The sequence below is a fragment of the Actinomadura hibisca NBRC 15177 genome (assembly GCF_001552635.1).
In the GTDB taxonomy this organism is placed as follows: Bacteria; Actinomycetota; Actinomycetes; order Streptosporangiales; family Streptosporangiaceae; genus Spirillospora; species Spirillospora hibisca.
Map to the genome: position 1 here is coordinate 1 of NZ_BCRO01000093.1, position 53496 is coordinate 53496.

At 73.2% G+C, this 53496-nt stretch carries 49 protein-coding genes; 33 read left to right on the forward strand and 16 right to left on the reverse strand.

Features of this window, described 5'->3' with window-relative positions; all coding sequences use genetic code 11:
- The first annotated feature begins 432 nt into the window (after positions 1 to 432).
- Complete coding sequence (locus AH6_RS34480; RefSeq protein ID WP_067488725.1) at positions 433 to 2607, forward strand: RelA/SpoT family protein; 2175 nt, start codon at positions 433 to 435, stop codon at positions 2605 to 2607.
- A gap of 60 nt (positions 2608 to 2667) precedes the next feature.
- On the opposite strand, the gene aspS is transcribed toward AH6_RS34480, so the two are convergent.
- The 3 genes from aspS to AH6_RS34495 are packed head-to-tail and all read right to left on the reverse strand — an operon-like array spanning position 2668 to position 6407.
- On the reverse strand, positions 2668 to 4434 hold the full coding sequence (aspS, locus tag AH6_RS34485) for an aspartate--tRNA ligase (RefSeq protein WP_067488634.1): 1767 nt from the start codon (positions 4432 to 4434) through the stop codon (positions 2668 to 2670).
- Complete coding sequence (gene hisS, locus AH6_RS34490) at positions 4431 to 5699, reverse strand: histidine--tRNA ligase (RefSeq protein WP_067488636.1); 1269 nt, start codon at positions 5697 to 5699, stop codon at positions 4431 to 4433. The genes aspS and hisS overlap by 4 nt, the downstream gene beginning before the upstream one ends.
- A 12-nt stretch (positions 5700 to 5711) precedes the next feature.
- The gene (locus AH6_RS34495; RefSeq protein WP_067488638.1) at positions 5712 to 6407 is read right to left on the reverse strand and encodes an MBL fold metallo-hydrolase; all 696 of its coding nucleotides are present in this window, start codon (positions 6405 to 6407) and stop codon (positions 5712 to 5714) included.
- Between the two features lie 251 nt (positions 6408 to 6658).
- Between AH6_RS34495 and AH6_RS34500 the strand changes: the two genes are divergently transcribed.
- Positions 6659 to 7483: a peptidylprolyl isomerase gene (locus AH6_RS34500; protein WP_067488639.1), complete on the forward strand. Its 825-nt coding sequence runs from the start codon at positions 6659 to 6661 to the stop codon at positions 7481 to 7483.
- Between the two features lie 73 nt (positions 7484 to 7556).
- A complete protein-coding gene (locus AH6_RS34505) occupies positions 7557 to 8792 on the forward strand; it encodes a DUF349 domain-containing protein (protein ID WP_067488640.1) in 1236 nt (411 codons plus the stop codon).
- Between the two features lie 38 nt (positions 8793 to 8830).
- On the opposite strand, the gene AH6_RS34510 is transcribed toward AH6_RS34505, so the two are convergent.
- The 4 genes from AH6_RS34510 to AH6_RS44895 form a co-directional block, all read right to left on the reverse strand.
- Positions 8831 to 9394: a TIGR03086 family metal-binding protein gene (locus AH6_RS34510; RefSeq protein ID WP_067488641.1), complete on the reverse strand. Its 564-nt coding sequence runs from the start codon at positions 9392 to 9394 to the stop codon at positions 8831 to 8833.
- Between the two features lie 75 nt (positions 9395 to 9469).
- Positions 9470 to 10150: a DUF305 domain-containing protein gene (locus tag AH6_RS34515; RefSeq protein ID WP_067488642.1), complete on the reverse strand. Its 681-nt coding sequence runs from the start codon at positions 10148 to 10150 to the stop codon at positions 9470 to 9472.
- Positions 10147 to 10752, reverse strand: a complete 606-nt coding sequence (locus tag AH6_RS34520; protein WP_067488643.1) for a thioredoxin-like domain-containing protein — start codon at positions 10750 to 10752, stop codon at positions 10147 to 10149. Before AH6_RS34520 ends, AH6_RS34515 begins: the two co-directional genes overlap by 4 nt.
- A gap of 63 nt (positions 10753 to 10815) precedes the next feature.
- A complete protein-coding gene (locus AH6_RS44895; RefSeq protein ID WP_067488645.1) occupies positions 10816 to 11298 on the reverse strand; it encodes a hypothetical protein in 483 nt (160 codons plus the stop codon).
- 171 nt (positions 11299 to 11469) lie between these two features.
- Here AH6_RS44895 and AH6_RS44900 point away from each other — a divergent pair, with 171 nt between their 5' ends.
- The 8 genes from AH6_RS44900 to AH6_RS34565 all read left to right on the forward strand — a co-directional run bounded on the left by AH6_RS44900 (position 11470) and on the right by AH6_RS34565 (position 19982).
- Positions 11470 to 12264, forward strand: a complete 795-nt coding sequence (locus AH6_RS44900; RefSeq protein ID WP_067488647.1) for a phosphatase PAP2 family protein — start codon at positions 11470 to 11472, stop codon at positions 12262 to 12264.
- 182 nt (positions 12265 to 12446) lie between these two features.
- Entirely contained in the window at positions 12447 to 13715 is a 1269-nt protein-coding gene (locus tag AH6_RS34535; RefSeq protein WP_245679602.1) for a replication-associated recombination protein A, read from the forward strand.
- 323 nt (positions 13716 to 14038) lie between these two features.
- On the forward strand, positions 14039 to 14467 hold the full coding sequence (locus AH6_RS34540) for a DUF948 domain-containing protein (RefSeq protein WP_067488649.1): 429 nt from the start codon (positions 14039 to 14041) through the stop codon (positions 14465 to 14467).
- A complete protein-coding gene (locus tag AH6_RS34545; protein WP_067488651.1) occupies positions 14464 to 14781 on the forward strand; it encodes a hypothetical protein in 318 nt (105 codons plus the stop codon). Before AH6_RS34540 ends, AH6_RS34545 begins: the two co-directional genes overlap by 4 nt.
- A gap of 2 nt (positions 14782 to 14783) precedes the next feature.
- Entirely contained in the window at positions 14784 to 17453 is a 2670-nt protein-coding gene (gene alaS / locus AH6_RS34550) for an alanine--tRNA ligase (protein ID WP_067488654.1), read from the forward strand.
- Between the two features lie 31 nt (positions 17454 to 17484).
- Positions 17485 to 17946, forward strand: coding sequence for a Holliday junction resolvase RuvX (ruvX, locus tag AH6_RS34555; protein ID WP_067488656.1), 462 nt, complete (start codon positions 17485 to 17487; stop codon positions 17944 to 17946).
- Positions 17943 to 19124: an endolytic transglycosylase MltG gene (gene mltG, locus AH6_RS34560; protein ID WP_067488658.1), complete on the forward strand. Its 1182-nt coding sequence runs from the start codon at positions 17943 to 17945 to the stop codon at positions 19122 to 19124. Before ruvX ends, mltG begins: the two co-directional genes overlap by 4 nt.
- Before the next feature lie 30 nt (positions 19125 to 19154).
- Positions 19155 to 19982, forward strand: coding sequence for a shikimate dehydrogenase (locus tag AH6_RS34565; protein ID WP_067488659.1), 828 nt, complete (start codon positions 19155 to 19157; stop codon positions 19980 to 19982).
- 22 nt (positions 19983 to 20004) lie between these two features.
- Here AH6_RS34565 and AH6_RS34570 read toward each other — a convergent pair whose 3' ends face one another.
- Positions 20005 to 21348, reverse strand: coding sequence for a prenyltransferase/squalene oxidase repeat-containing protein (locus AH6_RS34570; protein WP_067488662.1), 1344 nt, complete (start codon positions 21346 to 21348; stop codon positions 20005 to 20007).
- 137 nt (positions 21349 to 21485) lie between these two features.
- Here AH6_RS34570 and AH6_RS34575 point away from each other — a divergent pair, with 137 nt between their 5' ends.
- Positions 21486 to 22178, forward strand: a complete 693-nt coding sequence (locus AH6_RS34575) for an HIT family protein (protein ID WP_067488666.1) — start codon at positions 21486 to 21488, stop codon at positions 22176 to 22178.
- Here the strand turns inward: AH6_RS34575 and AH6_RS34580 are convergent.
- The 4 genes from AH6_RS34580 to AH6_RS34595 all read right to left on the reverse strand — a co-directional run bounded on the left by AH6_RS34580 (position 22145) and on the right by AH6_RS34595 (position 24920).
- Positions 22145 to 23101 (reverse strand): carbohydrate kinase family protein, encoded by a 957-nt coding sequence (locus AH6_RS34580; RefSeq protein ID WP_067488667.1) that lies wholly within the window; start codon positions 23099 to 23101, stop codon positions 22145 to 22147. The genes AH6_RS34575 and AH6_RS34580 overlap by 34 nt on opposite strands.
- A complete protein-coding gene (locus tag AH6_RS34585) occupies positions 23101 to 23580 on the reverse strand; it encodes an NUDIX domain-containing protein (protein ID WP_067488668.1) in 480 nt (159 codons plus the stop codon). The genes AH6_RS34580 and AH6_RS34585 overlap by 1 nt, the downstream gene beginning before the upstream one ends.
- A 97-nt stretch (positions 23581 to 23677) precedes the next feature.
- Positions 23678 to 24556 carry a hypothetical protein gene (locus AH6_RS34590; protein ID WP_067488676.1) on the reverse strand — a complete coding sequence of 293 codons (879 nt, stop codon included), beginning with the start codon at positions 24554 to 24556 and terminating at the stop codon, positions 23678 to 23680.
- A gap of 16 nt (positions 24557 to 24572) precedes the next feature.
- Positions 24573 to 24920, reverse strand: a complete 348-nt coding sequence (locus tag AH6_RS34595) for a PadR family transcriptional regulator (RefSeq protein ID WP_245679598.1) — start codon at positions 24918 to 24920, stop codon at positions 24573 to 24575.
- A 166-nt stretch (positions 24921 to 25086) separates the two neighbouring features.
- Between AH6_RS34595 and AH6_RS34600 the strand changes: the two genes are divergently transcribed.
- From AH6_RS34600 to pheT, 9 genes are all read left to right on the forward strand, one after another.
- Complete coding sequence (locus AH6_RS34600) at positions 25087 to 26970, forward strand: CASTOR/POLLUX-related putative ion channel (RefSeq protein ID WP_067488682.1); 1884 nt, start codon at positions 25087 to 25089, stop codon at positions 26968 to 26970.
- Positions 26971 to 27249: 279 nt separating this feature from the next.
- Positions 27250 to 27948, forward strand: a complete 699-nt coding sequence (infC, locus tag AH6_RS34605) for a translation initiation factor IF-3 (RefSeq protein ID WP_083983769.1) — start codon at positions 27250 to 27252, stop codon at positions 27946 to 27948.
- A gap of 191 nt (positions 27949 to 28139) precedes the next feature.
- Positions 28140 to 28334 carry a 50S ribosomal protein L35 gene (gene rpmI / locus AH6_RS34610; protein WP_067488686.1) on the forward strand — a complete coding sequence of 65 codons (195 nt, stop codon included), beginning with the start codon at positions 28140 to 28142 and terminating at the stop codon, positions 28332 to 28334.
- A gap of 72 nt (positions 28335 to 28406) precedes the next feature.
- Complete coding sequence (gene rplT / locus AH6_RS34615; protein ID WP_067488690.1) at positions 28407 to 28784, forward strand: 50S ribosomal protein L20; 378 nt, start codon at positions 28407 to 28409, stop codon at positions 28782 to 28784.
- Between the two features lie 35 nt (positions 28785 to 28819).
- Entirely contained in the window at positions 28820 to 29635 is an 816-nt protein-coding gene (locus AH6_RS34620; protein WP_067488691.1) for a TrmH family RNA methyltransferase, read from the forward strand.
- A 306-nt stretch (positions 29636 to 29941) separates the two neighbouring features.
- Entirely contained in the window at positions 29942 to 30460 is a 519-nt protein-coding gene (locus tag AH6_RS34625) for an STAS domain-containing protein (protein WP_083983770.1), read from the forward strand.
- A gap of 178 nt (positions 30461 to 30638) precedes the next feature.
- Complete coding sequence (locus tag AH6_RS34630; RefSeq protein WP_067488733.1) at positions 30639 to 31730, forward strand: sensor histidine kinase; 1092 nt, start codon at positions 30639 to 30641, stop codon at positions 31728 to 31730.
- Positions 31731 to 31850: 120 nt separating this feature from the next.
- Positions 31851 to 32960 carry a phenylalanine--tRNA ligase subunit alpha gene (gene pheS / locus AH6_RS34635; RefSeq protein ID WP_067488696.1) on the forward strand — a complete coding sequence of 370 codons (1110 nt, stop codon included), beginning with the start codon at positions 31851 to 31853 and terminating at the stop codon, positions 32958 to 32960.
- On the forward strand, positions 32960 to 35437 hold the full coding sequence (pheT, locus tag AH6_RS34640; protein ID WP_067488701.1) for a phenylalanine--tRNA ligase subunit beta: 2478 nt from the start codon (positions 32960 to 32962) through the stop codon (positions 35435 to 35437). Before pheS ends, pheT begins: the two co-directional genes overlap by 1 nt.
- 62 nt (positions 35438 to 35499) lie before the next feature.
- On the opposite strand, the gene AH6_RS34645 is transcribed toward pheT, so the two are convergent.
- Positions 35500 to 37062 carry a transcriptional regulator gene (locus AH6_RS34645; protein ID WP_067488703.1) on the reverse strand — a complete coding sequence of 521 codons (1563 nt, stop codon included), beginning with the start codon at positions 37060 to 37062 and terminating at the stop codon, positions 35500 to 35502.
- Positions 37063 to 37407: 345 nt separating this feature from the next.
- Between AH6_RS34645 and AH6_RS34650 the strand changes: the two genes are divergently transcribed.
- Complete coding sequence (locus tag AH6_RS34650; protein ID WP_067488705.1) at positions 37408 to 39024, forward strand: ABC-F family ATP-binding cassette domain-containing protein; 1617 nt, start codon at positions 37408 to 37410, stop codon at positions 39022 to 39024.
- Positions 39025 to 39072: 48 nt separating this feature from the next.
- Here the strand turns inward: AH6_RS34650 and AH6_RS34655 are convergent, their stop codons facing one another.
- The 3 genes from AH6_RS34655 to AH6_RS34665 form a co-directional block, all read right to left on the reverse strand.
- Positions 39073 to 39951: an ABC transporter permease gene (locus tag AH6_RS34655; RefSeq protein WP_245679600.1), complete on the reverse strand. Its 879-nt coding sequence runs from the start codon at positions 39949 to 39951 to the stop codon at positions 39073 to 39075.
- Positions 39948 to 40913 (reverse strand): ABC transporter ATP-binding protein, encoded by a 966-nt coding sequence (locus tag AH6_RS34660; RefSeq protein ID WP_067488707.1) that lies wholly within the window; start codon positions 40911 to 40913, stop codon positions 39948 to 39950. The genes AH6_RS34655 and AH6_RS34660 overlap by 4 nt, the downstream gene beginning before the upstream one ends.
- 68 nt (positions 40914 to 40981) lie before the next feature.
- The gene (locus AH6_RS34665; RefSeq protein ID WP_067488709.1) at positions 40982 to 41587 is read right to left on the reverse strand and encodes a MarR family winged helix-turn-helix transcriptional regulator; all 606 of its coding nucleotides are present in this window, start codon (positions 41585 to 41587) and stop codon (positions 40982 to 40984) included.
- Between the two features lie 166 nt (positions 41588 to 41753).
- Here AH6_RS34665 and argC point away from each other — a divergent pair, with 166 nt between their 5' ends.
- The 11 genes from argC to tyrS all read left to right on the forward strand — a co-directional run bounded on the left by argC (position 41754) and on the right by tyrS (position 52870).
- Positions 41754 to 42782 carry an N-acetyl-gamma-glutamyl-phosphate reductase gene (gene argC / locus AH6_RS34670; RefSeq protein WP_067488711.1) on the forward strand — a complete coding sequence of 343 codons (1029 nt, stop codon included), beginning with the start codon at positions 41754 to 41756 and terminating at the stop codon, positions 42780 to 42782.
- Positions 42779 to 43936 carry a bifunctional glutamate N-acetyltransferase/amino-acid acetyltransferase ArgJ gene (gene argJ, locus AH6_RS34675; RefSeq protein WP_067488712.1) on the forward strand — a complete coding sequence of 386 codons (1158 nt, stop codon included), beginning with the start codon at positions 42779 to 42781 and terminating at the stop codon, positions 43934 to 43936. The genes argC and argJ overlap by 4 nt, the downstream gene beginning before the upstream one ends.
- Before the next feature lie 23 nt (positions 43937 to 43959).
- The gene (gene argB / locus AH6_RS34680; RefSeq protein ID WP_067488738.1) at positions 43960 to 44862 is read left to right on the forward strand and encodes an acetylglutamate kinase; all 903 of its coding nucleotides are present in this window, start codon (positions 43960 to 43962) and stop codon (positions 44860 to 44862) included.
- Positions 44859 to 46082, forward strand: coding sequence for an acetylornithine transaminase (locus tag AH6_RS34685; RefSeq protein ID WP_067488713.1), 1224 nt, complete (start codon positions 44859 to 44861; stop codon positions 46080 to 46082). Before argB ends, AH6_RS34685 begins: the two co-directional genes overlap by 4 nt.
- A gap of 3 nt (positions 46083 to 46085) precedes the next feature.
- Complete coding sequence (gene argF / locus AH6_RS34690; RefSeq protein ID WP_067488714.1) at positions 46086 to 47006, forward strand: ornithine carbamoyltransferase; 921 nt, start codon at positions 46086 to 46088, stop codon at positions 47004 to 47006.
- On the forward strand, positions 47003 to 47518 hold the full coding sequence (locus AH6_RS34695; RefSeq protein WP_067488716.1) for an arginine repressor: 516 nt from the start codon (positions 47003 to 47005) through the stop codon (positions 47516 to 47518). The genes argF and AH6_RS34695 overlap by 4 nt, the downstream gene beginning before the upstream one ends.
- A gap of 119 nt (positions 47519 to 47637) precedes the next feature.
- A complete protein-coding gene (locus AH6_RS34700) occupies positions 47638 to 48837 on the forward strand; it encodes an argininosuccinate synthase (RefSeq protein ID WP_067488718.1) in 1200 nt (399 codons plus the stop codon).
- Positions 48838 to 48967: 130 nt separating this feature from the next.
- Complete coding sequence (gene argH, locus AH6_RS34705; RefSeq protein WP_157431907.1) at positions 48968 to 50386, forward strand: argininosuccinate lyase; 1419 nt, start codon at positions 48968 to 48970, stop codon at positions 50384 to 50386.
- Positions 50387 to 50462: 76 nt separating this feature from the next.
- A complete protein-coding gene (locus tag AH6_RS34710) occupies positions 50463 to 51089 on the forward strand; it encodes a DNA-3-methyladenine glycosylase (protein WP_067488722.1) in 627 nt (208 codons plus the stop codon).
- Positions 51082 to 51480 carry a hypothetical protein gene (locus AH6_RS34715; RefSeq protein ID WP_067488723.1) on the forward strand — a complete coding sequence of 133 codons (399 nt, stop codon included), beginning with the start codon at positions 51082 to 51084 and terminating at the stop codon, positions 51478 to 51480. Before AH6_RS34710 ends, AH6_RS34715 begins: the two co-directional genes overlap by 8 nt.
- Positions 51481 to 51592: 112 nt before the next feature.
- The gene (gene tyrS / locus AH6_RS34720) at positions 51593 to 52870 is read left to right on the forward strand and encodes a tyrosine--tRNA ligase (protein ID WP_067488724.1); all 1278 of its coding nucleotides are present in this window, start codon (positions 51593 to 51595) and stop codon (positions 52868 to 52870) included.
- The last annotated feature ends 626 nt before the right edge of the window (positions 52871 to 53496 follow it).

Consider the following 53496-nt stretch of genomic DNA (forward strand, 5'->3'; position numbering starts at 1 on the left):
GCTCCGCCCGCCGCGCCGCCCGCCGGGCCGGTCCGGGACGCCGCGAGCGGCCCGGACGCCGCCGAGCGCCCGCCCGCCGAAGCCCCGGCCCTTGCCGACCGACCGGAGGCCGCCGAGCAGGCTTCCGGGCAGCCCGCCGAGCCTTCTGGGCAGCCCGCCGAGCGCGCCGGAGCCTCTGAGGCGACGGCACCCGGGGCACCCGGGGAGCGGCCCGCCGTTCCCGAGCAGGTGACCACCGGGGGCGAGGGCGGGAGCGGAGCCGCCGAGCAGAGCCCCGCCAGGACCGCCGACAAAACCGCCGACCAAGCCGGGGGCGAGCCGGACGCCGACCGGCCCGAGGCCCCCGCCCGGCCCACGCCGGCCACCATCCCACCGTCCGCCGCCCGGGTGCGCCGCAGGCTCGCCCGGCTGGGGGCCCAGCGCGGACCCACCATGAACCCGGTACTCGAACCACTGATCAAGACGGTCCGCAACACCCATCCCAAGGCGGACCTGCGGCTCATCGAGCGCGCCTACGACGTCGCCGCGCACTACCACCGCCACCAGAAGCGCAAGAGCGGCGACCCCTACATCACCCACCCGCTGGCCGTGGCGACCATCCTCGGCGAGCTGGGCATGAACACCGAGACGCTCTGCGCGGCGCTGCTGCACGACACCGTCGAGGACACCGACTACACGCTGGAGGAGCTGCGCGGCGACTTCGGCGACGAGATCGCCGCGCTGGTCGACGGCGTCACCAAGCTCGACAAGGTGAAGTACGGCGACGCGGCCGAGGCCGAGACCGTGCGCAAGATGGTCGTGGCGATGTCGCGCGACATCCGCGTCCTGGTGATCAAGCTCGCCGACCGGCTGCACAACATGCGCACGCTGCGCTACATGCCGCGGCACAAGCAGGAGAAGAAGGCCCGCGAGACGCTGGAGGTGTTCGCGCCGCTGGCCCACCGCCTCGGCATGAACACCCTGAAGTGGGAGCTGGAGGACCTGGCGTTCGCCACCCTCTACCCCAAGCGCTTCGACGAGATCGCCCGGCTGGTCACCGAGCGGGCCCCGCGCCGCGACATCTTCCTCCAGGAAGTGATCGAGAACGTGTCGGCCGACCTGCGCGAGTCGCGGATCAAGGCCACCGTCACCGGCCGCCCCAAGCACTACTACTCCATCTACCAGAAGATGATCGCGCGGGACGTGTCCTTCGACGACATCTACGACCTGGTCGGCATCCGGGTCCTGGTGGACAGCGTCCGCGACTGCTACGCCGCCCTCGGCACCATCCACGCGCGGTGGAACCCGGTCCCCGGCCGGTTCAAGGACTACATCGCGATGCCGAAGTTCAACATGTACCAGTCGCTGCACACCACCGTGATCGGCCCCGAGGGCAAGCCGGTGGAGCTGCAGATCCGCACCTGGGGCATGCACCGGCGGGCCGAGTACGGCGTGGCCGCGCACTGGAAGTACAAGGAGGAGACCCTCGCCGGGCGCAAGGCGGGGGACATGCAGTGGCTCCGGCAGCTGCTGGACTGGCAGAAGGAGACCGCCGACCCGGCCGAGTTCCTGGAGTCGTTGCGCTTCGACCTGTCGGTGTCGGAGGTGTTCGTCTTCACGCCCAAGGGCGACGTGATGGCGCTGCCGCAGGGCGCGACGCCGGTCGACTTCGCCTACGCGATCCACACCGAGGTCGGGCACCGCACGATCGGCGCGCGGGTCAACGGGCGGCTGGTGCCGCTGGAGTCCACCCTCGACAACGGCGACGCGGTGGAGATCTTCACCTCCAAGTCGCCGGACGCCGGGCCGAGCCGCGACTGGCTGAACTTCGTCAAGAGCGCCCGCGCCCGCAACAAGATCCGGCACTGGTTCTCCAAGGAGCGCCGCGACACCGCGATCGAGTCCGGCAAGGACTCCATCGCGCGCGCGATGCGCAAGCAGAACATGCCGCTGCAGCGCATGATGTCGGGGGAGGCGCTGCTGGCGCTGGCCCGCGACATGCGCTACCCCGACGTGTCGTCGTTGTACGCGGCGGTCGGCGAGAACCAGGTGTCGGCGCAGACGGTCGTGCAGCGCCTGGTGGACGCCCTCGGCGGCGTGGAGAGCGCCGAGGAGGACCTCGCCGAGATCGCGCTGCCGACGCGGCGCAAGCGCAACCGCCCCTCCACCGACCCCGGCGTGGTGGTGGCGGGCGACCCCGACGTGTGGGTGCGGCTGTCGCGATGTTGCACGCCGGTGCCCGGCGACGACATCGTCGGGTTCGTCACGCGCGGGCACGGGGTGTCGGTGCACCGCGCCGACTGCTCCAACGTGGCCCAGCTCAAGGAGGAGCCGGACCGGCTGATCGACGTCAAGTGGTCGCCGGGCGAGGACTCGGTGTTCCTGGTGGCGATCCAGGTCGAGGCGCTGGACCGGCCGCGGCTGCTGTCGGACGTCACGCGGGTGTTGTCGGACCAGCACGTCAACATCCTGTCGGCGTCGGTGACCACCACCCGCGACCGCGTCGCGGTGAGCCGCTTCACCTTCGAGATGGGCGACCCCAAGCACCTGGGGCACGTCCTGAAGGCCGTGCGGTCCATCGACGGCGTGTACGACGTCTACCGCGTCACCAGCGGCACCAACCGCTGATCCGCGCACACGAAGAAGGGCCGGTCCGCTCGGACCGGCCCTTCGCCGTGCTCAGAGGGGTCAGACGGAGGCGGGCTCCCCGGCGTCCTCGTCCGGGACGAAGTCGATCCCGGCCTCCTTGCGCTGCTGCTCGGTGATCGTCGTCGGCGCGGCCGTCAGCGGGTCGTAGCCGGAGGCGGCCTTCGGGAAGGCGATCACGTCGCGGATGGAGTCCTCGCCGGCCAGCAGCATGACCGTGCGGTCCCAGCCGAAGGCGATGCCGCCGTGCGGCGGCGGGCCGAACTTGAACGCCTCCAGCAGGAACCCGAACTGCGACTCGGCCTCCTGCTTGGACAGCCCCAGCACGTCGAACACCCGCTGCTGCATCTCGGCGCGGTGGATACGGATCGAGCCGCCGCCGATCTCGTTGCCGTTGCAGACGATGTCGTAGGCGTTGGCGAGGGCCGAGCCCGGGTCGGACACGAAGGTGTCGGCGTACTCGGGCTTGGGCGCGGTGAACGGGTGGTGCACCGCCGTCCAGCCGATCTGCTCGCCCTTGTCGTTCTCGACCGGCTCGAACACCGGCGCGTCCACGACCCAGCAGAACGCCCACGCGTTCTTGTCGATCAGCTCGCAGCGACGGCCGATCTCCAGCCGGGCCGCGCCCAGCAGCTCGCGGGTGGAGTGCGGCTTGCCCGCGCCGAAGAACACCGCGTCGCCCGGCTTGGCGCCGACCTTGCCTGCCAGCCCGGCCTTCTCCTCGTCGGACAGGTTCTTGGCGACCGGGCCGCCCAGCGCGCCGTCCTCCTGGACCAGCACGTAGGCGAGGCCGCGCGCGCCGCGCGCCTTGGCCCAGTCCTGCCAGCCGTCCAGCTCCTTGCGGGTCTGGGACGCGCCGCCCGGCATGACCACCGCACCCACGTAGGGGGCCTGGAACACCCGGAAGGAGGTGCCCGCGAAGTACTCGGTCATGTCGGTCAGCTCGTTGCCGAACCGCAGGTCGGGCTTGTCGGAGCCGTAGCGAGCCATGGCGTCGGCGTAGGTGATGTGGGGGATCTCGCCGATCTCGTGGTCGAGGATCTCCTTCCACAACGCGCGCACGATGGCCTCGCCGACCGCCAGGACGTCGTCCTGCTCGGCGAACGACATCTCGACGTCGATCTGGGTGAACTCCGGCTGCCGGTCGGCGCGGAAGTCCTCGTCGCGGTAGCAGCGGGCGATCTGGTAGTACCGCTCCAGCCCGCCGACCATCAGAAGCTGCTTGAACAGCTGCGGGGACTGCGGCAGCGCGTACCAGTGGCCCGGCTTGAGCCGCACCGGGACCAGGAAGTCGCGGGCGCCCTCGGGCGTGGAGCGGGTCAGCGTCGGGGTCTCGACGTTGACGAAGCCGTGCTCGTCCAGCACCCGGTTGACGATCTGCGCGCCCGTGGAGCGGATGCGCATCGCCTTGGCGACCGGCTCGCGGCGCATGTCGAGGTACCGGTACTTGAGCCGGATCTCCTCGTTGACGTTGACGTCGCCCTCGATGGGGAACGGCAGCGGCGCCGACTCCGACAACACCTCGATCTCGGTGGCGGCCACCTCGATCTCGCCGGTGGGCAGCTCGGGGTTCTCGTTGCCCTCGGGCCGCACCCGGACCTCGCCGGTGATCTTGACGCAGTACTCGGCGCGCAGGTCGTGGGCGGTGTCCTCCTCGCGGAAGACGACCTGGGCGGAGCCGGAGGCGTCGCGCAGGTCGATGAAGGTGACGCCCCCGTGGTCGCGGCGGCGCGCGACCCAGCCGGCCAGCGTCACCTGCTGACCGGCGTGCTCCCTGCGGAGCGTCCCCGCCTCGTGCGAGCGGATCATCGTGACAGCCTTTCCTTCAACGTGGCGGTGAGTTCGGTGAGCGGGACGGCGTCCTGGTCGCCGCTGCCCAGATCCTTGACCTGGGCCTCCCCGGCGGCGAGGTCCCGGTCGCCCAGGATGACGGCGTACCGCGCGCCGGACCGGTCGGCGTCCTTCATGGCGCCCTTCAGCTTCTTGCCGCCGAAGGCCATGTCGGCCGCGATCCCGGCCGCGCGCAGCTCGGCCACCAGCGAGAAGACCCGGCGCTCGGCGGCCTCGCCCAGCGCCACCCCGAACGCCTGGCAGCGGGGCTTGGCGGCGAACGCCGCGCCCTCGGCCTCCAGCGCCAGGACGGTGCGGTCCAGGCCGAGGCCGAAGCCGATGCCCGGCAGCGGCGGGCCGCCGATGTCCTCCGACAGCCCGTCGTAGCGGCCGCCGCCGCCGATGCCGGACTGGGCGCCCAGCAGCGGGTGGTCGAACTCGTAGGTGGTGCGGGTGTAGTAGTCCAGCCCGCGCACCAGCGTCGGGGTGTCCTCCCAGGCGACGCCGAGGTCGGCCAGCAGCTCGCGGACCCGGTCGTGGTGGGCCTTGCAGTCGCCGCACAGGTGGTCGGCCATCAGCGGGGCCCCGGCGACCTGCTCGCGGACCTTGGGGCGCTTGTCGTCCAGCACCCGCAGCGGGTTGATCTCGATGCGGGCGCGGGTGGCGTCGTCCAGGTCGAGGCCGCGCAGGAACTCCTGGAGCAGGGCCCGGTAGGCCGGACGGCACTCCTTGCAGCCCAGCGAGTTCAGCAGCAGCCGCACCTGCGTGAGGCCGAGGCTCTTGTACCAGTTCGCCGCGATGGCGATGGTCTCGGCGTCGACCTGCGGGTCCTCGCTGCCGATCGCCTCCAGGTCGAGCTGGTAGAACTGCCGGTACCGGCCGGCCTGCGGCTGCTCGGCGCGGAACGCCGGGCCGCTGGTCCACACCTTCACCGGCAGCCCGCCCTGCTTGTGCAGGTTGTGCTCCAGCACCGAGCGCAGCACGGTGGCGGTGAACTCCGGGCGCAACGTCAGCGAGCGGCCGCCGCGGTCCTCGAAGGTGTACATCTCCTTGGACACCACGTCGGTGGACTCGCCGACCCCGCGCTTGAACAGGTTGGTGTCCTCGAAGACCGCCAGCTCCAGGTAGCCGTACCCGGCGAGCCGGGCCTGCTCGGCGAACGCCTCGCGGATGGCGTAGAACAGGTCCGCCTGCGGCGGCGCGTACTCCTTGACCCCCTTGGGGGCCTGAAAGCTCGAACTCATGATCTTTTAGGCTCAGAATCCCTTGTCAGGCCCGTCCTGGGGAGCCAGCTCCGCCAGGAAGGGGTTGGTGCCGCGCTCGCGGCCGATGGTGGTCTGCGGGCCGTGGCCGGGCAGCACGGCGGTCTGGTCCGGCATCGTCAGGCACACCCGCGCCAGGCTGGCAAGGATCTGCTCGTACGAGCCGCCGGGCAGGTCGGTGCGGCCGATCGACCCGGCGAACAGCAGGTCCCCGGTGAACATCACGTCGGGCACCTCGCCGGCCGGCGGGGTCCGGAAGGTCACCGAGCCCGGCGTGTGGCCGGGCGCGTGGTCGACGGTGAAGTCCAGGCCCGCCAGCGTGATCGCCTGGCCGTCGGTCAGCTCCTGCACGTCGTCCGGCTCGGCCAGCGTGATCCCGCCGAACAGCTGCTGGCCCGCCTGGAGCGACAGCCCCTTGGCCGGATCGGTCAGCAGGTCGCGGTCGTCGGGATGGATGTAGGCCGGGACGTCCTTGGCGCCGCACACCGGCGCGACCGACCACACGTGGTCGATGTGGCCGTGGGTGAGCAGCACCGCGACCGGCTTCAGCCGGTGCTCGCGCAGGATCTCGTCGATCCCGGCCTCGGCGTCCTGGCCCGGATCGATGATCACGCACTCCTCGCCCGCGGCGGGCGCCACCACGTAGCAGTTGGCGGCGAACGAACCAGCGGGGAACCCGGCGACGAGCACGGTCGTCCTTCCTGAAGACCTTCTTGGAGAGTCTCGCGTCCTGCGGCCGGGCGTCCCCGGGCGCGCGCGATGCCTCCGAGGGTACCGGCGTGGCCGTGGCCACCGCGAACGAGATGGCCCGATCGCCGTGTCGGCGGCATCCGGGCCGTTCGGGGCGGGGCGGCGGCCGTGCCGGGCCAGCGGCGCGCGGGCTCCCACGGCCCGCTACTATGCGCTGCACGTTCACCAGATCACGGCGGAGAGGCGGGCACGTGGCGGCCAAGGACCGCAAGAAGCAGTTGGCTCGGCAGCGCTATGAGCGCCAGGAGCAGCGGCGGCAGGCGGAGGCCGCCCGCGCCCGCCGCTTGAAGATCGTCGGCTCGGTGGCCGCGGTCGCGGTGATCGCCGGTGCCGGGGCGGGCGTCGCCGCCGCGGTGGGCGGCAAGGACGACGGCGACAAGGCGTCCGAGGCGGGAGCCGACGCCTCGGCGACCCCGCAGGCCAAGGCCAAGCCGGGGGAGTGCGCCTACACCGCCGCGAGCGAGCCGGGCGCCCCCAAGGGCCTGGGCACCCCGCCCGTCAAGCCCGCCTACCAGGGCACGGTCAAGGCGACGATCAAGACCAGCCAGGGCGACATCGGCCTGACGCTGGACGGCGCCAAGGCCCCCTGCGCGGTCAACTCGTTCGCGTTCCTGGCCAAGAAGGACTTCTGGAACAAGACCCACTGCCACCGGCTGTCCACCAGCGAGGGCCTGAAGATGCTCCAGTGCGGCGACCCCACCGGCAAGGGCTCCGGCGGCCCCGGGTACCAGTTCGACAACGAGAACACCGAGGGCGCCAAGTACGGCAAGGGCACCCTGGCGATGGCCAACGCGGGCCAGTCCCCGACCGGGGGCGGCACCAACGGCAGCCAGTTCTTCCTGGTGTACGGCGACTCGCAGCTCTCGCCGGACTACACGGTCTTCGGCGAGATCACCTCGGGGCTCGACAAGCTGGAGGCCGTCGCCAAGGCGGGCATCGACAAGCCGGGCCAGGACGGCACCGGCGAGCCGAAGAAGAAGGTCACGATCCAGGACGTCGCGATCGCCGGGAAATAGGCGAACGGGATACTAAGGTGTGGAGGGTCCGGTGGGTGTGAGCACGGCCGGGTCCGCGATACAGGAGGCAAGCGTGTCCAGCGCGACCGATCCTTGGGGCCGGGTGGACGAAGACGGCACCGTCTACGTGAAGACGTCGGACGGTGAACGCGTCGTGGGGTCCTGGCAGGCGGGCGCCCCCGAGGAGGCCCTGGCGTACTTCAAGCGCAAGTACGACTCGCTGGCCACCGAGATCGGGCTGCTCGAACAGCGGGTCAAGACCACCGACCTGCAGCCGCAGCAGGCCCAGCAGAGCATCGCGCGGCTGCGCGAGCAGGTCACCGACGCGCACGCGGTCGGCGACCTGGAGTCGCTGGTCCGGCGGCTGGACGCGCTGACCGAGCTGGTCGGGCAGCGCCGCGAGCAGGTCAAGGCCCAGCGCGAGCACGCCCGGCACGAGGCGCGCGAGGTCAAGGAGCGCATCGTCGCCGAGGCCGAGCGCATCGCGGCCGAGGAGACGCACTGGAAGAACGGCGGCGAGCGGCTGCGCCAGCTGGTCGAGGAGTGGAAGGCCGCCGACCGCATCGACCGGCCCACCGAGACCGCGCTGTGGAAGCGCCTGTCGTCGGCCCGCAACGCCTTCACCAAGCGCCGCAAGGCCTACTTCGCGACGCTGGACGACCAGCGCGAGGAGGCCCGCAAGGACAAGGAGCGCCTGGTCGCCGAGGCCGAGGCGCTGGCGGGCTCCACCGACTGGGGCGACACCGCCGCCGCCTACCGCGACCTCATGCGCCGCTGGAAGCTGGCCGGCCGCGCCTCCCGGGACGTGGAGGAGGACCTGTGGACCCGCTTCAAGGGCGCCCAGGACACCTTCTTCGCCGCGCGCGGCGCCGCGTTCGCCGAGCGCGACGCCGAGTTCCAGGGCAACGCCGAGGTCAAGGAGCAGATCCTGGCCGAGGCCGAGAAGCTGCTGCCGGTCCGCGACGTGCGCGCCGCCCGCCAGGCGCTGCGCTCGGTCCAGGAGCGCTGGGAGGCGGCGGGCATGGTGCCGCGCGACCAGCGCGACCGGCTGGAGGGGCGGCTCCGCAAGATCGAGGAGACGATCCGGGGCGCCGAGGAGCAGGAGTGGCGGCGCACCAACCCCGAGGCCCGCGCCCGCGCCGAGGCCACCGTGGCGCAGCTGCGCAACTCGATCGAGCAGCTGGAGAAGCGGCTGGACAAGGCCCGTACCGCCGGGCGCGACAAGGACGTCCGCGACGCCGAGGAGGCCCTGACGGCCCGCCGCGCGTGGCTGGAGGAGGCCGAGCGCACGCTCGCCGAGTTCTCCTGACGTTCTTCTGGAACGCCTCCTGGGCCGGGCCTTGGAAGCTACGCGGTCCGGCCGAGGAAGGCCAGTAGCCGGGTCTGCTCGTCGGCGCCGCGCGGCGGCCGCAGGGCGGTCCCGAGCCGCCCGTCGCCGCGCAGCGCGGCGGCCACCACCTGCGCGGTCGCGAACGCGTGGTGCACCAGGTCGGGGTCCAGCCGGGCGGGCTGCCCGGTGGCCCGCGCCAGGTCCCAGGTGTGCACCAGCGGCTCCAGGATGTAGCCGCCCAGGTAGTCGCCCAGCGGCAGGTCGCCCAGCGCGCCGAACGGGATGGGGCGGCGCAGCGCGGCCGGGGTGAGGGCGGCGGCGCACTCCTTACGCGCCGCCCGCCAGGCCGTCAGCGGGTCCCCGGCGCAGAACCGGGCCGGGTCGGCGGTGACGTCGGGCTCCGGCTCGCCGGTGGCCAGCGCCAGCACCAGGTGCTGCCCGCCGATGACGTGCCCGGCCACCTCCAGCGCGGTCCACCCGGCGCACGGCGACGGCGCGTCCCAGCCGTCCGGCGGGACGTCCGCCACCCTGCGCTCGAACAGATCCAGTGCCCGCCGGTAGCCGCTGAGTTCCTGAGCCATGGCGCCCAGTGACCCGCGATCGGCCCGCGCTGTCAAGCGCTATGGGAAAGATCGACCGCGGGCCGCCGGACCGCCTCAGCCGGTGGTGGCGCCGCGTTCCCGCAACATCCGCTCCATCAGGTCGATCTCCGAGCGCTGCCCGTCCACCATGGTCCGCGCCAGCCGCCGCACCTGCTCGTCGCCCGCCAGCGTCAGCGCGGCCTGCGCCATCTGGACCCCGGCCCGGTGGTGCACGATCATCAGCTGCAGGAAGCGCACCTCGGCGGCCCGCCCGGACAGCCGCTCCAGCTCGGCGAGCTGCTCGCGGGTCGCCATGCCGGGCATCGTGAAGGCCCCGCCCCCGGCGGCCCCGCCGGGGTGGCCGGGGTGCCCGGCCATCCAGCGCATCGTGCCCGCCGGGTCGGTCTTGGGCGCGCCCCAGCGGTCCAGCCAGGCGGTCATCATGCCGATCTGCGACTGCTGGGTGGTGGCGATGTCGAACGCCAGCGTCCGCACGGCCTCGTCGCGGGTGCGGTCGCGGACGGTGAACGCCATCCGCACCGCCTGGGAGTGGTGGGTGCTCATGTCCCGCGCGAACCCGGCCTCGGGGCCGTCGGGGCCGGGCTCGCCCGACCGCAGCGCGGCCAGCCCCGCGAAGGCCGCGGCGGCCACCAGGACCAGCACCGCGAGGACGGCGGTGACCCGCCGCCCGCGCGGTGCCGGACGGCGGTCCGCCGCGTCCTCCGTGAGGTCGGCCGCAGGGGCGTCCTGCGTCACGCGGCGTCCTTCGCGCCGGTGCAGGCCGCGCCCGGCTCGGGCGTCTGCGGGCCCTTCACGTAGGCGCGCAGGAACGCGTCGACGCGCGGGTCGCCGGCGTCCTGCACCTTGACCTGCTTGCCCCACGCCGACAGCACGATCGGGGCGTCCAGGCCGGGGTAGGGGCTCATCAGCGAGTAGTCGGTCGCCTTGACCTTCGCGCCCAGCGCGGCCACCTGCGCGGCGTCCAGGCCGGGCCGGTAGGTGATCCACACCGCGCCGTGCTCCATGGAGTGCACGGCGTTCTCGTTGCGCAGCGGCCGGTCGTAGACGCGGGCGTCGCAGTTCTGCCACATCGGGTCGTGCGAGCCGCCCATCGGCGGGGCGGTGTCGTAGGTGACGGCGTCGGTGGTGTGCTCGCGGCTCAGGTCGTCCTTCTGGACCAGGCCCGCGATCGAGCCGCCGCCGTCGGCCGAGGACGGCCGCGACTGGAGGAAGGCGAAACCGATGGCGACGGCGGCCACCAGGCCGATGACGCCGAAGAAAATGATGCCGCCCCAGGGCACCTGGCGCTGGGTCAGGGCGTTGCGCTGCTGCGCGCGGTTACGAGCGCTCTTGGACATTCTTATCCCCTTGTGGGTGCTTTTAGGTGATGACGGAGGTGTTCGGACTGAACGGCCGGTCCATCACAACCTGAGCACCTGCAGGGCACTGAGGGACGGCGGCGCGGGCGTCGTCGACGCCGACGGCCCGACGAGCCAGCCCAGCCGGGGCGGCAACCGCAGCAGCGTGCGGCGGGAAGGGGCGACCAGGGCCAGCACCATCAGCGACAGCAGCACCGCCAGGCACAGGCAGGCGTGCGCCGGGTCGAGCGGGGCCCGGTCGGCGGGCGCGATCGCCTGGGCGAGGTCCGGGACCGCCAGGTGTGCCAGCGGGCTGTGGCCCGCCGCATGGGCGGCCTCGTGGCCCGAGGCGGAGCCGGTGAGCAGGGCGGGCGCGGTCGGGGCGGCGGGGACACCGGCGTCGTGCGCGGTGCAGAGCCGCAGCGCCGGGGCGTGTCCCAGGCCGTAGCTGAAGACCAGCCCGCCCACCAGGAACAGCGCGATGAGCAGGCCCGCGAGCCCATGGCGCTGCCGGTGGTGCCGCCTGAGTGCGCCGATCCCCGTCATGGCCCCGCTGTCACCTCCTCGTTCCCATCGCTTGACCCAGCGCCGTCCCGGTCACCCGAGAGCAACGCCGCGACCCGGCCGGGGGTTCCCGGTCCGGCTCGGTCTCGCGACGGAGCGCGGACCATCCTCGCGGACCAGGCTTTACCGAAGATTACCGTCGAGGATGGACGCATGTGGAGCACCTTCGCGAGCCTCTGGCGCGCCCGGACGGCCAGGGCGCTCGCGGCGGCGGCCCTCCAGGCGGCGCTGATGGCGGCCCTATTGGGAGCCTACGGATATGCGCGGCACCTGGTGGACGGCCGTTTCGACACCGCCTTCGAGCACGCCCGGTTCCTGTGGAACTTCGAACGCGAGCTGGGCCTGCCTGACGAAGCCGCCTTACAGCGCGCCGCCCTGGACTGGAGCCTCCGCTGGGTATGGCCCGCCAACCAGTACTACGTGCGGGTCCACTTCCCCGCCTCGATCCTGTTCATGATCTGGGTCTACCTGCGGCACCGCCGCGCCTGGCCGCGCATCCGGGCCGCGATCCCGCTGTCGGCGGCCCTCGCGCTGGTGATCCACGCCCTGTACCCGCTGGCCCCGCCCCGTCTACTGCCCTCACCCGACATGGGGGACATGATGATGTTGGACCTGATGACCGTCTACGGGCCCAGCGCCTACGCCACCGAGCCCGGCGAGGGCATGGCCAACCAGTTCGCCGCGATGCCGTCGTTGCACGTCGGCTGGGCGGTGCTGATCGCCTGGGGGATCATCCGCTACGGCCGCACCCGGTGGCGCTACCTGGCGGTGCTGCACCCCGTGGTGACGCTGCTGGTGGTCGTGCTGACCGCCAACCACTACTGGCTGGACGGCGCGGTCGGCGTCGCGGTGGTCGTGGTGGCGCTGGTGGCGACCTTCTGGCTGGAGCGTCCCCCGGCTCCGGCGCGGCCGGAAATGTCGGTCCCCCGAGATAGTGTCGGAGCGTGACCAGTGTGGGACCGGGCCAGCCGGAGGGCCTCTTCGACGACCCGGCGCAGGAGCGGCCCGACGAGCGCGACGCGCCCGCCGGACCGGGTGACGGAGCAGCGGAGGCAGCCTCCTCCGCAGCGGGCGGCCGCACGGGCGCAGGCGCGTCCCCGAACGGCGCCGAACAACCCCTGGCGGTGCGGATGCGGCCCCGCGGCCTGGACGAGGTCGTCGGGCAGGCCCACCTGCTGGGCCCCGGCACCCCCATCCGGCAACTGGTCGACCGCGACGTCCCCATGTCGCTGGTGCTCTGGGGCCCGCCCGGCACCGGCAAGACCACCCTCGCCACCGTGGTCAGCCAGGCCACCCAGCGCCGCTTCGTGGAAGTCTCGGCCGTCAGCGATGGCGTCAAGCGCGTCCGCGCCGAGATCGACCTCGCCCGCCGCGAGCTCGGCATGTCCGGCCGCCAGACCGTGCTGTTCGTCGACGAGGTGCACCGCTTCAACAAGGCCCAGCAGGACGCGCTGCTGCCCGCCGTGGAGAACCGCTGGGTCTCCTTCATCGGCGCCACCACCGAGAACCCCTTCTTCTCGGTGATCAGCCCGCTGCTGTCGCGCTCGTTGCTGCTCACCCTGGAGCCCCTCGGCGAGGACGACCTGCGCGAGGTGGTCCGCCGCGCGCTCGCCGACGAGCGCGGCCTGGGCGGCGCGGTCACCCTCGACCCGGCCGCCGAGGACCACCTGATCCGGCTCGCCGGCGGCGACGCCCGCCGTGCCCTCACCTACCTGGAGGCCGCCGCCCTGGTGGTGGCCGACGGCGAGGTCATAGACGCCGACGTGCTGGAGCGCGCCGTCGACCGCGCCGCGGTCCGCTACGACCGCGAGGGCGACCAGCACTACGACGTCATCAGCGCCTTCATCAAGAGCATCCGCGGCAGCGACGCCGACGCCGCGCTGCACTACCTGGCCCGCATGATCGAGGCGGGCGAGGACCCCCGCTTCATCGCCCGGCGGCTGATCGTGCACGCCAGCGAGGACGTCGGCATGGCCGACCCCACCGCGCTCCAGACCGCCGTCGCCGCCGCCCAGGCGGTGGAGTTCGTCGGCCTGCCCGAGGCCCGCATCAACCTCGCCCAGGCGGTCATCCACCTGTCGCTGGCGCCCAAGTCCAACGCGGTGATCATGGCGGTGGACGGCGCGCTGGGCGACGTGCGCAAGGGCCTGGCCGGGCCGGTGCCCGGCCACCTGCGTGACGCGCATTACAAGGGCGCGGCGCGCATCGGGCACGGCGAGGGGTACAAGTACGCCCATGACCACCCCGGCGGCGTGGTGCGCCAGCAGTACGCGCCCGACGCGGTCCACGGCCGCGAGTACTACCGGCCCACCCGGCACGGCGCCGAGGGGCGCTTCTCGGAGGTGCTGGCCCGCATCCGCTCGGTGCTGCGCGGCGACCCCGGCGACCGCCGGGGCTGACCGGCCGCACGCGTGCCGGGGCGCGTGTGCCCCAGCCGTTCCCGGCCTTGACCCGCACGGCGTCCCGCCCGATGGTCCCGCCATCGGCGGCCCCGTCCCGGTAGCCTGCCCCCGGAGATCCCGGGCCCGGCCCGGGGGCTCCCGCGCCTCGCACGGCCGTGACCGGCGCTCGCGGTAGGGTCTGTCACCACGGTGCGGGCCGCCGTGGGCAGCACAACCTCAGCGGCCGGCCCACCCGCGGTCCGACCGCACGCAGCCCGACCACAACCAGCCGACACGCACGCAGCCGACAGACGTAGCCGACACAGCGAACGGAAGCCCTGATGCTCACTGGTGGACAGCTCGCAGGTCTCATCGTGGCCGTGTTCTGGGCGGTACTGGTCTCCTTCCTCGCCTACACCCTTCTCAAACTCGCCCGTCTGCTCGGCGAGGCCGCCGAGATGGTGCGCGACGTCGGGGAGCAGGCCGGCCCCCTGCTGAAGGACATGACCCGCACGGTCCGGCGCGCCGACGAGCAGCTCGGCCGCACCGACGTGATCACCAAGCAGGTCGGCGCCGTCACCCAGAACGTGTCGGCGGTGACCACCGTGATGACCTCGGTGGTCGGCGGCCCGCTGGTCAAGGCCGCGGCCTTCTCCTACGGGGTCCGCAAGGCCCTCGGCAACCGCGACGGCGGCGGCTCGGACGGCGGTCCGGCCGGGGGCGACCGCCCCCAGCTGGCGGCCCGGTCCGGCGGTAAGGGGCGCAGGTGAGAAGATTGTTCTGGCTCTCGGTGGGCGCCGGCGCCGGCGTCTACGCCACCCACCGCGTCAAGCGGAAGGTGGAGCGCGTCGTGCAGGCGTGGTCCCCGGAGGGCGTCGCCGCGCGCGCGGTGACCGCCGGGCAGTCCACCGGGGCGCGGCTGCGCGGCTTCGCCGCCGACGTGCGCGTGGAGATGCACGCGCGCGAGGCCGAGCTGCGCGAGGCGGTCCGCATGGACCAGGCCCCGCCCGAGTCCGACGGCGCCCGGCGCCGGGTCCTGCGGGGCCGCTACACCATCATCGACGACGACAAGGATGGCCACTGATCATGGAGTCGGCAGAGGTCGCGCGCCGCTTCCTCAAGTACTTCGAGCAGCGCGGGCACACCGTGATGCCCTCGGCCAGCCTGATCGCCGAGGACCCGACCCTGCTGCTGGTCCCCGCCGGGATGGTGCCGTTCAAGCCCTACTTCCTCGGCCAGCGGACGCCGCCGGCGCCCCGGATGACCAGCGCGCAGAAGTGCGTGCGCACGCCGGACATCGAGGAGGTCGGCAAGACCACCCGGCACGCCACGTTCTTCCAGATGCTGGGCAACTTCTCCCTCGGGGACTACTTCAAGGAGCAGGCGATCCCGTTCGCGTGGGAGCTGCTCACCGCCCCCGTCGCCGACGGCGGGTTCGGGTTCCCCGAAGAGAAGTTGTGGGTCACCGTCTACCACGACGACGACGAGGCCCACGACATCTGGCACACCAAGGTCGGCGTGCCCGAGGGCCGCATCCAGCGCCGCGGCCTCGCCGACAACTACTGGCACATGGGCGTGCCCGGCCCCGGCGGCCCCTGCTCGGAGATCTACTACGACCGCGGGCCCGAGTACGGCGACGAGGGCGGCCCGGTGGCCGACGAGGACCGGTACCTGGAGGTCTGGAACCTCGTCTTCATGCAGAAGCAGCTGGGCGCGGTCCGCTCCAAGGTGGACTTCGACGTCACCGGCGACCTGCCCGCCAAGAACATCGACACCGGCATGGGCCTGGAGCGCATGGCCGCGATCCTCCAGGGCGTCGACAACATCTACGAGACCGACACCCTGTGGAAGGTCCTGGAGCGCGCCGCCGAGCTGACCGGCACCCGCTACGGCCGCGACCTGCGGAACGACGTGTCGCTGCGCGTGGTCGCCGACCACGTGCGCAGCGGCACGATGATGGTCGCCGACGGCATCCGCCCCGGCAACGAGGGTCGCGGCTACGTGCTGCGCCGCATCCTGCGCCGCTCCATCCGCAACCTGCGGCTGCTCGGCGGGCAGGAGGCCGGGCTCATGCACGAGCTGACCGCCGCCGCGATCTCGGCGATGGGCGAGCAGTACACCGACCTGGTGCGCACCGCCGCCAACATCCACACCGTGATCGACGCCGAGGAGGAGTCCTTCCTCCAGACGTTGCGCACCGGCACCGCGATCTTCGACACCGCGGCCGCCGAGGCCAAGCGGTCGGGCGGCGCGGCGCTGGCGGGCGACCAGGCGTTCAAGCTGCACGACACCTACGGCTTCCCCATCGACCTCACGCTGGAGATGGCCCAGGAGCAGGGCCTGGAGGTCGACGAGGCCGGGTTCCGCCGGCTGATGAAGGAGCAGCGCGACCGCGCCAAGAAGGACGCCCAGGACAAGAAGACCGGCAACCTCGACGTCTCGGTCCTGGACGAGCTGCTCAACGCCTCCGGCGGCAAGGTCGACTTCATCGGCTACAACAACGTGGTCGCCGAGGCGCGGCTGGCGGGCCTGCTGGTCAACGGCGCCAACGTCCAGGCCGCCGGCGAGGGCGCCGAGGTCGAGGTCGTGCTCGACCGCACCCCCTTCTACGCCGAGGGCGGCGGCCAGCTCGCCGACCAGGGCCTGATCAAGCTCGGCAACGGCGCGGTCGTGGTGGTGGAGGACGTGCAGTCGCCGCTGCCCGGCCTGGTGGTGCACCGGGGCCGCGTCCGGCAGGGCGAGGTCCAGGTCGGCGACACCGCCTACGCCGAGATCGACGTCGAGCGGCGGCGCGCCATCTCCCGCTCGCACTCGGCCACCCACATGGTGCACGCCGGGTTCCGGCGCGCGCTCGGCGAGTCGGCCGCCCAGGCCGGGTCGGAGAACTCGCCCGGCCGCTTCCGCTTCGACTTCACCGCCGCCGGCGCCGTGCCGATCAGCGTGCTGCGCGACGTCGAGGACGAGGTCAACGAGGTCCTGATCAACGACCTGGACGTGCGGGCCTTCCACACCTCCATCGACGAGGCTCGCGCCATGGGCGCGCTCGCGCTGTTCGGCGAGAAGTACGGCGACGAGGTCCGCGTCGTGGAGATCGGCGACTACTCCCGCGAGTTGTGCGGCGGCACCCATGTCGCGAGCTCGGGGCAGCTCGGCCTGGTCAAGGTGCTGGGCGAGTCGTCCATCGGCGCCGGGGTGCGCCGGGTGGAGGCGCTGGTCGGCATCGACGCCTTCCGGTTCCTGGCCAAGGAGAACGTGCTGGTCGCCCAGCTCGCCGAGCAGATGAAGACCCGCAAGGAGGAGCTGCCCGAGCGCGTCGCGGGCGTCGTCTCCCGGCTGCGCGAGGCCGAGCGGGAGCTGGAGCGGCTGCGCTCCCAGCAGGTCCTCGCCATCGCCGCGTCGCTGGCCGACGGCGCCAAGGACGTGGGCGGCGTGGCGTTCGTGGGGCACCGCGCCCCCGACGGCACCGGCGCCGACGACCTGCGCAAGCTCGCCGTCGACGTGCGCGGCCGCCTCCAGGCCCGCCCGGCCGTGGTGATGGTCGCGGGCGCGCCCAAGGACCGTCCCGTCGTGGTCATCGCCGTCACCGAGGGCGCGCGCGAGCGCGGCCTGAAGGCCGGCAAGCTGGTCGGCCTCGCCGCCAAGACCCTCGGCGGCGGCGGAGGCGGCAAGGACGACCTGGCCCAGGGCGGAGGTGCGGACGCCGGAGCGATCGGCGACGCGCTGGCCGCCGTCGAACGAGCCGTAGGGGCCGCGTGAGCGACCAGCCCGCCGTGAGCGGAGCGCAAACATGAGGCAGGGAATCCGGCTCGGGGTCGATGTGGGCAGCGTCCGCATCGGCGTGGCCCGCAGCGACCCCGGCGGGATCCTCGCCTCGCCCCTGGAGACCGTGAAGAGCGGCAAAGGGGACATCGACCGCCTCGCGGCGCTGGTCGCCGAGCATGAGGCCGTCGAGGTGATCGTGGGCCTGCCCACCTCGCTGTCGGGCCGTGAGGGCCCGGCGGCGGCGGCCGCGCGCAGGTTCGCGAACTGGCTGGCCGACCGGCTTCCCCCGGAGACGTCGGTCCGGCTGTACGACGAAAGGCTCACCACCGTCACGGCCGAGAGCGGCCTGCGCGCCGGGGGAGTCCACGGCCAGGCCCGTCGCCGGGTCGTCGATCAGGCCGCCGCGGCGGTCCTGCTTCAGGCGGCCCTGGACGGGGAACGGTTGACGGGACGGCCCCCAGGCGAGATCGTCCGGGGAAGCGCATGAACGATTTGGACCTTTTCTCAGATCCCTACGGTCGCGACGGCCAGCCGGTGGACGGTCCGCCGGGCCGCCGCGGGCAGCGCACCGCGCGCAAGAAGCAGCGCAAGCGCAAACGCAAGAACAGCGCCGTGGTGTTCTTCTCGCTGGCCATCCTGGTCGCGGTGCTGGGCACCGGGGGCGTGCTGGGCTACGCCTTCCTGGACAACCGGATGAACCCGCCCGACTACGAGGGCCAGGGCGCCGGGCACGTCACCGTCCAGGTCAAGGAGGGCGACCTCGGCGGCACCATCGCCGCCACCCTGCAGAAGCACGACGTGATCAAGAGCGTGCGGGCCTTCATGAAGGTCTACGCCAACGAGCCCGACGCCAGCAAGATCCAGCCGGGCTACTACCAGATGCGGCTGCGCATGTCGTCCAAGGCGGCGATGGCCCACCTGCTGGACTCCAAGTCCCGCTCGGGCAACCAGATCATCATCTCCGAGGGGCTGCGCGCCACCGAGGTGTTCGCCAGGCTGTCGCAGAAGACCGGCATCCCGGCCAAGGACTTCGTGGCGGCGTCGCGCAACCCCAGGGCGCTCGGGCTGCCGTCGTGGGCGAAGGCGCCCGCCGGCGCCCTCAACCAGGTCGAGGGCTACCTGTTCCCGGGCCGCTACGACCTGAACCCGAACGCGACGGCGGCGCAGATCCTCAAGCAGATGGTGGCCCGCTTCAACCAGGAGGCCGAGCGGCTGGACCTGGTCAACGCCTCGCGCGAGGTCGACATGCGGCCCGAGCAGGTGATCACCATGGCGAGCCTGATCCAGGCCGAGGGCGGCAAGCCCCAGGACCTGCCCAAGATCGCGCGGGTGGTGCTCAACCGCTTCAAGATCGGGTGGCCGCTGGCGTTCGACACCTCGGTGTTGTACTTCCTGAACAAGCGCACGCTGGACGTGCGCTTCAAGGAGACCGAGACCGAGCACCCCTACAACACCTACCGGCACAAGGGGCTCACGCCGGGGCCGATCAGCAACCCCGGCGAGGCGGCGATCAAGGCGGTGCTGAAGCCGGCCAGCGGCGGGTGGATGTACTTCGTGGCCACCGACCCGCACCGCAAGATCACCAAGTTCGCGGAGACGAAGGCGGAGTTCGACCAGCTCGTCGCCGAGTTCCGCCAGTGGCAGCGCAAGAACCCGGGCAACTGATCCGGTGGGGACGACCATGACCGGACGAGCATGACCGCGCGGGCCGCGGTGCTGGGCTCGCCGATCGTCCACTCGTTGTCGCCGGTGCTGCACCGGGCGGCGTACGCCGCGCTGGGGCTGGACGGCTGGTCCTACACCGCGCACGAGTGCGGCGAGGACGGGCTGGCCGGTTTCCTGGCGGGGCTCGACGCCTCCTGGGCGGGCCTGTCGTTGACGATGCCGCTCAAGCGGGTCGCGCTCGACCTCGCCGACACGGTGTCAGACCTCGCGGTCGCGGTCGGCGGGGCTAACACGATCGTATTGCGCGACGGTCGGCGGCACGCCGACAACACCGACGTGCACGGCATTGTGACGGCGCTGACCGAGGCGAGCCTGGCCGCGCCCGCCTCGGCGCTGGTCCTGGGCGGGGGCGCGACGGCCGCCTCGGCGCTGGCGGCGCTGGCGGAGCTGGGCCTGACCGAGGTGGGGCTCGCGGTGCGCGAGCCGTCCCGGGCCGCCGAGACGGTGGCGGTGGGCGAGCGGTTCGGGTTGAAGGTGCCGGTAGGCACGCTCGACCGGGTGCCCGTGATGCCACCGGTCGAGTTGGTCGTGTCCACGCTGCCGGGCACGGCCGCCGACACGTTCGCCGAGCCGGTGGCCGCGTCGGGGGCGGCGCTGTTCGACGTGGTGTACGCGCCGTGGCCGACGACGCTGGCGGCGGCAGTACAGGACGCGGGCGGAACCGTGGTCGGTGGTTTCGAGATGTTGCTGCACCAGGCGGTGCGGCAGGTGACGCTGATGACCGGCCGCGCCGACGTGCCGGTGGCGGCGATGCGCGCCGCTGGGGAAGCCGAACTGGCCCGCCGCGCCGCCGCCTGACCCGCCCGTCCTCGCGGCGGGGTCAGTGCGGAGCCGGTGGCGGCACCGGGGGAGGCGCGGGCGGGGTCTGCGCGCGGCGGCGTTTCATCGCCTCGTGCACGGTGGTCATCACCATCGGCAGGATCACGCTGAGCCAGAAGTCGCGCCATCCCCACGTCCGGGTCGCCACGCCGCCCATGCTGGCGACGGCGACCAGGCCCAGGGCGAGCGCCGCCCAGTGCCGCAGCAGCAGCCGGACGGGCGCGCGGCCGGGCCGTCCCGGCAGCAGGTCCGCCAGCGGCAGGTCGCGGGCGTGCGCCTGCTGCACCACGATCGCGTCGGGCAGCCAGTGCAGCACGTCCCGGCCGCGCGCCAGCGGGGCGCGGGCCGTCGCGAGCAGGCCCTCCATCCGCCACCACAACATCCACAGCGAGGAGCGGCCGTCGCCGGGACGGCCGTTGCGGCGCGGGTCGGTGACCGTGTCGCCGACCAGGGCCTGCAGGAGCCGCCCGACCAGCGGGCCGGGCACCCCGCGCGGGTCGCGCAGCAGCGCCGCCAGCGCGACCGGCAGCCCGTGGTGCCACAACGCCAGCCGCCAGACCGGCTCGACGCCGGGCCCGAACGGCGACACGTCGTAGGTCTCGATCCAGGCGTGCCGGTCGGCCGGGTCCACCCGCCCGCGCAACCAGTCGTAGGCGGCCAGCAGCCGTTCGTCGTTGCGCTCGGGGTCGGCCTCGGCCAGCGTCACCAGCACGAACGCGGTGTGCGTCACGGTCGGCGCCGCGCTGGGCGTGGGCCCCCACGCGGGCCGGTTCACGCTGCGGTCGGCCGTCAGCCACTCGACGCCGCGCCGCACCGCGTCGTCGTGCGGGTCGAGCCGCACCAGCGCGCGCAGCGCCAGGCAGGTCAGCCACACCCGCGACGGGCAGCCCAGCAGCGAGCCCCAGCCGCCGTCGGGGTTCTGGTTGCGCAGCAGCCAGGCGTGCCCGCGCCGCAGGTCGGGCGCGCCGGCGCGCAGGCCGCAGCGGGCCCCGGACAGGAACCGCACGATCCAGGCGGTGGCCTCCACGACCGGGATGCCGAGGCTGGTCTTGGTCGCCCAGCCGCCGTCGCGCAGCGGGTCGGCCGAGGACTCCTGCCGCGCGGCCAGGAACGCCAGGCCGTCGTCGAAGTGCTCGAACGGCCGCCCGGTCTCGGTGAAGGCGAGCAGCCCCAGGGCGGTCGCGGTCGCGCCCGGCTCGGGCCGCGACAGCTCGTGGTACCAGCCGCCGCCCGCGCCGAGGTCGGGCGCGTAGGTCCCGCGCAGCACCTCCAGCGCCTCGTCCAGGCGGGCGGTGAGCGCGGCCATGTCGAGCGCGGCGACCGGGGAGCTGTGCTGGGGGTTCACGATGCTGACCTTTCACCCGGTATGTGCCCGTTTCGCCAGTTTCCGCAACCTTCCGGTACCGCCGATCTGACCGCCCGCGTACAGATCACCGGGGCGCGCCGCCGGGCACGTTCTGTGACGACCCCCGGGGAGGCGCGGTGACCGAACGCTCGGAGCCCGACTGCGTGTTGTGCCCGCCGCTGCGGTTCCGGCTGAACGCCATGGCGGACCTGCCGGGCGCGTCGGCCGTGCTGGCGGCGGGCGGCGGCCTGTTCCTGATGCCGGACCTGGCGCCGCTCGCCGACGGGCACCTGCTGCTGGTGTCGGAGGAGCACCTGACGTGCGCGGGCGAGTTCGACGCCGCGCTGTGGACGCGGGCCCGCCGCTGGCGCGACCGCGTCGCCCGCCTGTACGAGACCGCCTACGGCAGCCCCGACCTGGCGCTGTTCGAGCACGGCCCGGGGAGCCCGCAGGGCGGGGGAGCGTGCATCGACCACGCGCACTGGCATCTGCTGCCGTCGGTCACCGGGATGCGGGCGGTGCTGGAGGCGTTCGGGCGGCCCGGGGAGGAGGGCTCCCACGGCGCGCTGCGCGCCCGCTTTCGCGCCGGGCGCTCCTACCTGCTGGTCGAGGAGGACGGGATCGCCACCGTCCACCCCGGCGACGGCGCGCCGAGCCAGTTCCTGCGCCGGGCGGCCGCGCTGGCGCTGGACGGGCGCGCCCCGGCGGCCTGGCGCTGGCAGGAGAGCTTCGGGCTGCCCGACAGCCGGGCGCGGTTCGCCCGCACGCTGGCGGCGATGCGCCGGGCGGCCGGGGGTCAGGAGCCCGAACGGGCCGACAGCCACCAGTAGATCTCCGCGGTCGCGAGGCGGTCGCCGAACCCGGCCCGCTCCACGCCCGGCCCGTACCCGGTGTCGTACTCCAGCAGCAGATCGCCGTTGCGGTAGGCGACGGCGTGCTCCATCGAGCCGGGCCCGTACCGCAGCAGCCACAGCGGGCGGCCCGGCGCGAGCCCGTCCAGCGCGGGCAGCAGCGCCCGGACCCCGGCCGCGTCGCCGGGGGCGGCCCGGCCCAGCAGCCGCGCCACGGTGGGCACCTCGCAGATGACGACGTCGGCCAGGCACAACGTCTGCGCCAGCTCGGCGGCGGCGAGCCGGGAGTCCACGTCGTGCGGGACCACGTCGAAGACCACCAGCGTCCCGGCCCGGCGCGCGATCCCGGCCGCCAGCCGCAGCGCGCCCGCCGAGATCGGCGACAGCAGCGCGTACCCGTCGGTGCAGAGCACGTCGGCGCGGCGGATCTCCCCGGCGGCGCGGCGCACGTCGGCAGCCGACAGGCGGCGGCTCGGCGCGTGCTCCTCGGCGACCAGCAGCCGCACCCCCGGCCCCTGCTCGGTGGCGCGGTCGCGCAGCATCACCGACACCGCGTTGGCCGCGCCCGGCTCGGCGCACAGTAGGTCACGCACGCCCAGGCGGCGCAGCTCGCGCCGGATCGGCGCGGTGAAGTCGTCGTCACCGACCTTGCCGACCACCGCCACGCGCCCGAAGTAGGCGGTGGCGCGGCGGGCCAGGTTGACGGCGGTCCCGGCGACCAGCACACGCGCGGGCGCGTAGGTGAGCCGGTCGGCGGTCAGCTCGGTGAACCGCAACTCCGGCAGGGCCGCGCGCACCTCGATCCGCACGTCGCCCATCACCACCATCGCGAAGCGCCGGTCGGCGACCCCCGCCAGGCCCGGCCACGCCACCGGAGGGCGCGGGACGCGGGCCCGGTCCATCAACGAACCGCGCGCAGCCGCAGAAAGGCCCGCAGCACCGGCCGCAGGCTGGGGATCAGCTCGAACCCGGCGACCTCGGGCAGCGGCACCCAGGTGGGGTCGGCCAGATGGTCGGAGGCGGTCTGGTGGACCATGCTGACGTCCAGCGACAGCGGCCGGCACTCCCGCGCGGCCGCCACCACCCGCACCCGGTCCCGGCCGTCGGGCATGAACCACTGCCACAGGTGGAACGGCGGCCCGGGATCGACCTTCAACCCGACCTCCTCCCACACCTCGCGCCGGATGTGGTCGTCCAGATCGAGGTCGGCGGCGGCCTCCAGCCGCCCGCCCGGCACCTCCCAGCGGCCCGGATGGTGCGGGTCGGCGGCGGTCTTGCGGACCAGCAGCAGCCGGTCGCGGTCGCAGATGAACGCCTTCTGCGCGAACTCCAGCCGCGGCAGCGAGGGGGCGGTCCGGGAGGCGGTCCTGGGAGCGGGCATCGCGGGTCTCTCCGTGGCACCGGCCCGAGGGGGCCGTCCTGGCCCTACGGTAACAACCGGGACGGCTCCAGGCCCGGCCCCAACGGGCACAACCCCGTCACCCGGCGCCGCCCGCCCCGAGCAGCAGCGCGGCGCGCCAACCGAGCATCAGCAGCGGGGCCGCCAAGGGGACGGCCAGCACGACCGCCGCACGCCGCCCGCCGGCACTGCGCAGCAGCATGACCCCGGCGGCCGCGCCCGCGACCGCCGTCGCGGCCAGCGGGGGCCCGTTCCCCAGGGGCGTGGAGAGGTCCAGCAGCCGGGAGCCCGCCAGTACCGCGGCGCAGGCCGCCACCACGGCCAGTCCGACCCCGGTGCCGCCCAGCAGCCGCACGGCCCGGCGCGGTCCGGGGGACACCAGGACGGCGGCGGCGAGCATCAGCAGGAGCAACCCCGGCGTCACCGCGCGCAGGGTCATCGTGACGAAACCCGTTCCCCCTTCCCAAGGCTGCGTGACCATCTGGAACACTGCGGCGGCGACCGCCACCACGGCAGTGGTCCGGCGCAGTCCGGCCAAGGCGAGCACGGCCGCCGTCCCGGCGGCGAGCCAGGCGGGGGCGGCGTTGAACATGTCGAACGTCAACAAGCCGCCGGGCACTATCTCCACCAAGACCACTTCCTGCTCCGCGAGCCTCGCGACCAGGACGGCGTCCAGCGCATAGCGCAGGGTCAGCGCGAGCAGCAGCAAGGGCGCCAGCAGCGCGGTCAGCGCGGCGGCGTCCGGCCAGCCCGCGCGCCGCAGCCGCTCGGGGGTATAGCGGAACCGCAACCACAACCCGCCGCAGATCAGGTCGGTGGCCTCGCTGAACGGGGGACGCGAGCGGCCCGGCTCGGCGGTGGCCAGCAGCACGCCGAGCATCTCGTCCTCGTGGACGCGGCGGTGCTCGGCCGGGTACCAGCGCAGCAGCCGCCGGTACCGGTCTTCGAGGGTGCGCAAGGGGAGGTCCTCTCGGTCAGGCGGGGGAGCCGTCGCCGCGCAGGCGGGGCAGGGCGGCCAGGCGGCGGGTGGCGAGTTCGGCGCGGGCGCGCAGGCGTTCGGCCTCGGTGGCCAGGCGCTCGGCCCCGGTGTCGGTCAGCGCGTAGTAGCGGCGCAGGCGGCCGTCCACGATCTCCTCGCGGTCGGCGGCGATCAGGCCGTCGCCCTGGAGGCGGTCCAGCGCGGCGTACAGGGTGCCCGCGCGCAGCCGGACGCGGCCGCCGGAGATGCGCTCGACGTCGGTGATGATCCCGTAGCCGTGCCGGGACCCGCCCGCCAGCGCGGTGAGGATCAGGAACGTGGGCTCCTGCATCTGCCTGCTCATGTGATCTGTATATATCGGCCGACGGTATATCTCAACAGGCCAGGGTGGGCGCGCGGTTGCCCCCGGCCCCGCCGGGTATCCCAGTAGCCGCAGTTCAGCGCGGTGGGGCCGGGCGCATCCGGCCGGGCACGGGGTTCTCGCAGCACGGTTCCCGGAGGGAGATCCTTTGAGCAGACCGACGCTGGGCCGTCGCTCTAAGTACTGGTTCGACAACACCATGTCCCGGGGCACCCCCGCCCTGATCGGCTGGCTGGCGCTGGTCTCGGCCGTCCTGGTGGTCGTGCTCAGCGCGCTGATCGTCGTGGTCGACGGCGGCGGCCGGGCCACCGCGTCCGGCGCCCTGGCGGAGATCTGGAAGAACACCGTCGACACCTTCAAGCTCGGCGAGGCCACCACCGGCAGCTGGCCGCACCGGGGCCTGGTGATCGCGCTGGCGCTGGCCGGGCTGTTCTTCGCCAGCGCGCTGATCAGCCTGCTCACCAAGGGCGTGGACAACAAGATCGTCGAACTGCGCAAGGGCCGCTCCCGGGTCGTGGAGAAGGGGCACACCGTCGTGCTCGGCTGGTCCGACCAGGTGTTCCCGGTCATCTCCGAGCTGGCCGCCGCCAACGCCAGCCGGCGCGGCGGCTGCGTGGCGGTGCTGGCCGACCGGGACCGGGTGGAGATGGAGGAGGAGATCCGCAAGGTGGTCGGCCGCACCGGCCGCACCCGCGTGGTGTGCCGCACCGGCAGCCCCGTCGACCCCGGCGACATCGACATCGTCAGCCCGCAGACCGCGCAGTCGATCATCGTGCTCGCCCCGCCCGGCGCGGCCCCCGACGCGCACGTCACCAAGACGCTGCTGGCCATCACCAACAGCCCCACCCGGCGCGCCGGGCCGTACCACATCGTCGCCCCGGTCAAGGACGCCCGCAACCGCGCCGCCGTCCGGCTCGCCGGCGGCGAGGAGACCGTGCTGGTCGACTCCGACGACATCGCCGCCCGCCTCATCGTGCAGACCTCGCGCCAGTCCGGCCTGTCGGTGGTCTACCAGGACCTGCTCGACTTCGCCGGCGACGAGATCTACATGACCGCCGAGCCGGGGCTGACCGGCCGCACCCTCGGCGAGGCCCTGCACGCCTACCCCGACTCCTCGGTCATCGGCCTGCGCCGGGCGGGCGGCGCCGTCGAGCTCCGCCCCGACCTGGACACCGTCGTCGCCGCGGGCGACCAGATCATCGCCATCTCCGCCGACGACGACACCGTGCTCACCGGCCCCTGGGACGGCCGGGTCGTCGAGGAGGGCATCGCCGCGGTCCCCGACCGGGCCCCGCGCCCCTCGCGCACGCTGGTGCTCGGCTGGAACCGCCGCGCCGCCATCATCGTCCGCCGCCTCGACGGCCACGCCGCCCCCGGCTCCCGGCTGGACGTGGTGGCCGACGACCCCGACGCCAAGGCCGAGCTGGAACTGCTCCGGCCCGCCCTGCGCAACCTGGAGACCGCCTTCACCCTGGGCGACACCGGCACCCGCGCGGCGCTGGAGTCGTTCGACATCGCCTCCTACGCCAACGTGATCGTCCTGTGCCGGGACGACGCCGACGCCCAGTACGCCGACAGCCGGGTGCTGATCACCCTGCTGCACCTGCGGCAGATGCAGAGCGAGAGCGGCCGCCGGTACGCGATCGTCAGCGAGATGAGCGACGACCGCAACCGCAGGCTCGCCCAGGTCGCCAGGGCCGACGACTTCATCGTCGGCGACAAGCTGCTCAGCCTGCTGATGGTGCAGCTGTCGGAGAACCGGCACCTGGCTGAAGTGTTCGGGGACCTGTTCGACCCCGGCGGCGCCGAGATCTACCTCAAGCCCGTCGAGGACTACGTGCTGCCCGGCGTGGAGATGACCTTCCACACCGTGGTGGAGGCGGCCCGCCGCCGCGGCGACATCGCCGTCGGCTACCGGGTCGGCGCGCGGACCCAGGTCCCGCCCGCCTTCGGCGTGGTGCTGAACCCCGCCAAGGACCGGCCGCTGACCTTCGCGGCGGGCGACCGGGTGATCGTCCTGACCGACGACTGACGGCGCGGCGGCCGGGCCTGGCCACCGTCAGAGGACGGGCCGCGGCCGGGCTCCGGCGCGGGTTCGCCGCATCCTCCCGCAGGTGATAGTCTTGGGAGCTGACCGGCCCGGTACGCACGCCCGCAACGGCGGACGCTCCGGGCGCTCAAGCGGAGGCCACCTCCCACCTGACCGGCTCGCGGGCCGGCGGGTCTCGGTCCGGTGTCCAGGCGCTTCGCCGCCCGGAACGCCGTCGTCCGCGTCGCCACTGGGCGTCGCGGCGACCGAAGGTGGCCCCGCATGCGAGTCGTGCGGGGCTTTTTGCGTGAAGGCCCAGGGGTACGACCGGTCCCACAGCCCAAGGAACGGCCCCAAGGAGGTCCCATCAGCGCCGAACCGCGTATCAACGACCGCATTCGCGTGCCCGAGGTCCGGCTCGTCGGCCCGAACGGCGAACAGGTGGGCATCGTTCCCATCGCCAAGGCCCTTGAACTCGCGCGTGAGTCGGACCTCGACCTGGTCGAGGTGGCGCCCACCGCGCGCCCGCCCGTCGCCAAGCTCATGGACTACGGCAAGTTCAAGTACGAGTCCGCGATGAAGGCGCGTGAGGCGCGGAAGAACCAGGCGCACACGATCATCAAGGAGATCAAGCTCCGGCCCAAGATCGACCCGCACGACTACGAGACCAAGAAGGGTCACGTGGTGCGGTTCCTCAAGGCCGGGGACAAGGTCAAGGTGACGATCATGTTCCGCGGCCGCGAGCAGTCGCGGCCCGAGCTCGGTTTCCGGCTGCTGCAGCGGCTCGCCGACGACGTCGAGGAGCTCGGCTTCGTCGAGTCGCGGCCCAAGCAGGACGGCCGAAACATGATCATGGTGATCGGTCCGCACAAGAAGAAGGCGGAGGCCAAGGCGGAAGCCAAGGCCGAGCGCGCCCAGCAGGCCGCCGACGAGGCCGCCGAGCAGGCCGCCGAGCAGGTCTCGGACGCCGGTACCGCCTGACGGCCCGGCCGGGCCACCGGGGCCGGTCCGCGGGCCGGTCCCGATCCTGACGGTCCCGCTCCGGCGGGACCTGGACGCACCTACATTGAGCCTGACCGAGGCGCGGTCCACGTGACCCGTAGATCGCGCCCGTCAGGCGCGCCTCCGTGCCGCCGCGCGGAGGCCCCGAAGCAGAGGGAGACGACGGCGCCATGCCGAAGACCAAGACCCACAGCGGTGCCAAGAAGCGCTTCAAGCTGACCGGCTCCGGCAAGGTGATGCGCCGCCGCGCCAACAAGAACCACCTGCTTGAGCACAAGCCGACCAAGCGCACCCGCCGCCTGGACGGCCCGGCCGTCGTGGCCCCGGCCGACGCCAAGAACATCAAGAAGCTGCTGCGCAAGTAAGCGCCGCAAGACCCACCGTCTGTACGACCGGCCGGAGCCGAGAGCCCCGGCCCCCACGAAGGAGTCCAACACGTGGCACGCGTGAAGCGGGCGGTCAACGCCGCCAAGAAGCGTCGGGTCGTCCTGGAGCGGTCGAGCGGCTACCGCGGCCAGCGGTCGCGTCTGTACCGCAAGGCCAAGGAGCAGCAGCTCCACTCCATGACCTACGCCTTCCGGGACCGCAAGGACCGCAAGGGGCAGTTCCGCCGGCTGTGGATCCAGCGCATCAACGCCGCGGCCCGCGCCAACGGCATCACCTACAACCGCTTCATCCAGGGCCTGAAGGCCGCTGAGATCGAGGTGGACCGCCGCATGCTGGCCGAGCTGGCCGTCAACGACGCCGCCGCCTTCACCGCCCTGGTGAAGCTGGCCCAGGACGCGCTGCCCGCCGAGGGCAGCCAGGCCGCCTGACGGCGACCGTAGCTGTAGATAGCGAGTAACTGCGTATGGCGGGCCGCGAGCTGACCTCTGTCCGATCACCACGGGTGAAGGCGGCTCGCCGGCTCGCCAAACGTGCCTTCCGGCGCCGCGAGCGCCGCTTCCTGGCCGAGGGCCCGCAGGCGGTGCGCGAGGCGCTGCGCATCCCCGGCGGCCTCGCCGAGCTGTTCGCCACCGCCGAGGCCGAGACCCGCCACGCCGACCTGATCCAGGCGGCCGAGCAGGCGGGCGTCCCGATACTGCGGGTCAGCGGCGAGGTCATGGCCGAGCTGGCCCAGACCGTCACCCCGCAGGGGCTGCTGGCGGTCTGCGAGTTCGTCGACGTCTCCCTCGACGACGCGCTCGCCACCACCCCGCGCCTGGTGACCGTCCTCGCGCACGTGCGCGACCCCGGCAACGCGGGCACCGTCCTGCGCACCGCCGACGCCGCCGGGTCCGACTCGGTGGTCTTCACCGACGCCTCGGTCGACCCCTACAACGGCAAGTGCGTGCGCGCCTCGGCGGGCAGCCTGTTCCACCTGCCGGTGGTGGTGGGCCCGCGCTTCGACACCCTGATCCCGGAGCTGAAGCGCGCCGGGCTCACCGTCCTGGCCGCCGACGGCGCGGGCAAGCGCACCCTGGACGAGGCCATCGACGACGGCACCCTGGCCCGGCCCACCGCGTGGGTCTTCGGCAACGAGGCGTGGGGCCTGCCCGAGGAGATCCTGCAACACGTGGACGACGTGGTGCGCGTCCCCATCTACGGGCACGCCGAGAGCCTCAACCTGGCGACCGCGGCGGCGGTCTGCCTGTACGCCTCGGCGCGCGCCCAGCGGCAGGGCTGAGCGGCTCCGGGGCCCGACGGCCGGCCTGACGCGCCTGTCGGGCCATTGTCAGCGTGAGCTGCCCGGCGTCACTGTGCGTCACCTTTTCCCGCCTGGCCGCAACCGGCCGCGCTCAGGGCCTTTTCCAAAGCTCTGAGCTGCGAGCATGGACCCGTATGGGAGGCGTGCGGGGGGCCGCTCCCCGGGTCCGGCTCGTTCCGAAGGAGGAGCGGGATACCAACCCGGCGGCGGATTCACGCGTCTCATCGAATGCCTACGGTGTTGACGAGGGCGGCGATGAGGCCGTGCGAAGTGGGGGCGAACGTGATGACCGACGACAACACGGCGGTCCGCAGGACGAGCCGCAGGCCGGCGGCGGTGCGGTGCGGGGGCGCACCCGAGGCCGACCGCGGCGTGGGGGCCGTCCGGGTGCGCGAGGGGCGCGCGTGGGCCGACCCGTCGTGGGGCGAGCCGCCCGAGCTGCGCGTCACCGTGGCGCGCACCCGGGGCGAGACGGCGGTGGCCGCGGTGACCGGCGAGATCGACCTGCGCACCGCCGACACGCTGCGCGCCCGGCTGGTCGAGCTGCACGCCGCCGGGTTCCGCACGCTGGTGGTCGACTTCGCCGGGGTGCCGTTCTGCGACGCGACCGGGCTGGGGGCCCTGGTGGCGGTGCACAACCACCTCGCCGAGCAGGGCGGGGAGATCCGGCTGGCGCGGGTGCGCCCGGCCCAGCGGCGGCTGCTGCACATCACCGGGCTGTACCGGCTGTTCCCCGTCGAGGACGAGCCGGGCAGCGCGCCCGGCGGCGTGCCCGGTCACGGCGGCCCGTCGGCCCGCCGCTGACCTCCGGCGATCCGTCGCCGACCCGTCGCCGGGGCCACAAAAGCCTTGCCGCGAGGGCTTCTCCGGGTCCCGCGAGGTGGCCGACTCCGGATAGAGTCTGTTCTCGACAGGCCGCGTATTCACCGGTGTTCTGGAGGCCGTTGTGGGCGGAGAGGAATCCCCGCACGTGCCGCAACGCGTGCCCGCGGATCCGGGGGAGGGCGGCCCCGCCGCCGACCCGGCCGGCGCTCTGGCCGACGACCTGCCCGACGGCCTGCTGGTGGCCGACCGCGACGCACGCGTGGTGGTGTTCAACGCCGCCGCCTCCCGCATGACCGGCATCCCCGCCGCCGCCGCGCTCGGCCGCGACTTCCGCGACGTGCTGCCGCTGCACGACGCCGAGGGCCGCGACTGGTGGAAGTGCCTGGCCCCCTACGACGGCCTCGCCACCCGCACCCGCCACCCCGAACGCCCCCTCTACCTGCCCACCGGCACCGAGCTGCTGGTCACCGCCGGCTACCGGCGCGACGACCGGGGCCGCGTCGAGCGGTTCACGGTGTCGCTGCGCGACGCCGCCCACCGCGCCCGCCTGGAGCGCGACCGCGCCGACCTCGTCTCCACCGTCGCGCACGAGCTGCGCTCCCCGCTGACCAGCGTCAAGGGCTTCACCGCCACGCTGCTGGCCAAGTGGCACCGCTTCAACGACGACCAGAAGCGCGTCATGCTGGAGACCGTCAACGCCGACGCCGACCGCGTCACCCGGCTCATCACCGAGCTGCTGGACGTGTCGCGCATCGAGGCCGGGCGGCTGGAGATGCGCCGCCAGGTGGTGGACGTCGCCGAGGAGATCCGCAAGATCCTCGCGGGCCGGGTCGCGGCGGGCGACGCCGAGGACCGGTTCCGCTTCGAGGTGCGCGGCGAGCTGCCGGAGATGTGGCTCGACCCCGACAAGGTCGACCAGATCCTCGGCAACCTGGTGGAAAACGCGGTGCGGCACGGCGCTGGTACTGTCACGATCGTGGTGGAGCCGGACGCGCACAAGGAGGGGGCCGCGGTGTCGGTACGCGACGAGGGCGAGGGCATTCCGCCCGAGGCCGCCCAGCGCGTGTTCCGGCGGTTCTGGCGCGGTCCCGGCGGCAACCGGCGCGGCGGCACGGGCCTCGGCCTGTACATCGTGAAGGGCCTGGTCGAGGCGCACGGCGGCACCATCACCGTGCAGCGCGCCCCCGGGGGCGGCGCCGAGTTCCGATTTACCCTGCCCGCCGGCGCCCCGGACTACGCCGCCTCCTGAGCGAGGCGCCGCCCGACGGGCCCCGAGCGGGCGGCGCGGCACGCGCACGCTGTTCCGGAACCTCACCGTCCGCGCACTAGACTGCGGACGTCCCACGCCGACCGGAGTTGTCACACCACCATGTCTGCACCCAACAAGTCCTACGACCCCGTCGAGGTGTCCGCGTTGCAGCCCGAAGAGCTCGACGGCGCCCGCGACCGCGCCCTGGCGGCCATCGCGGCCGCCACCGGCCTCGACGACCTCAAGCAGGTCCGCCTGGCGCACGCCGGCGACCGGTCCCCGCTGGCGCTCGCCAACCGGGAGATCGGCGCGCTGCCGCCGCAGGCCCGCGCCGAGGCCGGCAAGCGCATCGGCGCCGCGCGCGGCGCGGTGGCCCAGGCGCTGAAGGCCCGCCAGGCCGAGCTGGAGGAGGAGCGCGACCAGCGCGTCCTGGTGGAGGAGACCGTCGACGTCACCCTCCCCTGGGACCGCGCGCCGCGCGGCGCCCGCCACCCGCTCACCACGGTCCAGGAGCGCATGGCCGACGTGTTCGTGTCCATGGGCTTCGAGATCGCCGAGGGGCCCGAGGTCGAGGCGGGCTGGTTCAACTTCGACGCGCTGAACTTCAAGCCCGACCACCCGGCCCGCTCCATGCAGGACACCTTCTTCGTGGAGGCCGAGGAGAGCGACCTGGTGCTGCGCACGCACACCTCGCCGGTGCAGGTGCGCTCGCTGCTGTCGCGCGAGCTGCCGGTGTACGTGGTGGTGCCCGGCCGCACCTACCGCACCGACGAGCTGGACGCCACGCACAGCCCGGTGTTCCACCAGCTCGAAGGGCTGGCGGTGGACGAGGGCCTGACGATGGCCGACCTGCGCGGCGGCATCGACGCGTTCGTGGCCGGGATGTTCGGCGAGGGGCTGAAGACGCGGTTCCGGCCGTCGTACTTCCCGTTCACCGAGCCGTCGGCCGAGGTGGACATGCAGTGCTTCGTGTGCCACGGCGCGTCGGTGGAGCCGGGCGCCGAGCCGTGCCGCACCTGCTCGTCGGAGGGCTGGATCGAGCTGGGCGGCTGCGGCATGGTCAACCCGCGGGTGCTGGTGGCCGCGGGCGTGGACGCCGAGCGCTACAGCGGCTGGGCGTTCGGCCTGGGCGTGGAGCGGACGCTGATGTTCCGCCACGGCGTCGAGGACATGCACGACATGGTGGAGGGCGACGTGCGGTTCACCCTTCCGTTCGGGACGGAGATCTGATGCGGGCCCCGCTTTCCTGGCTGCGCGAGTACGTCGAGCTGCCCGCCGAGGTGACCGGCCGCGCGCTGGCCGCCAAGCTGATCGACGCCGGGCTGGAGGTCGAGACCGTCGAGCAGGCGGGCGCCGACATCACCGGCCCGCTGGTGGTCGGCGAGGTGCTGACCATCGAGGAGCTGACCGGCTTCAAGAAGCCGATCCGCTACTGCACGGTCAACGTCGGGCGGGCCAACGGCACCGGCGAGCCGCAGGAGATCGTCTGCGGCGCGACCAACTTCGCCGTCGGCGACCACGTCGTGGTGATCCTGCCGGGCGGCGTGCTGCCCGGCGGGTTCCAGATCGGCGCGCGCAAGACCTACGGGCGCATGTCCGCGGGCATGATCTGCTCGGTGACCGAGCTGGGCATCGGCGACGACCACAGCGGCATCCTGGTGCTGCCGCCCGGCACCGTGCCCGGCGACGACGCGATCGAGCTGCTCGGCCTGCGCGACGACGTGCTGGACATCGCCGTCACGCCCGACCGCGGCTACGCGCTGTCGATCCGCGGCATCGCCCGCGAGGCCGCCACCGCCTACGGCGTGCCGTTCACCGACCCCGCCGCCGTGGAACTGCCCGCCGGTGAGGGCGAGTCCTACCCGGCGGCGATCGCCGACCCGACCGCCTGCGACCGGTTCGTGCTGCGCGAGGTGCGCGGCTTCGACCCGGCGGCGCGGACCCCGCTGCGGATGCAGGTGCGCCTGTTCCGCGCCGGGATGCGGCCGGTGTCGCTGGCGGTCGACGTCACCAACTACGTGATGCTGGAGCTCGGCCAGCCGCTGCACGCCTTCGACCGGGCCAAGCTCACCGGCCCGATCATCGTGCGGCGCGCGGCGGCGGGCGAGAAGCTGGAGACCCTCGACCACGTCAAGCGCACGCTGGACGCCGAGGACATCCTCATCACCGACGACTCGGGCCCGATCTCCCTGGCGGGCACGATGGGCGGCCTGGCCACCGAGATCGACGAGAAGTCCGCCGACATGGTGATCGAGGCGGCGCACTTCGACGAGGTCGGCGTGGCGCGCATGGTGCGGCGGCACAAGCTGCACAGCGAGGCGTCCTACCGGTTCGAGCGCGGCGTCGACCGCGAGCTGCCGCTGCACGCCTCCTACCGGGCGGCGCGGCTGCTGGCCGAGCTGGGCGGCGCGGAGATCGTGCCGGGCGTCACCCAGGCGGAGGCCCCGGTCGCGGCGCGCACCGTCACGATGGCTGCCGGGCACCCCGGCAAGGTCGCGGGCGTCGCCTACGACCGCGCCACGGTGGTGAAGCGGCTGGAGCAGGTCGGCTGCACGGTCGAGGGCGAGGACACCCTGACGGTGACGCCGCCGTCGTGGCGTCCCGACCTCGGCGACCCCAACGACCTGGCCGAAGAGGTCATCCGGCTGGAGGGCTACGAGAACATCCCCTCCCGCGCGCCGCGCCCGGCCGCGGGCCGGGGCCTCACCCCGCGCCAGCGGCTGCACCGCCGGGTCGGCCGCGCGCTGGCGGGCGCGGGCTACGTCGAGGTGCTGAACTACCCGTTCACCGCCGAGAAGGACGCCGACGCGCTGCTGCTGCCCGAGGGCGACGCGCGCCGCCGCGCGCTGCGGCTGGCCAACCCGATGTCGGAGGACGAGCCGCTGCTGCGCACCACGCTGCTGCCGGGGCTGCTGAAGTCCCTGGCGCGCAATGTGGGCCGCGGCTTCGGCGACGTGGCGCTGTTCGAGACGGGCCTGGTGTTCCGGCCGCGCGAGGGCGCGCCGTCGCGCGCGCCCCGGCTGTCGGTGGAGCACGGCCCGTCGGCCGAGGACATCGCCTCGGTGGACGCCGCGCTGCCCGACCAGCCGCGCCGGGTGGGCGTGGTGCTGGCCGGGGAGTTCGAGCCGTCGGGCTGGTGGGGCAAGGGCCGCCCGGCGACCTGGGCCGACGCCGTCGAGGCCGCCCGCGTGGTGGCCCGCGAGGCGGGCGTGGAGCTGCGCGTCGAGGCCGACCGGCACGAGCCGTGGCACCCGGGCCGCTGCGCGGCGCTGTACGCGGGCGACGTCCTGCTGGGCCACGCCGGTGAGCTGCACCCGCGCACCATCAAGGCGTACGGGCTGCCGCCGCGCACCTGCGCGATGGAGCTGGAGCTGGACCGCCTGGCCGGTCCCGGCACCGTCGTCGCGCCGCCGGTGTCCACCTACCCGGTGGCGACGCAGGACGTGGCGCTGGTGGTGGACGGCGCGGTCCCGGCCGCGCGCGTGGAGACGGCGCTGCGCGACGGCGCGGGCGAGCTGCTGGAGTCGGTGCGGCTGTTCGACGTCTACACCGGCGAGCAGGTGGGCGAGGGCCGCAAGTCCCTGGCCTACACGCTGCGCTTCCGCGCGCCCGACCGCACGCTGACCGCCGAGGAGGCGGGCGCGGCCCGCGACGCGGCGGTGGCGGTGGCGACCGAACGCACGGGCGCGGCCCTGCGCGGCGCGTAAGGCGAACACGACGGAACGGCCCGCGCCCCCGGATTTCCGGGGGCGCGGGCCGTTCCGCTGTGTCAGGCCCCGGAACCGAGAGCGGGCGAGGGCGCGGTCTGCGCCAGCACTTCGCGCAGCTCGCGCACGGCGGCCCGCTGGCGCTGTTCGACCGGCACCGCCCGCAGCACCGCTCTGCCCGTTTCTCCGATCACGTGACTGCGCTGCTGGGCGGGCAGCTCCGCCAGGATGTCGGCCGCCTGCCGGACGCCGGTGTCGACGCCGCCTTTGATCACGGTGCACTGGGCTTCGTGGAGACCGACATTGGTCCGGTACTGGTAGTCGAGGCCCGGCGTCTCCAGGACCCGCGCACGGGCGTCGGCCGCCGGGCCCTCGTCGCCGGTGCGGGCGTACACCCAGCTCTGCGCGAAATGGAACGAGCTGATGAGGATCTGGTCGGAGTAACCGTGCTCGGCCGCCGGTACCTGGCCGGACAGCAGCTCCGTGACGTCGGCCAGCGCGCGGTGGGCCTCTTCGCGGCGGTCTTCGAGCGCCAGTGCCTTCGCCCGGTGGCAGCCGGCCATCACCAGGCCACTGCGGGCAGGGCCGTCCGCGAGGTGCCCAGCCTGCTCGGCCAGGTGCAGGACCATGGCGGGAGGGCGCTGGCCGTAGAGGCCGCACCCCGCCTCCTCGGCGCGCACCATGAGGCGCAGATCCAGATCCTCTGACCGGTCGGCCGCCGCCTTGGCCGTGCGCCACCAGCGGATGGCGGCCCCGTCCTCGCCGAGCCGGGTGAGGGCGTTGGCCAGCACCGTCGACAGGGCCGCGACGACGCGCTCCAGTTCGGGCTTCTCGCGCGGGCCCGCCGTGGCCAGCTGCCGACGGACCGCGATCAGGTCGATGATGAGAGCGTCGCGCACCTGCGCGGGCGACCGGCTGGCCAGGCCGTACCGGTGGTCGAGGTAGGCCAGGTGCCATTCCTCCAGGGTGCGCGGCTCGCTGTCCAGGGCGTCGGCGAGGAGCTGCCGGACGGGCTCGCCACTCGAACCGAGGGCTCCCGCCCCCAGGCCGAGGGCGGCCAGCAGCAGTCGCCGACGCTCCATGTCGTCCTCATCGTCAAGGCGGATGGTCTCTTCCACGCTAACCGCTGGGAGACCCGGCGGAACGGAGGAGGCCGACTCGGCGGGGACGAGGGCTATCAACTTTCCTTGGGCGTCGAGGGCGGTGTCCAGGCGTTCGGCCAGGGGGCGGGACGGGAGGACCAGGTCATTGGAGATCATGACGAGGTCGGACACGTCGCAGCCGGCGGTCTCGGCCAGTTCGCGCAGGTGCACGCCGCGCCAGGCCATTAGGCGGGTGAGAGTCTTGCCGAAGGTCGGCGCGGGGCTCGCCGTGCCGAACAGCTCGGCCTCGTCCACGCCGAAGGCCCGCGCGAACCAGGGAGCCCAGTCCCGGGGATAGTGGGTTCCGGCTTCCCAGTAACCCAGTTGACGGGCCAGCGAGCTGATCCGGCGCTCCTGTAAGGGAGCCTCCAGCGCCCCCAGGAGTTGGCGGGCCATGGCGCGTTTGCCCCAGCCGCGCGTCTCACGTTCGGCGCGGATCCGGACGGCCCAGGGTGGGGGAGTGGACGGGGGCTGGTGGCGCATCGACGGGCTCCCTTAGTCGGAGCGTCCATTGTTCGACGCGCGGGTGCCGTGCGCGGGATTTCATCGCGCACTGAGAAAACGGGCGCACGTCTCTTGAGGTGCGTCAGGAGCGCGGGTAGAGTAGTTGGGTCACATTGTCGCCCGGTAGGGGAGTCCTTTGAAGAACTGAGGTCGAGACGCCGCGCGGTAGCCCTTCTGCGGCTCGCGCATCGTGACCTCAGTGTGGACCCCTCGTTCGCCGGGCTTTTTCATGCCTTCTTCGGCATCTGCCTTCCGGTGCGCTGCGTGTTCCGCGGTGTCTCCAACGTGTCCCTGTGCATTCCGACGCGTCGTGGAGGTTCCGTTTTGTCATATTCCATCGTGTGTTCCGACGTCACTTTCGCCTGGGCCGACGGCACCGTCGTGCTGGACGGGCTGAACGCCGTCTTCGGCTCCGGCCGCACCGGGCTGATCGGCCTCAATGGGGCGGGCAAGTCCACCCTCCTCAAGCTGATCGCCGGGGAGCTGGCCCCGGCCTCGGGCACCGTCACCGTCGAGGGCCGGATCGGGTACCTGCCCCAGAACCTGCCGCTCGGCACCGGCAGCACCGTCGCCGACCTGCTCGGCATCACCCCGGCGCGCACGGCGCTGCACGCCATCGAGCGCGGCGAGGCCACCGAGGAGAACTTCGCGGTGGTCGGCGACGACTGGGATGTGGAGGAGCGCGCCCACGCCGAGCTTGCCAGGCTCGGCCTCGGCCACCTCGACCTGGACCGCACCGTCGCGACCCTCTCCGGAGGCGAGACCGTGATGGTCGGGCTGACCGCGCTGTTCCTCGCCCGGCCGGACGTGCTGCTGCTGGACGAGCCCACCAACAACCTCGACCTGGAAGCGCGCCACCGCCTGTACGAGGCGGTGGCGGCGTGGCCGGGCGTGCTGGTGGTGGTCAGCCACGACCGCGAGCTGCTGGACCTGGTGGACGAGATCGCCGACCTGCGCGAGGGCGGCGTGCGCTCGTTCGGCGGCGGCCTGACCGCCTACGAGGAGCTGCTGGAGACCGAGCGCGGGGCCGCCGAGCAGGCGGTCCGCACCGCCGGGGCCGACCTGCGCAAGCAGCGGCGCGAGCTGGCCGAGGCCCAGACCAAGCTGGCCCGGCGCGCCCGGCAGGGCCGCAAGGTCCAGGAGAGCGGCAGCCTGCCCAAGATCCTGATCGGGGCGCGCAAGCGCGCCGCGCAGGTCTCGGCGGGCAAGCACCGGGGCCTGCACGAGGACCGGATCGAGAGCGCCCGGCAGCGGCTCAGCGAGGCCGAGGAGCTGGTCCGGGAGGACGCCGAGATCCGCGTCGAGCTGCCCGCGACCGTGGTCCCGGCGGGCCGGACGGTGCTGGCGGTCGGCGGCCTGCCCGTGCCCGAGGCCAGGCTGGAAACGGAGCCCGAGGACGGCCCGGTGCCCGTCGCGCTGGAAGAGCTGATCGTGCGGGGGCCGGAGCGGCTCGCGCTGGTCGGCCCGAACGGCGCGGGCAAGACCACGCTGCTGCGGCGGCTGGCCGAGGAGGCGGCGGTGCAGGTCCGCTACCTGCCGCAACGGCTGGACGTGCTGGACGACGCGCTGAGCGTGCTGGACAACGTGCGCGCCCAAGCGCCGTCGGCCTCGACGACCGAGGTCCGCTCCGGTCTCGCCCGGTTCCTGTTCCGGGGCGACCGGGCCGACCGCCTCGCCGGGACGTTGTCGGGCGGCGAGCGGTTCCGCGCCGTACTGGCGTCGCTGCTGCTGGCCGAGCCCGCCCCGCAGCTGCTGCTGATGGACGAGCCGACCAACAACCTCGACATGGCGAGCGTCCGCCAGCTCGGCCAGGCCCTGGACGCCTACCAGGGCGCGCTGGTCGTGGTGAGCCACGACCTGCCGTTCCTGCGCTCCCTCGGCGTCACCCGCTGGCTCCACATGGACCGGGACACGGGCCTGACCGAGATCGAGCCGATGTGACCGGGCCCGGAGTGCCCGCCCGGCGACGCGCCGGGCGGGCACCCGCCGTCAGGTCAGCACGCGCTTGGTGAAGGTGCGCGTCGCCCACCAGCCCAGCAGGAGGGTGCCCAGCACCAGCACCGACCCGTAGGCCCAGAACGGCATGTGCTCGATCTGCGGGGTCAGCGCCGCGCGCAGCCCCTCGCTGACGTAGACCATCGGGTTGGCCAGCACGACGATCTGGAGCCAGCGCACCCCGTCCATCGCGGCCCACGGGTAGTACACGCAGCCCAGCATCGTCATGGGCAGCAGCACCAGCGCGAACAGCACCTGCATCTTCTGCGGGTCCATCAACGTGCCGAGCAGCAGCCCGCCCGCGGCCGACAGCAGCGACCCGCACACCATCATCAGGACCAGCAGCGGCCAGTTGCCGACGTGGATGCTGGGCGCCTGCCCCTCGGCGTGGATCAGCAGCACCGCCGGGAACACCAGCAGCCCGCCGATCAGCGCCTGGAGCGCGGCCGCCACGATCTTCTGGACCGCCAGCAGCGGCACCGGCACCGGCGCGAGCGCCCGGTCGGTGATCGAGCGCTGCCAGGACAGCTCCATCATCAGCGGGAAGATCACTGCCATCATGCCCTGCATCACGATCGAGGAGGCGATCAGGCCGGGCACCAGGATGGTGGCGAAGGTGGGGCCGGAGCCCTGCTGGGCGAACGACGCGCCGCCGGTGCTGATCTTGGGCAGCACGTAGGCGAACACGAACACGAACAACACCGGCTGGATGACCACGCGCAGGAACGTGGACAGGAAGTTCTTGCGCATGACCCGCACCTCGCGGGCCATCATCGCCAGGAACGTGCGCGCGAGCGTGGGCCGCCCGATCGGCACGGGCGGAGCGGCCGGAGCCGGGGCGGCGGCGTCGGTGGTGGAGTCGGTGGCGGTCACTCGCGGTACTCCCGTCCGGTCAGGGTGAGGAACACGGTCTCCAGGCTGGGGCGGAGCTGGGAGGCGTCGGTGACGCCGACCCCGGCCGCGGACCCGACCGCGACCAGCTCGCCGAGCACGCCCTCGGGGGCGCGGGCGAACACGCGGACCTGCCCGTCGGTCACCTCGACCCGCTCGACGCCCGCGCGCTCGCGCAGCGCGGCCACGCCCTCGGGGACCGGCCCGTCATAGCCGACGGTGATCACGGTGTCGGCCCCGGCCTCGGCCTTGAGGTCGGCGACGGTGCCGCTGGCCAGCAGCTTCCCGTGGTCCACGACCGCGACCCGGTCGCACAGGGCCTCGGCCTCCTCCATGTAGTGGGTGGTGAGCAGGATGGTCTGGCCCTGCTGCTGGAGGTCGCGCAGCACCTCCCACAGGTTCACCCGGGTCTGCGGGTCGAGCCCGGCGGTGGGCTCGTCCAGGAACAGCACCTCGGGGCGGTGCATCAGCGCCCGGCAGATCATCAGGCGGCGGGCCTGGCCGCCCGACAGCTCGAACGGCTTGCCGTCGCGCCGGTCGCCCATGCCGAACATGTCCAGCAGCTCGTCGGCGCGGCGGCGGGCGTCCTTGGCGTTCAGCCCGAAGTAGCGGCCCCGGAACTCCAGGTTCTCCGCGCCGGTGAGGTCGTTGTCGAGGGTGTTGTTCTGCGAGGCGACGCCGATGCGCCGCTTCACCTCGACGGGGTGGGCGGCGACGTCGAAGCCGCACACCTCGGCGCGGCCCGAGGTGGGCACCACCAGCGTGGTGAGCATCCCGATGGTGGTGGACTTCCCAGCGCCGTTGGGGCCGAGTAGGCCGAAGAACTCACCGGGCGCGACGGCCAGGTCCAGGCCCTGGACGGCGGGCACGTCGCCGCGCGGCGAGGAGTAGGTCTTGTGCAGGTCCACCGTGCGGACGGTGGGCTCGGGGGGAGGTGCGGTCATGCGCGCTCTCCTTCGGAAGAGGCGTCGTGGTCGGGGTCGGGCAGGGGTCGATGGTCAGGGATGGGTGGTCAGGGGCGGTCGGTCGTGCCGGGGACCAGGTCGTCGGGCAGCTCGTCGGGCATCAGGGCGTCGAGGATGTCCTCGGCGGCCTCCTCGACGGCCGCCGAGGAGGTGTCGGCCGGTCCGTCCTGGGACAGCAGGGCGTTGTAGCGCTCGATCAGGCCGAGCAGGAACCGCCGCACGGCGGGCTCGTCCTCGGGGTCCACGAACCCGTACAGGTCCCGCAGGTGGGGGAGCATCCGCGCGGCGGTGCGGTCGACCAGGTCGGTCCCGCTCGGGGTGATGTGCAGCCGCACCACGCGGCGGTCGGCCGCGTCGCGGCGGCGTTCGAGGTGCCCGTTGCGCTCCAGGGTGTCGGCCACGGTGGTGACCGTCGCGGGGGTGACCATGAGCTGGCGCGCCAGCTCCCCGGGACGCTGCCCGTCCCGGCCCACCAGCAGGCGCAACATCAGGAACCCGCTGAGGCTGGTGCCGGGCCGGGCCTCGTCCACCAGCCTGGCGTACACCGCCCCCGAGCGCTGGGCCGCCGTCCCGAACAGCCGGCCGAGCGGCCACTCCTCGATCGGCCCGAACGCCGTGCTCGGCACGTCGAAGCCGAGGTCCCTGCTTTCCATGCCCCCTTCTTAGACCCCTGATTGTTAGGTGTCAAATCCTTAGGTATCTAACTAATATTCATCCAGGTCTTACCGTCCAGATAGTGAGAACTTCGCCCGGCTTCTTTGAATACTCATCCACTCTCATGCATAATCTTGCTCGTTGCTGGAACGAGGGCGGGGGAACATGGGAATCCGAGCGGCGGTAGCGGGCGCCAGCGGGTACGCGGGCGGCGAGGTCCTGCGCATCCTGGCGGGCCACCCCGAGTTCGAGATCGGCACGCTCACCGCGGGCTCCAACGCCGGCACCGAGCTGGGCGCGCACCAGCCGCACCTGCGATCCCTGGCCGGGCGCGTCCTGGCCGAGACCACCCCCGGCACCCTGTCCGGCCACGACGTCGTCTTCCTGGCGCTGCCGCACGGGCAGTCCGGCCCCCTGGCCGAGCAGCTCGGCGACGACACCCTGGTGATCGACTGCGGGGCCGACTTCCGGCTCGCCGACGCCGCCGACTGGGAACGTTTCTACGGCTCGCCGCACGCGGGCACCTGGCCCTACGGCCTGCCCGAGCTGCCCGGCCAGCGCGAGCTGCTGCGCGGTGCCAAGCGCGTCGCGGTGCCCGGCTGCTACCCGACGGCCGTCACGCTCGCGCTGTTCCCGGCGTTCGCCGCCGGGCTGGCCGAGCCCGACGTGGTCGTGGTCGCCGCCTCCGGGACCTCCGGCGCGGGCCGCTCCCTCAAACCCCACCTGCTGGGCAGCGAGACCATGGGGTCGGTCAGCGCCTACGGCGTCGGCGGCGTGCACCGGCACACCCCCGAGATGATCCAGAACCTCAGCGCCGTCGCGGGCGCCCCGGTGACGGTGTCGTTCACCCCGACGCTGGTCCCGATGAGCCGCGGCATCCTGGCGACCTGCACCGCCAAGGCCGCCCCCGGCCTCACCGCCGCCGCCCTGCGCGACGCCTACACCGCCGCCTACGACGGCGAGCCGTTCGTCGCGCTGCTGCCCGAGGGGCAGTGGCCCGCGACCTCGATGACGCTGGGCGCCAACACCGCCCTGGTCCAGGTCGCCCTCGACGAGCACGCCGGGCGCGTCGTCGTCGTGGCCGCCATCGACAACCTCACCAAGGGCACCGGGGGCGGCGCGGTGCAGAGCGCCAACCTCGCCCTCGGCCTGCCCGAAACGCTCGGTCTCACCACGATCGGAGTCTCCCCTTGAGCGTCACCGCCCCCCAAGGCTTCCGGGCCGCCGGCGTCGTCGCCGGCCTGAAGAACAGCGGCGCCCGCGACCTGGCGCTGGTCGTCAACGACGGGCCCTCGCGCGCGGCGGCGGCGGTGTTCACCGCCAACCGCGTCAAGGCCGCGCCGGTGCTCTGGTCGGAGCAGGTGCTCAAGGGCGGCCGCGTGCACGCCGTCGTGCTGAACTCCGGCGGCGCCAACGCCTGCACCGGCCCCGCCGGGTTCCAGGACGCCCACGCCACCGCCGAGCGGGCCGCCGCCGCGCTCGCCACCTCGGCCGGGGAGATCGCGGTCTGCTCCACCGGGCTGATCGGCGAGCGGCTGCCGATGGACCCGCTGCTGGCCGGGGTGGACACGGCCGCGGCCGAGCTGACCCGCGGCGACGGCGGTCTCGCCGCCGCCGACGCGATCCGCACCACCGACACCGTCGCCAAGATCGCCTTCCGGCAGGGCGCGGCCGGCTACATGATCGGCGGCATGGCCAAGGGCGCCGGGATGCTCGCTCCGTCGCTGGCCACCATGCTGTGCGTGGTCACCACCGACGCCGATCTGCCCGCCGCGGCGCTGGACCGGGCGCTGCGCGCCGCCACCGGCGTCAGCTTCGACCGGCTCGACGCCGACGGCTGCCTGTCCACCAACGACACCGTGCTGCTGATGGCCTCCGGCGCCACCGGCGTCACCCCCGACGAGGCCGAGTTCACCGCGCTGCTCACCGAGGTCTGCCACGACCTCACCCGGCAGCTGCTGGTGGACGCCGAGGGCGCCTCCAAGTCCATCACCGTCGAGGTCGTCGGCGCCGACAGCGAGACCGACGCGGTCACCGTCGGCCGCTCCATCGCCCGCAACAACCTGCTCAAGTGCGCCATCCACGGCGAGGACCCCAACTGGGGCCGGGTGTTGTCGGCGGTCGGCACCACCGACGCGGTGTTCGAGCCCGACCACCTCAACGTCGCCATCAACGGCGTGTGGGTGTGCCGCAACGGCTCGTTCGGCGACGACCGCGGCAAGGTCGACCTGCGGCCCCGCGACGTCACCATCACCGTGGACCTGTCGGCCGGCCCGCACAGCGCCACCGTGTGGACCACCGACCTGACCGCGGACTACGTCCACGAGAACTCGGCGTACTCGACGTGAGCGCGGTCGTCAGCGGCGCGCGCATGCGCAAGAACCGCGCCGGGGTGCTGGACAAGGCCGAGACCCTCATCAAGGCGCTGCCGTGGCTGGAGCGCTTCCACGGCACCACCGTCGTGGTCAAGTACGGCGGCCACGCCATGAGCGACGAGGCGCTGCGGCACTCGTTCGCCGAGGACATCGTGTTCCTGCGCTACGCCGGGCTGCGGCCCGTCGTGGTGCACGGCGGCGGCCCGCAGATCAACGCCGCGCTGGAGCAGGCCGGGATCGCCTCCACCTTCACCGCCGGGCTGCGGGTCACCACGCCCGAGGCCATGGAGGTGGTGCGGATGGTGCTGACCGGGCAGGTGCAGCGCGACGTGGTCGGCCTGATCAACCGGCACGGCCCGTTCGCGGTCGGCATGTCCGGCGAGGACGCCAACCTGTTCACCGCCGAGCGCAAGCCCGCGCTGGTGGACGGCGAGCCGGTCGACATCGGCCAGGTCGGCGAGATCGTCGAGGTGCAGGTCGGCGCGGTGCGCGCGCTGCTGGACGACGACCGCGTGCCGGTGGTCTCCAGCGTCGCGCGCGGCGACGACGGCGAGATCTACAACGTCAACGCCGACACCGCCGCCGCCGCCCTCGCCGTCGCGCTGGACGCCACCAAGCTGGTGGTGCTCACCGACGTGGAGGGCCTGTACGCCGACTGGCCCGACAGCGACGACGTCATCGACAGCCTCACCACCGACGAGCTGGCCATGCTGCTGCCCGAGCTGTCGGCCGGCATGGTCCCCAAGATGGAGGCGTGCCTGCACGCGGTGCGCGGCGGCGTGCCGCAGGCGCACGTGCTGGACGGCCGCGTGCCGCACTCGCTGCTGCTGGAGATCTTCACCGATGAGGGCATCGGAACGATGGTCCTGCCCACCCCCGCGGGAGCCCCCACCCCATGAGCACCGACAACAACGACGACCTGAGGGCGCGGTACGAGGCCGCGTTCATGCCCAACTACGGCGTGCCGCCGCTGGCCCTGGCGCGCGGCGAGGGCGCGACCGTCTGGGACGTGGACGGCAACGCCTACCTCGACCTGATCGCGGGCATCGCCGTCTCCTCCCTCGGCCACGGCCACCCGGCGCTGGTCCGGGCCGTCGCCGAGCAGGCCGCCGCCCTCGCCCACACCTCCAACCTGTTCCTCCAGGAGCCCGAGGTGCGGCTCGCCGAGACGCTGGTCGAGCTGGCCGGCGGCGACGCCAGGGTCTTCCTGACCAGCAGCGGCACCGAGGCCAACGAGTGCGCGCTGAAGCTCGCCATCAAGTACGGCAAGACCCACGGCCGCTCCTCCTTCGTCGCCACCGAGAACGGCTTCCACGGCCGCAGCATGGGCGCGCTGTCGCTGACCGGCAAGAAGGCGATCCGCGAGCCGTTCGGCCCGTTCGCCATCGACGTCCGCTTCGTCCCCTACGGCGACGCGGCCGCGCTCGAAGCCGCCGTCACCGAGGACTGCGCCGCGCTGTTCCTGGAGCCCACCCAGGGCGAGGGCGGCGTCGTCCCGCCGCCCGACGGCTACTTCGCCGCCGCCCGGCGCGTCTGCGACGCCACCGGCGCGCTGTTCGTCGCCGACGAGATCCAGTCCGGCATCGGCCGCACCGGCACCTGGTTCGCCTTCCAGCACGACGACGCCCGCCCCGACGTCCTCACCCTCGCCAAGGGCCTGGGCGGCGGCCTGCCGGTCGGCGCGTGCCTGGCCTTCGGCGAGCACGGCGGCATCTTCGCCAAGGGCGACCACGGCAGCACCTACGGCGGCAACCCCGTCGCGGCCGCCGCCGCCCTCGCGGTGCTCGCCACCGTCGACAAGGACGGCCTGCTGGCCAACGCGACCCGGGTCGGCGACGCCCTCGCCGCCGGGATCGCCGCCATCACCCACCCGCTGCTGGCGGGCGTGCGGGGCCGGGGCCTGTGGCGCGGCGTCGTGCTCACCGAGGCCGCCGCGCCCGCCGTCGAGGCCGCCGCCCGCGCCGCCGGGTTCCTGGTGAACGCCGTCCAGCCCGACGTGATCCGGCTCGCCCCGCCGCTCACCCTCACCGCCGAGCAGGCGCAGACGTTCGTCGACGCGCTGCCCGCCATCCTCGACACCGCACTCGACACCGCCCTGCACGCCGCGAAGGAGCACTGAGCGATGACCCGGCACTTCCTCCGCGACGACGACCTCACCCCCGCCGAGCAGGCCGAGGTGCTCGCGCTGGCCGCCGCCCTCAAGGCCGACCGGTTCTCCCGTCGGCCGCTGGAGGGCCCGCAGTCGGTGCTGGTGCTGTTCGACAAGCCCTCCACCCGCACCCGGATCTCCTTCGCCGTCGGCATCGCCGAGCTCGGCGGCCACGCCCTGGTCATGGACGCCGGCAGCAGCCAGCTCGGCCGCGGCGAGACCATCGCCGACACCGCGCGCGTCCTGGAACGCCAGGTCAGCGCGATCGTGTGGCGCACCGCCGGGCAGGAGCGCATCGAGGAGATGGCCGCCGGGACCACCGTCCCGGTCGTCAACGCCCTCACCGACGAGTTCCACCCCTGCCAGATCCTCGCCGACCTCCAGACCGTCGCCGAGGCCAAGGGCGACCTCGCCGGCGTCACCCTCGCCTACTTCGGCGACGGCGCCAACAACATGGCCCACTCCTACCTGCTGGGCTGCGCCACCGCCGGGATGCACGTGCGGATCGCCGCGCCCGACACCCTGCCGCCCGACCCCGAGGTCGTCGCCCGCGCCGAGCAGATCGCCGCCCAGACCGGCGGATCGGTCACCGTGACCGCCGACGCGAAGCGGGCCGCCGCCGGAGCCGACGTCCTCGCCACCGACACGTGGGTGTCGATGGGGCAGGAAGGCAAGGACATCGCCCGCTACGAGCCCTACGCTGTGGACGAGGCACTGCTCGCGCTCGCCGCGCCGGACGCGGTCGTGCTGCACTGCCTGCCCGCCTACCGCGGCAAGGAGATCGCCGCGTCGGTCCTCGACGGCCCGCACAGCCGTGTCTGGGACGAGGCGGAGAACCGCCTGCACGCCCAGAAGGCCCTGCTGACGTGGCTGTTGGAGAAGTCCGCCCCATGACCACCCCGATGACCAAGGCCGCCCGGCACGCCCGGGTGATCGAGCTGCTGACCCGGCACCCGGTGCACTCCCAGGGGGAGCTCGCCAAGCTCCTGCTGGACGCCGGCGTCGAGGTCACCCAGGCCACCCTGTCCCGGGACCTGGTGGAGATCGGCGCGGTCAAGCTCCGCGCCGACGACGGCAGCCTGATCTACGCCGTGCCCGGTGAGGGCGGCGAGCGCATCCGCCGCGCCCGCACCGGCGCCGCCGAGACCTTCGACGGCCGCCTCACCCGGCTGGCCGCCGAGCTGCTGGTCTCGGCCGAGGCGTCGGCCAACCTGGTCATCGTGCGCACCCCGCCCGGGGCCGCGCAGTACCTCGCCTCGGCCATCGACCACGCCGAATGGCCGACCATCCTCGGCACCGTCGCGGGAGACGACTCGATCCTGGTCATCTCCCGCCACCCTGACGGAGGGGAGGACCTCGCGCGGGCCCTCCTCAAGCTGGCCGCCGGGCGGGAACGACGAAGCTAGGGGCCGTCCGCGCCCCGGTCCCCGACGTCGCGCAGGGCCGCGCCATCGCACCGCCGCCCCGCGCACCCGCACGGCAACCCGATCCGCAGCCACATCCTTCGTACAGGAGACACACGAACATGAGCGAGCGCGTCGTACTCGCGTACTCCGGCGGCCTGGACACCTCGGTCGCCATCCCCTACCTCGCCGAGCAGACCGGCGGCGAGGTCATCGCCGTGGCGCTGGACCTCGGTCAGGGCGGCGAGGACATGGACACCATCCGCAAGCGGGCCCTGGCCTGCGGCGCGGTCGAGTCCGTGGTGGTGGACGCCAAGGAGGAGTTCGCCCGCGACTTCTGCGTCCCGGCGCTGCGCGCCAACGCCCTCTACATGGACCGCTACCCGCTGGTGTCGGGCCTGTCCCGGCCGCTGATCGTCAAGCACCTGGTCGCCGCCGCCGCGGAGTTCGGCGGCACCGTGGTCTCGCACGGCTGCACCGGCAAGGGCAACGACCAGGTCCGCTTCGAGGCCGGGCTGTCGGCGCTGAACCCGGAGCTGAAGGTCATCGCCCCGGCCCGCGACTACGCCTGGACCCGCGACAAGGCCATCGCCTTCGCCGAGGAGCGCGGCCTGCCCATCGAGGTGTCGGCCAAGTCGCCCTACTCCATCGACCAGAACCTGTGGGGCCGGGCCGTGGAGACCGGGTTCCTGGAGGACATCTGGAACGGCCCGATCGAGGACCTGTACGACTACACCGCCGACCCCGCCCAGCCGCGCGAGGCCGACGAGGTCGTCGTCACCTTCCGGGCGGGCGTGCCCGTCGCCCTCGACGGCCGCGCGCTCACCCCGTTCCAGATCATTGACGAGATGAACAAGCGCGCCGGGGCCCAGGGCGTCGGCCGCATCGACATGGTCGAGGACCGGCTCGTCGGCATCAAGAGCCGCGAGGTCTACGAGGCCCCCGCCGCCATCGCGCTGATCGCCGCGCACATGGAGCTGGAGAACGTCACCGTCGAGCGCGACCTCGCCCGCTTCAAACGCTCGGTCGACCAGCGCTGGGGCGAGCTCGTCTACGACGGCCTCTGGTTCTCCCCGCTCAAGGACTCCCTGGACGCCTTCATCGTCGACGCCCAGAAGCACGTGTCCGGCGAGGTGCGGCTGACCCTGCACGCCGGCACGGCCGTGGTCACCGGGCGGCGCAGCGACGCCTCCCTCTACAGCTACGACCTGGCCACCTACGACACCGGCGACACCTTCGACCAGAGCCTCGCCAAGGGCTTCGTCGAGCTGTGGAGCCTGCCCAGCAAGATCGCCGCCAGGCGCGACCGCGCCCAGGGCTGACCCGCGCGCGGCCGGGGGAGCGGGACACGCCCGTCCCCCCGGCCGCGGCGCGGGGTTTGGCACGACCGGGGTCCACGGTGTATCCGTGCAGGGGACCAGACAACAAGACGGTGGGAAGAAGAGGATTTCCGTGACCAAGGCACCGACGCGTCTGTGGGGCGGCCGGTTCGAAGGCGGCCCGTCGGACGCGCTCGCGCGGCTCTCGGTGAGCGTCCAGTTCGACTGGCGGCTCGCCCCCTACGACCTGATGGGCTCGCGCGCGCACGCCCGCGTCCTCAACCGGGCGGGCCTGCTGACCGACGACGAGCTGGAGCGCATGATCGGCGCCCTCGACGACCTGGAGGGGGCCTGCCGCAGCGGCGAGTTCCGGCCCACCGTCGCCGACGAGGACGTGCACACCGCCCTGGAGCGCGGCCTGCTGGAGCGCCTCGGCGCCCTCGGCGGCAAGCTGCGCGCCGGCCGCAGCCGCAACGACCAGGTCGCCACCGACCTGCGCCTGTACCTGCGCGACCACGCCCGCCAGATCGTCAGCCGCCTGGTGGAGCTGGAGACCGCCCTCATCGCGCAGGCCGAGCACAACCTCGGCGTCGCCGCGCCCGGCATGACCCACCTCCAGCACGCCCAGCCCGTGCTGTTCTCGCACCAGCTCCTCGCGCACGTCCAGCCGCTCACCCGCGACATCGACCGGCTGCGCGACTGGGACAAGCGCACCTCGGTGTCCCCGCTGGGCTCCGGCGCCCTCGCCGGCTCCTCGCTGCCGCTGGACCCGCAGGCCACCGCCGCCGAACTCGGCTTCGACGCCGCCGCGCCCAACTCCATGGACGCCGTCAGCGACCGCGACTTCGTCGCCGAGTTCCTGTTCGCGGCCGCGCTCATCGGCGTGCACCTGTCGCGCCTGGGCGAGGAGATCGTCCTGTGGGCCTCCCAGGAGTTCCGCTGGATCGAGATGGACGACACCTATGCCACCGGGTCGTCGATCATGCCGCAGAAGAAGAACCCCGACGTCGCCGAGCTGGCGCGCGGCAAGGCCGGCCGCCTCATCGGCCACCTGGTCGGCCTGCTGACCACCCTCAAGGGCCTGCCGCTCACCTACAACCGCGACCTCCAGGAGGACAAGGAGGGCGCCTTCGACGCCGTCGAGACCCTCCTGCTGGTGCTGCCCGCCATGTCCGGCCTCATCGCCACCATGCGCGTCAACACCGAGAAGCTGGAGGAGCTGGCCCCGCAGGGCTTCGCGCTGGCCACCGACCTCGCCGAGCTGCTGGTGCGGCGCGGCGTCGCCTTCCGCGACGCGCACGAGGTCGTCGGCCACCTGGTGGTGTGGTGCCAGGTCAACGACAAGGACTTCGACGACCTCACCGACGACGAGCTGGCCAAGGTGTCGCCGCACCTGACGCCCGACGTCCGCGAGGTCCTCAACGTCCCCGGCGCGCTGGCCTCCCGCAAGGCGTTCGGCGGCACCGCCCCCGACCGCGTCCGCGAGCAGCTCACCGCGCTGCGCGCCCAGGTCGACGAGCACGCCGCCTGGGCGGCCGGCTCCGAAGGCTGACGCACCGGCGCACCCGGTCCCGGCCGGGCGGTAACGTGACCGCCCGGCCGGGACCTTTCGACGATCAGGTGAGGACATGGACGCGCTGCTGCCCCGCGACTTCTTCGACCGGCCCGTGGAGCAGGTCGCGCCCGCGCTGCTGGGCCGCGTCCTCAGCCACACCACCCCCGAGGGCGAGGTCGCGGTCCGCCTCACCGAGGTCGAGGCGTACGCCGGGCCGCTGGACCCCGCCTCGCACTCCTACCGGGGCCGCACCGCCCGCAACGACGTCATGTGGGGGCCGCCGGGCCACGCCTACGTGTACTTCACCTACGGGATGCACTTCTGCGTGAACCTGGTGTGCGGGCCCGACGGCATGTCCTCGGCCGTCCTGCTGCGCGCCGGAGAGATCGTCGTGGGGGAGGACCTGGCCCGCGAGCGCCGCCCCCGTTCCACGGTCCGCGACCTGGCCCGGGGCCCGGCACGGTTGTGCCAGGCGCTCGGCATCGTCCGCGAGCACAACGGCCTGGACGTCTGCGACCCCGCCTCCACCCTGCGCGCCCTGCCGGGCGAGCCCGCCGACCCCGCACTGATCCGGACGGGTCCGCGCACCGGCGTCAGCTCCGCCAAGGACACCCCGTGGCGCTTCTGGGCCGACGGCGACCCCACCGTCTCCCCGTACCGCGTCCACGTGCCGCGCAAGCGCAAGACGACCCATGGCTGAGCGCCGCGTCCCCCGCGCGCTGGCCCCGCTCGTCCTGGGCGTGCTGCTCACCACCCTGACCGTGGCCGTGGACGGCGCGGTGAGCGATCGCACGACCATCAGCAGGTCCACGCAGCCCACCCCGGACACCTACACGGACAAGGCCACCTACAGCGCGGCGCTGGTGGAGGTGCACACCCTCCTGCTGCGCCGGCACCGCCCCTACGAACTGTGGATCACCCACCGCGAGAGCCCCGACTACGGCCACCGCGTCCAGCTCGACGGCATCGCCCCCGGCGGCGGGAAGCCCCGCATCACCGCCGCCGAGTGGCGCCCCGAAGGCGTCCGGGTGCACTTCGCGAGCGGCCACCAGACGTTCGTCCCCGCCCGCTGGTTCCTCGGCGGCCGCTGATACCGCCCATGGCCCCGACCAGCGGCGGGGCCCCGAAACCCGTTACCGTGATCGGTGCTCCATCGGACATGCTGGTGGACGTACCGAACGCACGTCGGAGACGAGGGAGAACGTGACCGACATCCTGGATGATCTCGCGTGGCGCGACCAGATCGCGCAGTCCACTGACCTGGACGAACTGCGGGCGATGCTCGCCGCGGGGCCGGTCACGCTCTATTGCGGCTTCGACCCGACCGCGCCCTCCCTGCACCTGGGCAACCTGATCCAGATCCTGACCCTGCGCCGCTTCCAGCAGGCGGGCCACCGCCCGCTCGGCCTGGTCGGCGGGGCCACCGGCCTGATCGGCGACCCCAGCGGCAAGAGCGCCGAACGTGTCCTGAACTCCGAGGACACCGTCGCCGCCTGGGTCGAGCGCATCCGCGGCCAGGTCTCCCGGTTCCTGGACTTCAACGACGGCCCGACCGGCGCGACCATGGTCAGCAACCTCGACTGGACCGGCCCCATGTCGGCCATCGAGTTCCTGCGCGACATCGGCAAGCACTTCCCGGTGAACAAGATGCTGGCCCGCGACACCGTCAAGTCGCGGCTGGACACGACCGGAATGAGCTACACCGAGTTCAGCTACGTCCTGCTCCAGTCCATGGACTTCCTTGAGCTGTACCGCCGGCACGGCTGCCGCCTGCAGACCGGCGGCAGCGACCAGTGGGGCAACCTGACCGCGGGCGTGGACCTGATCCGCCGGGTGGAGGGCGGCTCGGCGCACGCGCTGACCACCCCGCTGCTCACCAAGGCCGACGGCACCAAGTTCGGCAAGACCGCCGGCGGCGAGACCTACTGGCTCGACCCCGAACTGACCTCGCCGTACGCGTTCTTCCAGTTCTGGATCAACGCCGACGACCGGGACGTGGAGAAGCTGCTGAAGGTGTTCAGCTTCCGCTCCCGCGAGGAGATCGAGGACCTGCTCAAGCAGGGCGCCGAGCGCCCGGCCGCCCGCATCCCGCAGCGCGCCCTCGCCGAGGAGGTGACCACGCTGGTGCACGGCGCCGACGAGACCGCCGCCGTGATCGCGGCCTCCCGCGCGCTGTTCGGTCAGGGCGACCTGCGCGAACTGGACGAACGCACCCTGCGCGCGGCCCTCGCGGAGGTCCCGCGCGCCGAGCTGCCTCCGGGCGAGCTGCCGACGGTGGCGGACCTGCTGGCGGCGTCGGGCCTGTGCAAGAGCAAGTCGGAGGCGCGCCGGACCATCGCCCAGGGCGGCGCGTACCTGAACAACACGAAGGTGGAGTCGGAGGAGGCGGCACCGGAGGCGGCGGACCTGCTGCACGGCCGCTTCCTGGTGCTGCGCCGGGGCAAGCGCAACATCGGCGGCGTGGAGGTCGTGGCTCCCTGAGCGGAGCTGCTGTCCTGCGCGCGAACGCACCTGAACGCCCGTCCGGGGTCAACCCGGGCGGGCGTTCGGCCTGCTGGGAGAAAAGCTTCGGTAGATCCACGTCACAGTGGGGTCACAGGAGGCTCGATCAGAAGGGTTTCGAGAGCCGTTAAACCGGCGTTGACCTGGGGTTTCGTAGCTTGAAACCTCTGATTTGACGGTGTCGCGCAAGCGACCTAATGTTCTACCTGCCCCCCGGGGGAGCGGACGCCGAGAGGCGGCCGGCCCGGGGGACCTCCCGAAGCCAGGATCGCGACGCTGTCGCGCGTCCGGGTTGCGAGAGAGACCGAATCGCCCAAAGTTTGACAAAACGGGCGAAACGGATAAGCTTGAAGGGTTGCCCCGGAGCGGGGCTCGCGAGTAGCGGGTCAAGCGCGGTGGGTGTCCGTTTCTTGAGAACTCAACAGCGTGTTAAAAGCCAGTGCCTTTACAGACCAGGCCAATGTGCCTGGTCACCCCGTGCTGATGCTTTCGGGTGTCGGCAGGGATTTCTTTGAGGCAAGTCGATCCTCCGTTTGGGGGGTCGCATTTGCTGGGATTGTTTCCAAGGTTTGGCGCTTGAGGGTTCGCCCCTTCGAGTGTCGTTG

Excerpts from the sequence above, each read along its gene's own strand:
- argB (WP_067488738.1), top strand. The coding sequence starts at position 43,960 with ATGCGCAAGAACCGCGCCGGGGTGCTGGACAAGGCCGAGACCCTCATC.
- AH6_RS34660 (WP_067488707.1), bottom strand. The coding sequence starts at position 40,913 with ATGACCGCACCTCCCCCCGAGCCCACCGTCCGCACGGTGGACCTGCAC.
- pheS (WP_067488696.1), top strand. The coding sequence starts at position 31,851 with ATGTCTGCACCCAACAAGTCCTACGACCCCGTCGAGGTGTCCGCGTTG.
- AH6_RS34510 (WP_067488641.1), bottom strand. The coding sequence starts at position 9,394 with ATGGCTCAGGAACTCAGCGGCTACCGGCGGGCACTGGATCTGTTCGAG.
- alaS (WP_067488654.1), top strand. The coding sequence starts at position 14,784 with ATGGAGTCGGCAGAGGTCGCGCGCCGCTTCCTCAAGTACTTCGAGCAG.
- mltG (WP_067488658.1), top strand. The coding sequence starts at position 17,943 with ATGAACGATTTGGACCTTTTCTCAGATCCCTACGGTCGCGACGGCCAG.
- AH6_RS34695 (WP_067488716.1), top strand. The coding sequence starts at position 47,003 with ATGACCACCCCGATGACCAAGGCCGCCCGGCACGCCCGGGTGATCGAG.
- pheT (WP_067488701.1), top strand. The coding sequence starts at position 32,960 with ATGCGGGCCCCGCTTTCCTGGCTGCGCGAGTACGTCGAGCTGCCCGCC.
- AH6_RS34595 (WP_245679598.1), bottom strand. The coding sequence starts at position 24,920 with ATGAGCAGGCAGATGCAGGAGCCCACGTTCCTGATCCTCACCGCGCTG.
- AH6_RS34685 (WP_067488713.1), top strand. The coding sequence starts at position 44,859 with ATGAGCACCGACAACAACGACGACCTGAGGGCGCGGTACGAGGCCGCG.
- AH6_RS34620 (WP_067488691.1), top strand. The coding sequence starts at position 28,820 with ATGGCGGGCCGCGAGCTGACCTCTGTCCGATCACCACGGGTGAAGGCG.
- AH6_RS34565 (WP_067488659.1), top strand. The coding sequence starts at position 19,155 with ATGACCGCGCGGGCCGCGGTGCTGGGCTCGCCGATCGTCCACTCGTTG.
- AH6_RS34480 (WP_067488725.1), top strand. The coding sequence starts at position 433 with ATGAACCCGGTACTCGAACCACTGATCAAGACGGTCCGCAACACCCAT.
- infC (WP_083983769.1), top strand. The coding sequence starts at position 27,250 with ATGCGAGTCGTGCGGGGCTTTTTGCGTGAAGGCCCAGGGGTACGACCG.
- AH6_RS34665 (WP_067488709.1), bottom strand. The coding sequence starts at position 41,587 with ATGGAAAGCAGGGACCTCGGCTTCGACGTGCCGAGCACGGCGTTCGGG.
- AH6_RS34580 (WP_067488667.1), bottom strand. The coding sequence starts at position 23,101 with ATGGACCGGGCCCGCGTCCCGCGCCCTCCGGTGGCGTGGCCGGGCCTG.
- AH6_RS44900 (WP_067488647.1), top strand. The coding sequence starts at position 11,470 with ATGTGGAGCACCTTCGCGAGCCTCTGGCGCGCCCGGACGGCCAGGGCG.
- AH6_RS34710 (WP_067488722.1), top strand. The coding sequence starts at position 50,463 with ATGGACGCGCTGCTGCCCCGCGACTTCTTCGACCGGCCCGTGGAGCAG.
- argF (WP_067488714.1), top strand. The coding sequence starts at position 46,086 with ATGACCCGGCACTTCCTCCGCGACGACGACCTCACCCCCGCCGAGCAG.
- hisS (WP_067488636.1), bottom strand. The coding sequence starts at position 5,699 with ATGAGTTCGAGCTTTCAGGCCCCCAAGGGGGTCAAGGAGTACGCGCCG.
- AH6_RS34645 (WP_067488703.1), bottom strand. The coding sequence starts at position 37,062 with ATGCGCCACCAGCCCCCGTCCACTCCCCCACCCTGGGCCGTCCGGATC.
- aspS (WP_067488634.1), bottom strand. The coding sequence starts at position 4,434 with ATGATCCGCTCGCACGAGGCGGGGACGCTCCGCAGGGAGCACGCCGGT.
- rpmI (WP_067488686.1), top strand. The coding sequence starts at position 28,140 with ATGCCGAAGACCAAGACCCACAGCGGTGCCAAGAAGCGCTTCAAGCTG.
- AH6_RS34540 (WP_067488649.1), top strand. The coding sequence starts at position 14,039 with ATGCTCACTGGTGGACAGCTCGCAGGTCTCATCGTGGCCGTGTTCTGG.
- AH6_RS34585 (WP_067488668.1), bottom strand. The coding sequence starts at position 23,580 with ATGCCCGCTCCCAGGACCGCCTCCCGGACCGCCCCCTCGCTGCCGCGG.
- AH6_RS34625 (WP_083983770.1), top strand. The coding sequence starts at position 29,942 with ATGACCGACGACAACACGGCGGTCCGCAGGACGAGCCGCAGGCCGGCG.
- AH6_RS34535 (WP_245679602.1), top strand. The coding sequence starts at position 12,447 with ATGCGGCCCCGCGGCCTGGACGAGGTCGTCGGGCAGGCCCACCTGCTG.
- AH6_RS44895 (WP_067488645.1), bottom strand. The coding sequence starts at position 11,298 with ATGACGGGGATCGGCGCACTCAGGCGGCACCACCGGCAGCGCCATGGG.
- AH6_RS34520 (WP_067488643.1), bottom strand. The coding sequence starts at position 10,752 with ATGTCCAAGAGCGCTCGTAACCGCGCGCAGCAGCGCAACGCCCTGACC.
- AH6_RS34700 (WP_067488718.1), top strand. The coding sequence starts at position 47,638 with ATGAGCGAGCGCGTCGTACTCGCGTACTCCGGCGGCCTGGACACCTCG.
- AH6_RS34715 (WP_067488723.1), top strand. The coding sequence starts at position 51,082 with ATGGCTGAGCGCCGCGTCCCCCGCGCGCTGGCCCCGCTCGTCCTGGGC.
- argC (WP_067488711.1), top strand. The coding sequence starts at position 41,754 with ATGGGAATCCGAGCGGCGGTAGCGGGCGCCAGCGGGTACGCGGGCGGC.
- ruvX (WP_067488656.1), top strand. The coding sequence starts at position 17,485 with ATGAGGCAGGGAATCCGGCTCGGGGTCGATGTGGGCAGCGTCCGCATC.